The organism is Sulfitobacter delicatus (assembly GCF_900102535.1).
GTDB lineage: Bacteria > Pseudomonadota > Alphaproteobacteria > Rhodobacterales > Rhodobacteraceae > Sulfitobacter > Sulfitobacter delicatus.
The window spans coordinates 1-57,671 of sequence record NZ_FNBP01000007.1; the positions used below are offsets into that span (position 1 = coordinate 1).

Below are 57,671 nucleotides of genomic sequence, written 5' to 3' on the forward strand. Positions count from 1 at the left end.
TAGCGCACATTGCGAAACGCACTCCCCATCATAAGATGGGTTCGTTCTCGCAGCCCGGATCACACCCTACAACGTGACCCCGGGCCAACGCTTACATCCAAGCACGGATGGAGGTGCAGGAGGCTCCATGACAAGATGCCTCTTCAATCTGGCGTCTGGCACCTACGAAGTCCTTTATGTGATGGCACTTTCGCGTCCCGGCCGGCTTGTGCCAGACCCACAATACGTTCCCAGCGGTATCAACCTCGGCGATAAATTGCGGTTTAGAGTTCATCGGAAAGCTCTCCTGCTGTCGTCAAAGGTTAATAATAGCATGGTTTGCTGCCATCACGATGTGAAACCTCCCGACGCGTGCCGTGGGTTCGGTGCAAAATGCCAAAGCGGAGATGTGCTATGACTTTCAGGCTTCCCGCACGCTGCCCTTCCTGTGCTGCAAGGGTCCCGCGCGCCGCCGCCGGACGCTGTCCAAGTTGTCACTACCAATTCACTCGAGCAGTTTGGCAGCGGTCGACGAAATGCCGCCGTTGCGATACGCCGATTTCTGTTCGAGACGGCGCTAAGCTGTGCCGTCTGCCGTAGCCGGGCTTCCTCGAGCTTCGTGGCGTAGCTGATTTCTCTAATACTACGATCAGAAAGGAGACGGTTGCAGCTTTCGAACTTTTTCCCACTGTTCTATTCTGGGCTCATGGTTGACCTATGTGGGCTCGGTGAAGGTTGTAAACACTGCTACCAGTTCAACGACGACGCAGGTCTATTCCTTCTCATTTTAGGGAAGAGAGCCCTTTTTGCGACAACCCTGCATTCCTGCGAAGCTACGACCGGATAGCGGCCCTTGAATGGCTAATGGCAAGGGGCAGGGTGTCCGCTTCGTGGTCATCTGATCAATAAAATGCTGCACGATGTGCGAGTGGCCGCTCTGACGGGCTGCGTTGCAGCATGAGGTTAGCGTTTGAATGGCAGGTCAGGGCCGGGAGCGACGGCTGCGGTGGCCCGCCATGTGTTCGGCTCGCTGCGCGGCCGTAGGTCAGCTGCGACCCCTACTAAACCATTCGACATGGCGCAGCGAAGGTCAGGGTCCATTGTAGCTGACGTGCAAAAATAAGAAATCTGCACGGGGCGTATGTCGAGGTGTGGACGAAGCAATAGGTTCGCACAACGCAGACTGAAGTTGTACGAATTTTCATCGCACTATATATGGACTTCTCTACTTTTAATGGCTCAATATAAGGTATTGGCACTATGGCTGGGCGAAAAAAGGATGGCGACAAGATCGCCAACATTCCAAGCACTGCAAATCTCGCCGCCATGCTACCCATTGTGGATAGCATGGCGGCTGCGCCTGGCTTCATGAAATTGCTCGGCATGTCCCCTGACGCAATTAGCGAACTTAAGCAATGCGCACAGAAACTGAAGGATCAAGCCAGCATTCTAACCCTACCGGATGAGTTCAATGCTCAGTTCGCTAACCAAGGCTGGATCGCGACCGGGGCAATGTCGGCAGACGTGATGCGAAACGCACTCGCACATTCACGAGACGGCAACGGAGAAGCAGCCGAAGCCGAAATCCTATCGTGGTTCACCGAGGACAACATTCGGCTCTTTGCGATCACGCGCGGCAAGCGGTTCAACAAGGCGCAAGAGCGCTATCACCAGATGGTCGAGGCGCTGGCCCTCTACAAAGAGGAGCGGTACATCTCAGCGGTGCCGCTGATCCTGATCGTCTGCGACGGGCTGGCGTCCGACGTTCTCGGCACGAGCCCGTTCGAGAAGGATGCCGATCTGTCGTGCTTCGATTCCATCACCGGACATCCGACATCGCTTCCGACGCTGATCAAGCTTGTGACCAAGGGGGTGCGCAAGTCGTCTGACGATGCGCTCTCGCTGCCCATGCGGCATGGAATTCTGCACGGCAGATCGGTCAACTACGCCTCGAAAGCGGTCTGCTGCAAAGCTTGGCTGATGCTCATCGCCTTGGTCGATTGGGCTTGCGACAAAGCCGATGAAGAGGCGCGGCGCGACCGTCACGCGACGGAACAGAGCGAAACACTGCTGGGCTCACTCTCGCAGCTCCGCAAGACGCAGGAGGATAGGCGGAAGCTCGATGCGTGGGTGCCTGTCGTTTTGGAGGCTCCGTTCAATCAGCCATTGGAGCCAGGATCACCAGGCGAAGCGTTCCACAGGTTCTTTTCGGGCTGGAAAGCCAAGAACTACGGCATGATGGCCGCGCACGCGGTCAACCTGACGGGAAAGTCACCAGGCGCGATGGCGGGGGAACTACGCCGGGATTGCGAGTTCATCGAGCTTCTGGAATTTGATTTGGTCAAAATCGTTCAAGCTAACCAAGTATGTGCTGACGTGACTCTGGACGTGCGCGGCAAGACCCTCAACGGGCCGGTCGAAGGCCGGATCGATGCAATGGCCGTCTGCTATCTGCCGAACGGCGACCCGGCTATGCCGACCGATGACGGCGGCACTTGGTGCGTCCAACAGAACTGCATCTATAAGGTCATGCACCTTGATAAACCGCCAGAGGAATAGACGCATTGATTTGCACACGACCCATGCACGCTATAAGTTCTTGTAACCATAGGCGTCGACTGGTCGTGCAAAAATCACAATTTCTGAACATACAAACGAGAGCAATCATTCGGCGATTGGCAGCAAAGTCCTGCACAACAGCCATCCGAGCGATGTAAATGCTGTGCGTCGCGCGAACGTCCGGTTCGGTGAAACCACGCTGCAGCTATCCACCGACTGACGGACGGCAATTTTGAGCCGAAAGACGCATCTTCGCGATCTTGCGATTTGGAAAAGCACACTGAAGCCCAAGAGGCTTTACGCCACCGTTCGATGCTAAATCGACCTCTTCTCATTCGTTACTCATTGAAGGGAAGTGCTTTGCGATTAAATCTTCTGAAAAGCCAGAAATAAGTACCTGGTTAGATTCAAGCAGCAATGCATCATGCATGGCTTTCCCTTGATAGAATTTTGCCGTTTTTGGGTCCCGCTGTGCACAGAGAGATAGAGCCATCTCGACACCATCACGCCCCATTCTGCCGAGCTCCGTGTGGACGAGTGAGCGCGCAATGTGCGGTCCACATTTAATATGGCGCTGCCAATAGTTTGCGACACATTTCCTTGAAATATGTCTGCCATTGGAGTGAGCAAACAATGGGAGCTTGTTTTGCAACGCCTCGTTCCGCTTCATACTAAGGAAACGTTCGTCGCACCCACGCAGCAGAAGGGCATCAAGAAAGGGGGATACAAAGTCACAGATCTCGCCGTGAAACTCCACTCCACATTTTCGGGTACAAAGATCAAGGCGATATCGTACGCCCGTGTGTGTCAACTGCTCCCCCCATAGCATGTTGGTGTCCGCGACACGAAGGGGCACCAGAGTAAAAAGTGCCAAGGCAGTTGCAGCGTTGAGCTTCGCCATGCGCAATTCGAGAGATCGTTGTGTGCGGGAAGTCGCGAGCAAGTCGGTTGCCCGCCCCAGTATTTTGCTCGCCGACCCGATTTTATCCAACTTTTCGAATTTCTTAGGAATGTCCTTCTTTCTCTTCCAGTGGAAGTCCCGTGCAATTTCCGAGAGGTCGTTCAAAACAGCTTCGGACACCGGAATAACCTTCGCAAATCGGTGCAAAGCAGAAACGTTAATCTCTATGGTTGAATTTGTTGCTTTCCGACTTTGCAGTTCCGCTACAAGAGCAAGCGTTGTGCATCTGTCGATATCGAAAGGCAAATCCAACTTGTCACAACAATAACAGAGTGTCCGCAATGCCGTTTCAACGGTTGGCAGAAATCCAGAAGAAATCGGAATGCCTTCAGTATTTCCGTTCTCAATAAGGTCGAGAATGTTTTTCCAGTTGTCTGGAAGGGCCGCCCTGCTGACCGCAAGTTCATGTGGCCAGGAAGTCCGATACTTAGACCCAGTTCCTTGCCTTCGAGCTCGTAGCGATGAAATAGCTAAATTGAGCTCTTCCTCGATTGACGGCACCTTGGGGATATCGAGCTTATTAAACGCGGTCTGTAGAGCGATAAGGGCGGATTCAGAGGCCCACTTGGCCGCAAAGGACATGTAGTCCTGTGACGTCGGTGACCGGATCTCTTTGTCACTCAGAAAGTGTAACCAGTCATCCAGTCGTTTGACTTCGTGGATATGAAGTCGATCTATATTGCTTTGTGGCAAAAACGGGTGCCACCATTCTGCTTGCAATATCTCACTACGCATCTTCTTGCCATCGACCCGTCGACGATTGTCGGTCACAGCCGCAGCAAGTTCGACTTCAAAGTGTCGGTGATCCGGCAGCACTCGGAGCATTGATTCTTGCAGATATGAGAGCACCCCACGGGTACCAACAGCTTTGGCAAAATCCAGTAGAACAAAGCGATCAATTGCATGAATATCATGCTGTTCCAGCCAGCGCTGAAACCGTCGTATACGCAGGCTGTGCTTGCTTCGTTGACCTCCTTCAACCTGTAGTGAGAGAATTTCGGCGGAACAGGTTGGCTCATGCGACACGTGGAAGCTCCTTTGACAGTTCTTGCTGGCCGGCAAGCACCAATTTGTCGTGGTCGATCCAGGCGTAAGCTGTGCGGCATACCGCTTCTGAGTCTCCAAGCCGAGCGGATACAAGAGACCAGTTGCCTGGGTTTTGTGCCACGAGAATAGAAGCTTGGCCGTGGCGGAACATGTGAGGGTTCATCCCAGGGAAGCCGCAATTAGCGGCGCAGTCGGACCACCATGATTTGAACGTTGCATACGATAGAGGCTTCGTTGCCTCTGTGACTGCAGGAAAGAAGTGGTCGTTGTCCTTGTGATTGCGAAAAAGGGGGCGAATTTTGGTCTCAAACCAACGCATCGTCTCAAGCCCGCGGAATGGGCTCGCCGCCTGAATAGCTGCGTGAATGCCCTTACGATTCTTCACGAACGCACCAGGAATGCTCATTCTCCCGTTGTCCGACTTTCCAGTGCCCAGAAACAACCAAGGGGACTTGCCGCGGTATGTCAGAGCCAGAATATTGGATACCCTTGCCGGGACAGCATCGGTTTCCAGAGCTGCGAAAGCCGCGCATGTGCCATAGCGACGCGCCTTCTGGAGATGATGTTCGGTTTCCCGGCCTGTCGCTTTTTGTGCGGCTCGAAGGTGGAAGTTTGCCTTTTCCCTGAATTGGATGTGAAGCGACAGAAACCGCAACCTGGCATTCATGTCTCTTACGACGCTTTCACAGAAGGACCGAACGTGTGGCACCATCTCGCCTTTGCACCGAGCTCCAGCTTTGAGCCAAGTGTCCGTATCGAGGATGCTTTTGACGGTTGAAGCATCCTCGCCATTGCGCTCCAGGAACGGAACAAGGTTTTCGATGTAACCTCGGGCAGTGCGAGGTGTGATAGCGCCGTCTTCACGACCTCTGTCGAGATCTCGAAGCTTTCGAACGACTGATACCAAGACATTTCTGTCAAAGACGGCTGCAATTGTGTCAAGCTCAGGGAGTGAAACTGCCCCCGCCAATTCAGCGGTTGTAAGGACCTTCTTTACCGCACTCATAAAGGGTTGAGTGGAAATCCCATTCGTGTATCGATTGTCAGTAATTGACCAGCGACCGCGTGATGCCAACTCGACCCAAGTATTTAGTTCATGCAGCAGGCGTTCAGGTATTTCGACAGCGTTAGCGCGCGCTGGCTTCTCAAAGCAGATGGGCTGAACAGGTAGAAGCCCCTGCACGCGCGGATCCTTGCTGCTCCGAACTTTGTCGAGGAGCTCGAATGCTTTTGCCACAGACTCCTTTGCCCCTGCGGTGGGAGCGGAATTGTAAAGATGAAGCGCGAGCTCCGGGTCAATCTCGCTGGTTTCCAAATTCTGCTTTCTGGCAGTATCTGCGCAACTTTGAACGCTTATGAGCTGCTTCTGATTGGATATTAGCGTAGGCTTTAAGCCTGAGGTGTAAATTTCTTCGAGCGCGTGCTGCAACGAAGACCAGCTATCCTGTCGAGACCTGCGCGCCCGATGTTCGGCGATCAGGCCAGTCGCGCCGTTGATGGCTGCAGAAACGTTTCTTTTCCAGCGCTTGGCAGCGGAGAACGTTTTACCCCAAGAGCTCTCGTAATTCCTGTTCGGGAACTCCCTGTGGAAATACATAGAGCAGGCTGGGATCCGGTCCGCACTGCCATTGAGGAGCCGTACTAACTTCTTCACTGCCTGGGTGTAGGTGCGACGGACTGACCGGGCGAGGTCACAGCTATCGCTGTCGAGCCAGTTCAGCACATCCTGCAAGGTTTCTGCTTTGGGCACCGCCTTTGCCGCATCGCTTTGGGGGATGAATTCGAAAGGATTATATGTCATAGGTGTCATGTCCTCTTTTGGCCCTTCATCGTTCAGATTGGCCGTTCTTCGTTGGGACGAAGCGGAAATTGACACACACTGCTCAATAGAAGTCGCAACATTATTGCCGAGTGGTTGTCATGTTTTCCGTTGTTCGTCGGGGGTGTCATTTAACCGTTCTCGGTGGCCGCAGATCGTGCTTCGGCGAACGGATTGTAGGTATTGGACGGAGGTTCTTGAGTGAGGTTGGCCAAGGGTTTTAGTGTGCGTCGCGCTGCCGTCGAAGCGACCGGATAGTGTGGGACTGGCAAACCCGCCTGCCAAGCGCGCAGCTGGGCTGTTCGCCAGAGCATCGGTTTTTTCCGGAGCGGGATCGGGTCTGGAAAACTCGGATCAGGCTTTGAAACGCCACGCCGCCGTCCAGATCGTACAGACTCACCGAGTGCTTCAGCCACATCGACTGCGGTACAATGCGGAAGCTTTAATTCTTCCCACCTGTTGCGTCGCGGCGGAGCCAAGCCCTCAGTTGCCCAGACAGAATACCAAGGGAATTTGCCTTTGACTCGCCGTAGGCCGAGTGCCCGTGCAAGGTCAAGAGCGGCCCTGACAGATGGCATTCTCCAATATTCAGCCAGCTCTTTTGTGCTTATCGAACCTGGATCGTCGTTGGCGCTTTTCATGACCAAACCTCCTTACAAAAAGGAGATCGGTTCGAGTGAGTGATGACGGAAACGCTTTTTGATCCTTGGCCCTCGCGCTTGGTGATCGGCAACTCCAAACTGTCTTGACGCAGTTCAGGGCGCTTTCGCTGTAAGGGAAATTGACCAAATGTTTCCCAAACCCAGTGCCATTCGGTGCCAATGAGTGCCATTTTAAGGGCATTTTGGCCCAGCTAAGAAAATTTCAAAACTGGAGGTTTTCGCCTTGTAACCCATATGTTTCCTTGGCTATACGCGTCAGTGGAGACGTGGCCGAGTGGTCGAAGGCGCTCCCCTGCTAAGGGAGTAGGCCCGGAAGGGTCTCGAGGGTTCGAATCCCTTCGTCTCCGCCATTAACATATTTTTCCCTTTCTCTTTAGTGAGTTGCGTGGGATGCTGGCGAACCTTCGGGATTGGTTCGTCAAGCGTTGTTCATCGGCTGATCTATTGTAGCCGTGTGAGTGCGTTGGTGGCCAGAGCTGGGCGACTTACGTCCTGAGTGTAGCGCATCACTTCTGCAAGGGTATGATGACCCGTGACGGCCATAATCTCATGAGGACTCGCACCTGCTTCTGCCAGGCGCCTTGCAATTGCCCTGCGCAGGCCATGCGAAGTGCAATTCGGTAGCTTGGCTTCGTCGCACCACTCACGCATCAGGTTGCCCAAGCCATTCGGCGAGCGACTTTTTCCTGCTTTGGTCTCCAGGAACGTGAAAGCTGCTGGAGACCGTGTATCGATGACTGCGCGAAGCTCAGGGTGTATGGGTATGTCGATCAAAACTCCTCCGCTGTCTTCTGTTTTCTGCCGCCGGTAGCGCAGCCGATCCCCGTGAACATTGCCCCGTCCCAGTTTTACGGCGTCTGAACGAGCGGCCCCAGTATACAGCATGAGGGTCATTGCCGAGTGAGCGAGCGTCCCCGGACGGTGAACTGCATAGTATTTTTCGATCTCTTCCTCGGTCCAGGTATGAAAGCCCTTCGAGCGCACTTTCAGCGGCTTAACGAAGGCGACGGGGTTATCATTCCGCCACTCGAGATCGACGGCGAGATCGAGAATCGCACGTAGGCGGTCGCGGAGATTGTTTGCTGCGGAAGGCGTGTCGCTTTTTGCCGCGAGGATCGCTTTGATGTGTCGACGCTCGAGATTCACTGCGCTCTTGGTCCCATGCTCTTCCCGGAACCGCTCGAGAATGCCACGGTAAGTCTTTTTTGTGCTCTCTTTCAGCTCAAGAAACTCTGCTGAGCTGTAGTAGCGGGCAATCAGGTCTGAGATTGATTTCGGAATGGTTTTTCCGACCCCTGCGCCCGTGGCAGATCGAATTCCAGCAACCGCGTCTTCATAGCGACGAACAAACTCTGGGGAGCCATAATCAGACCCAAGTTCGGCAGAAAAACCCTTGCGGCGGAAACGCCAACGCCGTTTGCCGTGACGATCGTAGTAGGCCGACGCCCCCGGAAATTCCTTGCGCACGCGCCGGCTCATGCGACACCAACGGCGCTGATAGCTAAGGGAGAAAAAAACACCGCCTGCCAGCAGATCGCACGTAGGCGAGCGTCAAATAGGTTCGTCTGACTCGAAATTCCTTTAAGGTTACAGAGCAGGTGTGCGTAGTGGGTTCGCCAACTTAAAGTGTTGATAATACTTCGGGGCGACAGTCCCTTCGTCTCCGCCATTACCCCCCCCCCTGAAATCGTCTTGCGCCTCGACGTTCTGTTCAGAGCGAACTGGCGCACGCGTGCATGCGTTCCCGCTCCAATAGCCCCACAACTGTCCCCCTAACTCCGAAGCCCGTTCCGTCTGGCGACCGCAGCATGCATGGAAAGTTAACTCCGGGCCTGCATGTTTTAGCCTCCTTCGTGCCTTATTTACGGCCTTTTTCTTTGGCAGCGTTTTGAGGATCCGGGGGGACCAAATCCTAGACAGCTTCCCTGCCTTCGCAGGCGCGCTGTCCTTTGAAAGGGAGGTGTCCGGTGGTTGCACATATTAGAGATTGGTCGCGCATCCTGCATAACTGCATCTTCTCTGATGCGGATCAGTCGCTCTGTGCGAGAGCATGGCAATATCGTTCCGAACATCGCCTTTGGGCAGTTTGGGTCATCGTGTTTACGCCAGCGCATTGTGAGCGGAGCTTTCGCCATCACCGTACGATGTTGCGCGTGGAGCAGCGCAAAGAGCGTCGGCGTTCTAGATAGTATTATCCTCTAATTTATTCGGCATCTGGTAGTTCGCAACAGTCCACCTAAGACGGGCTCTTACAACATTAGCGCGCAAAATGCGCCCATGCCGTTGCATACCGTTCGTTTCGCGGTCAGTTTGCGCGCAAAGCGTTTGGCCTACGCGGAACCCAAGCAGCAAGCCGACGCGAAGCATCTTTATAAAGGACAGCTATGCTCCGTCACGATCCGATTTACTCGTCTCACCGTTCCCCTGTTGTTGCCGACAATGTCGTAGCGACGTCACAGCCTTTGGCCACGCAGGCAGGTTTGGCCATCATGCAGCAGGGGGGGAACGCAGTAGACGCGGCAATCGCGACCGCTGCCACCCTCACAGTCGTAGAGCCGACAGGCAACGGGCTCGGGTCGGACGCTTTCTGTATCCTCTGGGACGGGGAGAAGTTGCACGGGTTGAATTCCTCGGGCCGGGCCCCTGCGGCGTGGTCGCCTGAGCGTTTCCCAGATGGCATGGTGGAACATGGTTGGGACAGCGTCACCGTGCCGGGCGCGGTCAGCGCTTGGGTGGAACTGTCCGAGAAATTTGGCAAGCTTGATCTGGCCACGGTGCTGGCCCCGGCAATTGGCTACGCTGAAAACGGTTTTCTAGTGTCGCCCACCATTGCCACACTTTGGGCCCGTGGGGCCGAAGTGCTGGGCAAACAGCCGGGCTTTGCCGAAACCTTCCTTCCGGACGGCCGCGCACCGCAGGCGGGCGAGCGTTTCCGCAATCCCGGGGCCGCGCGCACGCTGCGGCTGATTGCCGAAACCAAGGGCCGCGCTTTTTACGAAGGCGAGATCGCTGAAGAGATCGTTGCCCATGCCAAAGCCAACGGCGGCGCTATGACGCTTGAAGATCTGGCCGGCCATGCCCCCGAATGGTGCGGCACGATCAGCCAGTCTTTCGACGATGTGGAGCTGCATGAAATCCCGCCAAACGGGCAGGGGATCGCCGCGCTTATGGCGCTCGGCATCTTGGAGCACAGCGACATCCGCGACCACGGCCCTGATGACCTCATGTCGGTGCACCTGCAGATTGAGGCTTGCAAACTCGCCTACCGCGATCTGCACGCCTACGTCGGCGACCGCCCGGCTATGACCGAGGTCGATGAGACCGCGCTGCTCGATCCAGCCTATCTCAAATCCCGCGCGGCTCTGATTGCTGCGGAAAAGGCCCAGGATTTCGGTGCCGGTGCGCCAAAACAGGGCGGCACGGTTCTGATGAGCACCGCGGACGCTTCGGGCATGATGGTCAGCTTCATCCAGTCGAACTACGCGGGCTTCGGTTCGGGTGTCGTCGTGCCGGGCACCGGAGTGTCAATGCAGAACCGTGGCTTTGGCTTCACCACCGAGCCGGGACATCAGAATATTGTCGCAGGGGGAAAGCGGCCCTTCCACACGATCATCCCCGGTTTCGCAGTGAAGAACGGCGCGCCACTGATGGCCTACGGCATGATGGGCGGACCGATTCAGGCGCAGGGACATATGCAACTGCTGCTGCGCACCCAGCTTTGGGGGCAGGACGTGCAGGTCGCCGCCGACGCACCGCGCTGGCGCATCCTGTCGGGACTGGAGGTCGCATGCGAGCCGACGATGGCGCCTGAACTTCTTCAGGGCTTGCGCGATCTGGGGCATCAAGTGCAGGTTGAATCCCCGGACAACGCCTTTGGCTTTGGCGGCGCGCAACTCGTCCAGCGGCTGCCCGAAGGCGGTTATTCCGCCGGGTCCGATCCACGCAAAGACGGGCAGGCGGCAGGCTTCTAAAGCGGGCGCTTAGCGACTGACACGCGGTGCGGCTCAATGGGGCCGCGCCAAGCGTTACTTGGGGGTGAAATGGACTACGAGCGCTATGCGATCTACTTCACCCCGTCCGGCGCCTTCGGCCAAGCCGGGGCGTCTTGGCTTGGCTGGGACATTGCCCAAGGGCGACAGGTGACACCCCCGCATATCGACGATTTCCCCCTCGCTGACTTCACCGAGACACCGCGAAAATACGGGTTCCATGCCACCATCAAACCGCCGTTTGCTTTGGCCTCCGGGCGCAATCCGCAAGAGTTGCAGGCCGCCTTCGAAGCCATGTGCAAAGAGCTTGAGCCGATTGCGCTTGCCGGGCTCAACTTTACCTGGATGGGAGGCTTTCTCGCTTTGACCGCAGAGGGCGACACGGAGCTGCTCAACGCCTGCGCTGCCCATGTCGTCAGGACCCTCGATCCGTTCAGGGCGCCGCTTTCCCCCTCAGATCTCGCCCGCCGTCAACGGCCAAATCTGACCGATGCGCAGCAACGTAATTTGCGGGACTGGGGCTACCCGCATGTCATGGCCAGCTACCGCTTTCACATGACACTCACAGGCCGCGTCCCCCGCCGCCAACGCGATGCAGTCGGGGCCGTGGCTTTGGATCATCTAGGTCCCCATATCCCCCGCCCGTTCTTGGTGGGCGACCTATCTTTGGTAGGGCAGGGCGCAGATGGCATGTTCCACCAAATCCAGCGTATGCGACTTCTCGGATAGGACAGCCGATTCAATATTTCCCGCGAACTCATGCGCGCGATTGAAAAAATTTGCAGTTCATCTCCAAAAGCCCTTGCGCTACCCGGACCGCCCAAGTTAAAGAGCCGCTGTCCGGTAGCGATGCTGCTGGACGGACATAGGCATTCCGGCGTAGCTCAGCGGTAGAGCAGTTGACTGTTAATCAATTGGTCGTAGGTTCGATCCCTACCGCCGGAGCCAACCTTCCTCAAAGTGGTTGGGATTAAACGAAAAAGCGCTCCCTCGGGAGCGCTTTTCGCGTTTCGGACACAGGTTCTGACACACCGCCTTACACACTCCGGACACAGCGGAGTCACAAGGAGTCACACCTGGTGTCACAAGCCCGTTCCAAACACGCGCGCATTCCTCATCTCGAACTTCGGCCTCAGGGCTATGTCTGGAGGCGACGAATCCCCCGCTCGATCCTGCGCCTGACACCGGTCATGGCGAGGCCCGAGCCGATCGATTTCGTTCCAGATCGAGTCAAACCGACCCGAGTCGACTGCGTTTTGCGAAGTCCCAGTGCCTGTTGTGAGGGAGTTCAGGATTTGCAAGAGGAAAATATGGGGAGTCAAACCGTCGTTTCGCAAATGCACATATGTCTCGCGCTCAAATCTGATGCTTTTGCTGTTGCTGCTGAACTTGCTCGCAGGCTCAGCGCTCTCAGTGATCAAATTTTCCTCTACGCGGCGACAACCATGAGCCTTTCATCTCAAGAAACCACAGCCTTGCTGACTGCATTCGCTCGCTTCGAAATTGAAGCGGATGACCGCGAGCGTGCCTTGGCGGATCCGAGATCGCCCAAGGTCGCTCAGGCTGCCCTCGAACGAGAGGGCGCCCGCCAAGCGGTCCTGCGCAAAGCATTCTTCGAGAATGACTATGACGTCGTGCGGGAGCCGTTGCGAGAGGCCGCAAAGCACCTCGGGATCGAGCTTCCGGATTGGGCAAGCGAGCAGGCGCGCCTGCTGGCTTACGAAGCCACACGCGTGATGCTCGATGCCAGCCATGAGAAGGTCCGGCGGGACCGGGGCGAGTTCCCGGGCCCAAGCCCGTATTTTTCCAGTGTGATCGCTGAACAATCAGACCCGGGCGCCATCGCCCGCAACCCGGCGCCGGCAATCCTCGACGCTACAATTGATAAGGAAGAAGCGATGAAACTGTTCCCTCATTCCCGGCATGCCTCACCCGAGGCTGAACAAGAAAATTCGGGCCCCGATCAAACGCCGATTGCGAAACCGGCTGTCAGGGTTCTCCTCAAAAAGCGGGGGGTCCTTCAAAGCTGCCCACCTGAGATTCTCGCAAGTTTGGAGAGTGGCGAACCGATCAGGTTCGACATGGCGGCCAACCTCTATCTCCATCTGAAGGAAGCAGGTTTCGCTGACGAGTGGCACAAGTATCAGCGTCCCGATGCGGCCGTGGGGAGAAGGTGGTCCAAGTCGTCGGGCGCCGGGCGTCGCGCGCTGCATCGCCGAAGGTCTGGTCAGCGGCCAGCGAATGGCGATTGACGCCAGCCTGATCGAAGCCGATGCGAACAAGCAGAACTCCACACCGAAGGAAGACTGGGACGCAACGCACATTGATTCGGCTGATGCGCCCCGCGCCGTGCGCGAGTATCTCGACACGCTGGATAAGGCTGCATTTGGCGCGGCCAGCGAGGTGCAGCCCAAGTTCACCTCGCATTCTGATCCCGCCAGCCAATGGACGGCGGCGCGTAAGGGTCCGGCATTCTTCAGCTATTCCGATAACTACCTGATAGACACGGATCACGGTGTCATATTGGACGTTGAAGGCACCCGTTCGATCCGACAAGCCGAGGTTGGATCGACCCAGACCATGCTTACACGGGTGAAAGCCAAGTTCGGCCTGGTCCCCGACTGGATGATCGCCGACACAGCCTATGGTTCAGGCCCCATGCTCGGCTGGCTCGTGGAACGCAAGATCGATCCCTACATCCCTGTGATCGACAAGGCCGGACGCCCCGATGGGACCTGGACACGCACAGATTTTGACTGGGATGCGCTGAACGACCAATACATCTGCCCCGAGGGCCACGCGCTCAAACAGTTCCGCCGGAATTACTCTGATCCAAGCCGGGGGCCGACGGGCAAGGGCACCGCGCGCTATCGCGCCTTGAAAGAAGTCTGCCAGGTCTGCCCGTCCAAGCAAAAATGCTGCCCCAACGCTGAGGCGCGCAAGATCACCCGCGAGGAGCAAGAAGACGCGCGTCAGGTTGCCAGAGATTTGGCCAATACTGAAGAATATCAGATTGCGATGAAGCTCAGAAAAAAGGTCGAAATGCTCTTTGCCCACCTCAAACGCATTCTCGGGCTGGGACGACTGCGATTACGCGGCCCATGCGGTGCAAATGACGAATTCCTCCTCGCCGCAACCGCCCAAAACCTCCGCAAACTGGCTAAGATTTTTCCTGCACCGCAGCAAACGCGCAAAGCCTGATAGGAAAGACGCTCGCGCGATCTTCAAGGCGCAGCTTTTTGCGCAAGCAACACGCTGTTTTTCCACATGGTGTAATCTGAATCCGGCACTGCAAATCAGCTGGTAGACTGTACCGGCAACCAATTGGAGGAGCAGATAGATGGAATATTTTGCTGGTTTGGATGTCTCGATGGAAGAGACGCATATTTGTGTGCTGGATCGTGATGGCACCTTAATCCGAGAAGGTAAGGCGCGTTCCTCGCCAGATGCGATTAGTGATTTTCTCGCGGCCGGTCCAACTTGTGCAGGCGTTGTGTTTGAGACCGGCAGGATGGCACCGATGCTATACCATGGACTTACTGAACGCGGCATTCCAGTCCAGTGCATTGAAAGCAGGCAAGCCTATCAGGCCCTCAAATCACTGGCCGGTCACAAGTCAGATCGCAATGACGCGCGCGGCCTGGCCCATCTGGCGCGGACCGGGTTCTACAAACCTACCCATGTCAAATCGCTGTCTGCTCATGCGATACGGTCACTGATCGCAGCACGCAAGAAACTGGTCGGGCAACGCGTGACGATCGACAATCAGATCCGTGGGCTGGTGGTCGTATTTGGTGTACGGTTGCCACGGGCACTGTCGCCTGCGTTCAAAGATGCCGCTCTGAAAGTGAGTACTGGGGTTCCAGGTCTTCATGCTGCATTGAACGGATTGTTTGCGGCGCGTGAAGCAATATTGGCGGCAGTTGCTGCAATTGATGCCGATGTTAAAAAGATGGCCCGTAAATCCAAAACCTGCTCACGTCTTATGACCGTCCCAGGTGTCGGGCCGATCACGGCGCTGGCTTTTGCGGCCGCAGTAGATGATCCGTCGAGGTTCCGACGATCGCGCGATGTCGGGCCGTACCTTGGGCTTGTCCCAAGGCGGCATCAGTCCGGAGAAGTAGACTATGTCGGCAGCATCTCGAAACGCGGTGATACCAGAGTCCGAACGCTCCTGTACGAGGCGGCCAATGTCATGCTGACGAGGTATGCTGGCCCGCTTAAATTGAAGGAATGGGCGCTTGCGATTGGTGCGCGCTCAACCATGAGGAAGGCGCGTGTGGCGCTGGCCAGACGACTCGCTATCGTCCTGCACGCGATGATGCGCGACCAAACCGAATTCCAGTTCGCATAAGGATTACCAGAGAGATAATCACGAGGATTCCAATATCAAAGTTCCCATCTGGGACGATGCCCGAGGGAGGGCGTGAGACACGGCGTCGATTCTGTAGCAACAACCAAGACCAACGGTATGATTGCGGTTTCCACCTTGCCGACCCACACCCAGCCAACCCCATTATGAACCCAAGAGTTCGAAGAGAACAAAGGCAACCTCTGACATCACAATGTGATATTAGGAAACCCGCATTGACGGATTAGAGAACAGAATCGGCGGGGAGCGGACCTTCGCTGCGCGGGGCGAAGATGTCCGCTTATCGACACATCCGGAGCTTGGCCCGACACTCTATCGCTGAACAAAGCAGATGGATGGAACCCTAATTATAAATGCGCGTTGTTATGTCGGTGACCGACAGGACGGCAAAGCCCGACCGTATCCAGGCGCCAAGACCGAACAGCAGAATTAACCGCGCAAGGAGACCGACCATGCCGACAACCGTTGGAACCGAGGACAACGCCACCGACCTCGTCAGGAACTTGCTCATTCTGGAGCACGACGCCATCGCGGCCTATGACACGACCATCGAGCGCCTCGACAGCGCGGAATATCGCCAGCAGATCGAGAGCTTCCGCCGGGACCATGAAGCCCATGTCCAGGAACTTGGCCGAATTGCTGACAGCCTGGGTGTCGAGAAGCCCATGGAGGGAGACATGAAGCAGTGGCTAACAACCGGAAAGGTAGCGCTGGCGGATATCGCCGGGGACGATGCGATCCTCAAGGCAATGAAGTCAAACGAGGACGACACCGTCGCCGCCTACCAGCAAGCCCTCGACAACGCCGTGGCCGATGCCGAGCTGCGCCCCGTGATCGAACAGGGTCTGGCCGACGAACGACGTCACCGTTCCTGGATGGAAACCGCAGGCGGCTAAAGCGCCTGCATGGCGCAGAGGCGCAACCTCTGCGCCCCCTCTCCCGTATGTCGGTGAAGACCACGAGGCCGGAGGGGGTTATAGCGACAGCCACCGGCTCGGGGAACGGTGAAATAATTTGCAGCAGCTATTTGTCGATGGCGGTATCTACGCTAACGGTAGTGATGCTAAGCCTCACCTCGAGGCTCTTGCAAAAGCTACAGTTGTCCCGGCCTTTACTGACGTTCAGGTTTGGGATCGCCGCGGCCCGCTTAGCGTTGGCTCGCTTCGGCTCGAAGGATAGAGGCACCGCATGCGCTCCGAAAAGAGGCCGCGCGATTGACTTTGGCAATTTCGGTTATGGGTGTGGCACTGCTTGTCCCCATTAGAGATTTCTTAGAATTGCGACGGCTACTGTTTCTCCTGCTCGGTCTGGGGGTGTGCTGACGTGGGCGGTCTCTATTGGCTTTCGACCAAGAGGGGTCGATAACAAGAATCTCAGCGAACTATGACCTTAATTGGACCCGAATATTAAGTTAGGCACCTTGTGCAGAGCCGATTGCACTTGGGTGTAGCCAGCTTCGCCCGAAAAGTAAAAGTAGACAGATAAGGTGGTCGCCATGCAGGTGATCATGAGTAAATAAACCAGCTTCATCCAGCGGCCATAAATTTCAGGTAAACATACGCACTAACCTGAGGTAGAAATATTATAATAACAACTCGTATACGGTAGAGTTCCTACAGTGGGACATGTGCGCGGCAATTTTGCGCTTTGGTTTGCGTGCAGATCACATATTATGGTTCTCGCTTGACTTGGAAATAACAGACCGCATGCCACCCGGAACCGAAACCCCGACCGCGCAACCGCTTCCAACTGAAGCATCGCGAGCCATGAATGTGTCCTCGGGCAAACCTGCCAGCGCAAAGCTACTTGTTTTCTATGTAGTCTACGTTGCTTCAATGGCATTTGGCCGGTGGGTGCTGGCCATACCGGATATTCCGATTGTCGTATGGCCGCCCAACGGGGTCCTCTTAGCGATACTTTTGACCCAGCCGAAACAAATTTGGCCATGGTGGGTTGGGTTTGCTGCCTTGGGTGAACTGACCGGAAACGCAATCTGGTTTCACAATCCGGTAGGCTGGGCGCTCGCGTATATAGCGGCGAACGCGATGGCCGTAGTCCTTGCCGCCTCACTCTTGCGAACGAACAGTCGCATAAGCTTCCGCTTCGATCGGCTGTCTCACGTCTTGAAATTTCTCGTTATCTGCGTGCTGCTCGCGCCAGGAGTTAGCGCCACTTTGGGAAGCGCAATTGATGCCTTCGTCGGGAAGAACCCATTTACAACAACTTGGCCGCTTTGGTGGTTGGGTGACGCGACCGGGATTCTGATCGCCACCCCGTTGGTTGTCTCATTCATGAACGCATGGAATGAAAAGGCTTGGCCTCAACCCATGAAATTCATTGAGGCCGCTGCCATCGCAGTCGTTCTCTCACTACTGAGCGCCTGGGTTCTGTCGAGGGGCGCCACCTATGCTTTCATCCTCCCGATGCCAATAATCTGGGCGGCGCTCCGCTTTGAGTTCCGCGGAGCCAGCTTTGCTGTGCTCGTGTTGACCATCGCCATCGCGGTCCACGCGCAGAATTTTGAGCATTTGCCTCTTTCGATCGCCGATTTAGTTGCCCTTCAGAGCAAACTGAAAGCGCTAATCCTTGTCGCGGCCACCATCGGCCTGATTGTCGCAGGGGTTGCTCGTCAGCAGAAACAGGCGCTCGAAGATCTGGCGTTGGCTAATGATCGCCTCGAAGAACGCGTCGCCGAACGCACCCACGCAATCGAAGCGGCCGAGCGGAGGTTCAAGGCTACGTTCGAGAACGCTGGTGTCGGCATGAGTATCGTTGGCCCAGATGGGAAACTGTTGCGAGTGAATGATAGCCTCGCACGTATGCTTGGTCGCGATGTAAAGGAGATGGAAGGGCATGGGATTGAGGAGTTCACCCATCCAGATGATCGGGCCTTGATCGAAGTAGCATGGGCCAAGCTGACGGCCGATGGCATGGATGAATACGAGCAAGAAAAGCGCTACTTGGATAAGGCGGAGAAGGCGGTCTGGGGGCATACGACGGTCAGCTGTGTCCGCCACGAGGACGGCACCATCGCCTACCTGATCAAAGTGATCCAAGACATCACCGAACGAAAACGTTCAGAGGCGCTGCGACAGCTGCTGATGCGTGAGGTCAACCACCGAAGCAAGAACCTTCTTGCCTTGGTCCAAGTGATTGCCCGTCAGACGGCGAAACATTCCTCGGACAATTTCCTCGACAAGCTTAACGAGCGTCTGCAGGCGCTCGCGGCAAACCAAGATATTCTGGTTCACAACGAATGGACGCGCGTGGCTCTTTCTGACCTTGTGGCAGGGCAACTGACGCATTTTGAAGCCGTTGCCGATCGGGTCCATCTGTCAGGGCCGCCCATTCTGCTGCCCCCTGCCGCGGCGCAAGCCCTCGGAATGGCCGTGCATGAATTGGCAACCAATGCGGGGAAATACGGCAGTCTCAGCAATGAGGATGGTCAAGTTGACATCTCTTGGGCAGTTGAAAATGAGAGTTTCCATATAATCTGGCGCGAATGTGGTGGGCCGCCCGTGGCCCCGCCTGAACGAAAGGGGTTCGGCACCACGGTTCTTCAGAAGATGGCTGCCTCGACTATGTCGGGAGAGGTCAGCTTAGACTATTCGCCGAAGGGGTTCGTTTGGGAACTGTCATGTCCGATGACTTCTTTGCAAGAAAGCAATAGCGATGACCGACGTGGTGCCACCGGGTAAAGTAGGATGGGGTAGACGAAGATGATCGTCGCGCGGACGCTCATCTGCCACCAGGCGATATGCGGCGTGTCCTGCCCGATCAGGTAGTGGAATGACCCCATGGCCGAGGTTCCCTTTTCGCGCAGGTCGACAGCCCCTTCAGACCTTCGCCGTGCTCCAGTTGAAACACCCGGCAGGAACGCCGGTTCCGCCCACCAGAAGGGCACCTCGCTGGTAGAGCTTCCAGCGCTGCAATGCAGGCATGTCCACCACGACCACGCCCATGTCGGGGGTGGACCAGACCATGCGCGCCTGGACCGCACTCAGCGCCTCTCCCACCTGGCTTGGCGTTGCGCCCTTACGGAACACCACGGTGGTAAAAGGGTTGTCAGCGGGCGGTAGCAGTGCCCAGCCACCACTACCGGCGCTCAGGAGCGTCAGCCCTACCAGCGTAGCCGTCGTGCGCCGCAGCGCCGAGCCACTGCCGCCGTCACGGTTCAAGAGATACCATCCCACCAAGGCCGGAAGCAGGCCGAAGACAAGAAACCAGCCGATGTCCCACAAAAGGGGGGCTTCGCTGTCGATCTTAATCCGGTGGATACCGAGTAGCCAGTGCGAGAGCACACCGTCGAGCATGTGCCAGATGCCGAACCCCGCCGTTATTGCGCCAAGCAGTGGCCGCCCGGCGATATCCTCTTGACGCCGTCTGGCTCGCCACAGACCCCAGAGGCCCACCATGGTAAGGACATACATGAAAAGGTGGAAATAGCCGTCCCAGAGCACTTGCGTGCGCAGGTCGGTCACGGCAGGGATCAAGCTTAGCAGGTGGTGCCATTGCAAGATCTGGTGCAGGAGAATGCCATCGAAGAAGCCGCCGAGCGCGACCCCCAGAAGCAAGGCGTATTTTAGCCACGGCGCTTTACACATGTGTTGAGTTCCTCCGCAGGAAAACTCTCAAGCCCTTTCCGGGGTTCCCAGCCTACCGGCATCTGCTCGACGAAATGCTGCAAGATGAACGAGTGGCCGGTCTGGTGAAGCTGCGCCGCAGCGCTCGGCCACGAAGCGAACGGCAGGTCAGGACCGGTGGCTAAGAAAAATCTTGGCCGAGCTGCAAACTCGCACTCGATCCTCATCCTACCTAATCGCCCGCTGCGCGGTAGGAATTGGGATATCCGGCGAATACCAAAGGCCCGATCTCTCCGCCCCGTATGAAAACACTTTTGCTACCCTGCCTGCCGAGCCCTGTATTACCATGCTGCAAGGAACGTCTTGCATGGCAATTAGTTGACTTGCTGTTGGTCCTGAGCGGAGCAGGTCGTGAGGAACGTCATTGAGGCAAACAGTTGTAGCTCGCAGCCACGGACAGGTGCTTTGAATGGCGCCGCGATCAGAGCCAGCTTGCTCTATTCAAGGGTTGTAGCGATACTTGTGGTATGCAGCCTGTTGATAGCCTGCGACGACATACGTTTCCCCCGCGATCCAGAAAAAACCTTAGAGACCGTTCTTGCCGACAGGGAAATGACCGTAGCATTCGCGGACAATCCACCATGGGTAACCTTTCACGGTGAAGGGCCGCCGCAAGGCATAGAGGTTGATCTGGTGCGCGCATTCGCTGACGAACTGGAAGTCGCGATCGATTGGAAGCGTCTCGGCGCATTCTCGGCGCTTGAGGGGCTGGAGCGTGGCAACATCGACCTCGCCATCGGCGGCTTCGACCGCAAGGACGTGACCCCGGTTGCGGGCGCGGCACCAAGCTTCGTTTATTTCGAGGAATTTTTCGATGTTGGCGCTCGGCCAGCAACTGCTGGCTCGGATGATCTGGAGGGCCGGAAGGTCTATGTGCCGCAGGACCTACCCCTGACGAAGATTGTCGAAAATAGGGGCGGAATTCCGGTTGAAGCGTGGTCCGATGCCGTTGACTACGCCGCAGGCCCACGCTGGCTTCTCGAAACAAAAGGCCTTCTTCCAACGAATATTGAGCTGCATCGGGCAGAACATGTGATGGCCGTGCGACAGGGGGAAAGCGCTTGGCTTATGCGCCTTGAGCGGTTCCTCCGGCGCGAAACAGAAGATATCGGAGCAAGACTGCGCGAGATCGTGCGATGAGCCGGTCGATCCGCACTATGCCCGAAGAGCAGAAGAAGGCGCTGCGACGCGCACGCTGGCTGGAAGGTATTTGGATTGTAGTCTTAGCGACTATCGTGACCGCGATTTACTTCGCGGTGGGCAGCAGTCAAGCAATGAAGACTGCATGGATCGAAGACTTACTCAGCTTTGTCCCACCTATCGCGTTTTTGGTCGGCTCCTGGATTGAGGGGTGGAAGCCGAACCGGCGTTTCCCTCTTGGATACATCCGCGTTACATCAATTGCCTATTTGATCAGTGCAGTAGCTCTTGGAGGCGTCGGGATTTTTCTCATAGTCGACTCGTCTATTGCTTTGATTAAGCAAGAGCACCCGACGATCGGCAGTGTCGAACTCTTCGGGGCAACCATTTGGTTTGGTTGGGTGATGATCGGTGCGCTGGCCTATAGCGTCGTGATGCCGGTCATTTTCGGGCACATGAAGATAAAGCCGGCCCAAATGTTGCATGACAAGACGCTCTACGCAGATGCCATGATGAATAAGGCTGACTGGATGACGGGCCTTGCTGGCATTGTGGGCATCCTTGGGATCGGCATGGGCTGGTGGTGGGCCGATGCGGTCGCGGCCATCGTGATCGCGCTCGATGTGCTTCACGATGGTTTCAAGCACACAGGGGCTGCGATCCGTGACCTCAGCGACGAGATGCCGCGAACGATTGACGACAAGGAGTTTGATCCTTTGATTGGCAAGGTTCAGAAGACCTTTGAGGCGCTCCCATGGGTGAGCGAAAGTCGGCTTCGTTTGCGGGAGGAGGGGCGCTTTTTAACTGGCACAATCTATGTTGTTGCTCACGAGAACTGTCTTTCTGCTGAAATGATAGATTCCGCCGAGGCTAAACTTCTGAATCTACATTGGCGCTTGCACGACATATCCATCATGCCGCGCGCGAAGATAGAGCAAAGGCTTACTGTCGATGGCGAGGATGATGGTTCGCTGCCACTTCGGTCTGGCGCTGTGCGTTATGCGGTGCGCTGAATGCCATAGTTACCCTTGCGCCAGCCTCGTCCTAAGTTGCGCCCGGCACGGATGTCGCCGAAGGGCCGCGAGCGCTCATTGCCGCCTGTAGACTGGACGGCAGTTTCTTCGGCAAAGCAGACCTCGTCAAAATGCTGCGCGCCTGTCCGAAGGTCCGCTCCAAGCTAACTGCTTTCCAGTATCGAGCACGTGCATGAACGGCAGCAAAGGGCCGGGAGCGCCTGGCTCCACCCCGAGAAGAGGGTGAGAGTCGCCGTTTACCACCCGACATTTTGTCGCGCGATGGTCGATCAAAAGTTTGCGGGCTGCAGGACATTGATTGAGATTTCCGTCGAGCCTGCCTACGTCAGTAGAACAAAGAGCGCATGTAAGCTCATATAGATCACGATAAGCGATCCGATGGTGTAGAAGGTCGCTCGCACTTCATGAGATTGCCGCGTTGCATAAGCGACGAAATGGGCTGCTCGGGCGACGACAAACCCATACATCAGCAGCTGTGTGATTAAGAGCGACGGATCAGCAAGCACAAACAGCAGCCCTGCGATCCAGAATGCAGGGATGTTTTCGAGGTCATTACGGTGCATGCGCCGGGAGCGATCCACATAGTCATTGAGCTCCAGTTGAGACGGGTCCGGGTTTTTGTTGATGAGGCCAACTTGAAGGTCTTCCGGACTGGCGAGGCCAGAATTGCTCTTGAGCATTCGGTAAACGGTCATCCATCCTTGCCCCATGACCTTGAGTGCCATCAGCGAGGCGGCAATAGCATATGTTGCAAACACCGGATTCTCAAAACCGACAAATTCCATCTCATCCCCCATTCGGCTTCAAGGCTGCCGATCACATAGCGATTTACTTACCATTGGTAAGTTTGTAGTCTGACGTCGGACGAAGGTCAACTTTTTTGGGAGTTTTTGATGAAGACCGATAAGAAAATCCTCCAGGCCGCGCAGGAGCTTTTGGCAACAGGCGGGTTTGGAGCGGTCTCTTTTGACACGATCGCACGCTCGCTGGGGGTCAGTAAGCAAGCGGTGTTGTATTGGTATCCCTCGAAGCAAGATCTGCTTGCTGCAATGCTTGTCTCTTGGTTGGCCGCGGAGGCGGATGTCGCCATGGCCGCTATTGGGGACACAAGCACGCCGAGTGCTGCAATTTCTGCTTTCGTGAAGGCCTTGGCAGCCTTTCACCTGAGCGATCTTGATCGCTTTAGAATGATGTATCTGGCCCCTCAGACATTGAAAGCAGAGATGCAGACCCCCTTAGAGGGAGAGGTCCTCGATCGGATCCATACAACCACGGACCGGATGTATGGGTCCTTGGCCAATTGCCTTGAGCTCGACCCCTTGCAGGCCCGTCAGCATGCCACATCCATTCACTCTGCCGTTTTGGGACTAATTTTAATGTTCGGGCTCGCGGATAGCATAAAAGATCCGCTGAAGCATTCTGAAGAAGCTTTGATTGCGGCGCTGGTAACGAGGCTTACAGCCTCAGTTTAGAAAGGGGGCGCTATGACACGTGACGACATTACAATCACGCGTGCTGCCACCGGTGAGGACCTAAATGCCGTCCGAGCACTCATGGGAGAATATCTTGAATGGCATCATGCGCGCTACGCTCAGTTCCAAGAGTTAATCGAGAAGTATTTCGATCATGCAGGCTTCTGGGAGGAAGTGGAAAACTTGCCGGGAGATTACGCGCCCCCACAGGGGCGGTTGTTGATCGCCCACCGGGGCGCCGACCCCTTGGGCTGCGTTGCCTTGCGAGACCTTGGGGATGGGATCGCAGAAATGCGGCGGATGTTCGTCACGCAGCGCGCTCAAGGGGCAGGGGTCGGAACGCTCTTGGCGCGCCGCGTGATGATGGAGGCAAAAGAGTTAGGCTACCAAACAATGCGTCTCGACACCGGCTGGCAGCAAAGAGAAGCGGTGCAGATGTATGAGCGATTGGGGTTTCGGCATATTCAGCCCTACTACAAAGCCCCAGTTGCATTGCAAGATAGCCTCGTCTTCATGGAAACCAGCTTACACGGCTGAACACGCCAAGCTTTGCACGCTGAAGCGACATCTCACCATATTTTTTAGAATGTCGCTCCTTCCTCTCAGGCACTGCCGACTGCCCCTTTAGCGCAGATTGCGCTTCTTTTTGAGCTCTTCTGATCTCTCATGGAGGCAGCTTATAACTCTTTTTCTTGACCGAACAACGACGCCTCTATAGCTTACTTACCACTGGTAGGTAGGTTTGTTCCTGATGCTCAAATCGCGCGGTCTAACCCGGTGGAGCGCGAAGGTTCGCAGAAACGATCTGCGGGGCCGGCAAACGCAGCAAGAGGTTTAGGCTTACCTCATGCCATTTGATCTGCCTCAATTTGGGAAAGAATTAGAAAGAGGATAGAAATATGAAACTGGCTACAAAATTTTTCTTGGCAGCAACCGTCTTTGCGCTCTGCGGGATGGTCTGGGGAATAGTAATGTCCGCAAGCCACGATTATCTACTCGCCCCCGCGCACGGCCATTTGAACCTTTTAGGCTTCGTAGCCATGGGCATTTGGGGAGCATACTATGCGCTCACGCCAACCGCAGCTGCGTCCAACTTAGGCAGGTCGCACTTTGCACTGTCTGTCTTGTCGGTGGTTGTGGTGGTCCCAGGCATTGTTCAGGTGCTTCTCGGTCAAGGCGAACTGCTTGCTCAGATCGGCTCCATAGCGCTCGTGGCCAACATGCTTCTATTTGGTGTTATCGTTCTGCGCTTTGGCGCTGGCGCACAGGCGCCGAATGACCTCCTCACTGCTCAGCCTGCGGAATAACACAAGCATAAGCTTTGTCGCGGCGCGCTCAGCCAGCGAAAGAGAGTTCCGAACGGCGCGGTTGTTATGAACGCAAGACAGAACAAAGCTCAGACCGCGCAACCGTTGTGAGTTTTACCCGAACCGGACTTTGGCTTTGTAAGGGTTCAACGTCCGGTTTGGGCCGGTTTCGCGGGTCAGCATGGTTGGTCCCGGCGCAACCGTGACAAGACTGAGGTGACTGTAACCGTTCAGGTGCGCGGCGAATACGACGAATTCAAAGACGCGAGCTAAACACTCGGGCTGCAGGTCCTTTCAGAAGGGTCAGCAGCCTATCCGGCGCGGGGCGCGAGAATAATCACCGCTGCGCCAAGAATGCAGAGGCCGCCCCGGCAGCATCCCAAAGATCAGGCCGCTGCCCTTCTACAGCCCACATCCACACCAGCGAAGCCGCAATACGCCCTCCGGCTGCTGTTTTTTCGGCCAACCACTGCCGAGCGGTTGGCCGAGCCGATGCCCTACAACCCATGCAACCACGAAACGACAGTCTGAACCTTTGGAAGGATTTCACATGACCCTCACACGACGCAGCCTGCTGGCCTGTTCCGCAAGCTTTGCCGCGGCCGCACCATTTGCCGCCTGGGCCGAAGAAAAACCTGCCATCCACGTGATGAAAGACCCCAACTGCGGCTGCTGTTTGGCGTGGATCGAGATTCTTGAGAGCGAGGGGTTCGCCGTGACGACCAGACGCAGCATCGGAACGCTCTTGATCAAATACAAGCAAGACAACGGCATCCCGGAGAAAATGGCCTCTTGTCACACCGGAAAGATCGAGGGCTATATGATCGAAGGCCACGTCCCGCCCGCCGACATCCGCAAACTGCTGGCCGAGCGCCCGGATGCCATCGGCCTTGCCGTGCCGGGGATGCCCTATGGTTCGCCGGGAATGGGGCCGGAGAGTGAGCGCGACGCCTATGACGTCTATCTGATTGCCCGTGATGGCAGCAGCGAGGTGTTCTCAAGCTATGACGCTGCATAGGGCTATGCGCTGAGAGTTGCTTGGCGTCGTGCCCTCTGGAACTTGCATGTCGGCCTTTGGGTTTTGATCCTGTTACCCAATCAAGGAGTAAGATCATGCAAGTTCAAGAAATCATGACGAGCAACCCCACCTGCTGCGGCCCCGACGCCTCGGTTCAGGAGGCAGCGAAGCTGATGGATGACAAGTCGGTCGGTTCTATTCCGGTGGTGAATGACGCCGGTGAGCCGGTTGGCATCGTGACGGACCGAGACATCTGCTGCGGCGCGGTCGCGCAGGGAAAAGGCGCCGATACGCGGGTGTCTGACGTTATGTCGAAAGACGTGCTGACCGCGTCTCCCGACGAAGATATTGAGAGTTGCTGCAACAAGATGGAAGAGAAGCAGGTGCGGCGTGCGGTGGTGACCGACGGCACTGGGAAATGCTGCGGGATCGTCGCTCAGGCCGATGTAGCGCTGGAAGCCGACGGCAAAGAAACAGCAGAACTGGTGCAGAAGGTTTCACGCGCCGAAAAACGCTCGGGCTGCTGCTGATACTGCTTGAAACGAAGCTGGCTGGGCCTGTAGGCGAAGTGTCTTTTGAAGACGCTGATACGACATCAAAACGCGGTGCGCGCCGCGTTTTGATCCTCAAGGACTATAGGGCACCCCAATGGCACATGATCACGGCCCTGTTGCTGCTGTGAATCTGTTAGCCTCGAGGGCCGATCTGTCTGGCTCTGGATATTGGTTAGCGGAACGCTTTCTGCCAAGCTGAATAGATGAAAGTAGCGCTCCAAGTAATGATCATGAAGCCCAAGAGTGCCTCCATCATACTGACAAGTCTCAGATCGCCTGAGCTGTCTATTTGGGTGTAACCCAGCGTGATATAGTTGATGCCAGAGTAATAAACGTAGTCCTGCCAGCTCCCATCGAAATTGCCGCTGAGATCTCCCAGGCCTCCGTGGCTGTGTATAGCGCTGTAAGCGTAAGCCCAGCCGAGAATTTCAGAGGTATGGAGAACCAGAAGACCGAAGAAAATGCCCATGAGGGTGACATTTGGCTGCCTTTTATCTTTTCCAGTCAACCGGTCGAGTAGCCGCAGACCCACATGGTGATAAACCCCGGTCAATGCCGCCAAAAAGAGACCAATCAAAAGCCCCATGAATGCATCACTCCTTCACGATGTCGAATGGAAAGATGGAGGATTTGTTGGTTTGGCCAAGTGAGTTGGCCCTGCTTGCTACCAATAGATTTAGCGATGCGCATTTTCACAGATCCTTATCGTCGTCTTTCGGGCCTTATTTTCAACAGCACAAAAGGCCAGTTTTCCGTCCAAATGGCTTGCAGCTAAAGGCTCTCGACCGCTTTCTGGGAGCGCTGGTCAACGGGAGTTGCGATTGCGGTTGTTCGATCGTCACCCGACGGTAAACTGTCCCATCATGCCTGAATCCTCATGCTCCAGAATATGGCAGTGATACATAAACGGCGCATCCGCGATCGCCGGCTTGTCAAACCTGACGAGGATTTCAGCGCTGTTCTCCACCCAGACCACATCTTTCATCCCGATCTCGCCGAACTCGACGGGCCTCCCATTCTGGCTCAGCACTTGGAACGAAGTGCCGTGGACGTGGAACGGATGAGACATCATGTCGGCGGTGATCTGCCATACTTCGGTTTCGCCCAGACGCACCTGTTGGTCGATGCGATCCATGTCATAGGTTTTTCCATTGATTCCGAGCTTAGGACGACCGCCGAATATTCCCCGCATCATCCCCATGCCCATCATCATGTTAAGCTGGAAGCGTCGCCGCCGGACCGGTTCGTCGAATGTCGGAAGGTGCGCGCCAAGTAGCTCCTGCGGAAGTGCCGTGATCGCGCCCGTTCGGCTGCGGTCAACTTCGATATCGAGAACGCGAAAGACGCCTTCTCGGGTTGCGGGGCCAGAGCTACCTCCCATCATACCGCTCATCATGCCTCCTCCCATCATACCGCCCATCATTTCGAGGGGGACGTCCTCAGAGACCAGCCGCGCGGCAGCTCCCTCCGAGAAGTCGACGACGATCTCCGCCCGCTCGGCTGGTGCGAGCTGAAGTTTTCTGCGTTCCACGGGGGCTGGCAGGAGACCGGCATCGCTGCCGATCTGATGGAAGCTGCGGTTGTCATTGAAACGCAGAGCGTAAACTCTTGAGTTAGAGGCGTTCAGCAGCCGGAACCGCACAAGCCCCTGCGGGACCCGGGCCTTGGGCGCTAATGCGCCGTTCACGGCGATCCTGTCGCCCCTGAAGCCCTGCATCGCGGCCATGCCGTCATCGTCGTATTCCAGCGTCCCCCTGCTACTGAAAGACTTGTCCTGAATGATGAGGGGGATGTCATCGACGCCATAGTTTAACGGAAGGTTATTCGAAGCCTTATCGTCATCCTCGATCAGAAGCATGCCAGCGAGACCGCGATAAACTTGATAGCCGGTGCGGCCATGCGGGTGTGAGTGATACCAGAAAGTGCCTGCGGGCTGATCGATGTCCAGCCTCTGCTCAAGCTCTTGGCCCGGAGCAATCAAAGACTGTGGACCGCCATCTTGCCAGCCGGGAACGTGCAAACCATGCCAATGCGCGGTTATCGGGCTGTCGAGGCGGTTTCGGGCTGTCAGGCGCGCTGTTCGGCCGCGCCGCATGCGCAGGGTCGGCCCCAAATGATCCCGTGACCATCCCAGTGTCTCGGCCTCGAAGTTCTCTGCAAAACGGTGCCTCCCCGTGACGGCTTCCAACAGGTTGCCGGCATCCTCACCGACATCCATCAGCGGCGGGATTGGCAGCGTCGCACTGGCCCCTGTTTGTGCCAAGGCGCGTCCCACCAGCGCGGGCGCGGCGATAGCTACAGTGGAATATTGGAGGAACCTGCGTCTGTGCATTGCGATTACCATTCTGTTTTCTCGAAGCGCTGCGGTTCTCTAAAGATAGCTTCTCTTATGAGAAGTCTAACATCTCTACTCGACATCAGTCGGAGTTTTCCCACGGGTTAACCCGCGAAGGTGCTCAGCAAAGGCGTATTGATCGCCCTTGTGGCTCCTTGTCTTGCTCGTGAAATGGAGACGTTTCGAACTATGTTAATAACGTCGAGGTGAAATGATGGACGTAGTCATTATTGGTGCAGGCCTGTCCGGACTAACGGCTGCCGCAGTTCTGCGCGCAGCAGGCGCCAGTGTGCGGATACTCGAGGCAGATGCCCAGATTGGTGGCCGTATTCGCCCGCTTCGAGATCCGGCCAGCAATCTTGCAATTGCCGATCTTGGCCCGACCTGGGTTTGGCCGAGGCACCAGCCTGTGGTCACGCGCTGGCTCGAAGATCTTGGTGCGGCAACCTTTGAGCAATTTAACGAGGGTAACGCTGTCATCGTCGGATACGGGCCTGCGCCGCTGCGCCAACCTTTGCCCGGGCAAAATGGTATGGTTCGCATTGCAGGCGGACTAACAACATTGGTCGGCACCCTTGCCAATCGCGTCGGCCACGACAATATCCGAAGGTCAGCTCAGGTAACCGAGGTGTCTGAACATGGGCCAGATCACATCGCCGTCCATCTTAGTTCAAGCGAGATCATCACCGCGCAAAAGGTGATTATCTCGGTTCCACTTCGTATCACGGCCACAACAATACGTCTTCCATGGGCGTCATCTGCCTTGATTGATGACATGCGGAGGATGCCAACGTGGATGAGCACTCACGCCAAAGCAGTCGCTATTTATGAGAAACCCTTTTGGCGAGACGACGGGCTCTCCGGCAGGGTCGTCAGTCGTATCGGACCGCTTGCCGAAGTCCATGACCACACGGGCGTAGACCACACTCCTGCCGCGCTGTTCGGCTTCGTCAACTGGCCTCCGGAACAACGAAGAGCAAATCCAGAGCGGCTCAGGCGGGCAATCTTGGACCAGCTTTCGGATTGCTTCGGAGATGCTGCGGCGCATCCTCTTGAACTGGCGATCCAAGACTGGGCAATGAACCATTGGATCGTGTCTGCGCTGGATACCTCGCAACAAGCAACTCATCCTGACATCGGTCCTGCCTCTCTGAGGCAACCGCATCTTGAGGGTCGCGTTCGCTTTGCCGTGTCCGAGGCCTCGAAGCTCAGCCCCGGTCTAATCGAAGGCGCCCTTGCTATTGGGGAGAGGGCCGCCTTGGAGTTGCTTGAGGCAAATCTATAAGTTCAAGCGCGTGTAGCAAGAGTCCCGAGGCGCGATATCCGTTGCTGGCTACCGCCTATATGAAACCATACTGCAAGCGGTAGTCTTCGCGCGAACCGGACTTTCGCCGCAAACCACATGAATGTCGGCTTCGGGCCGTTCGCGTAGGTCGCCTCAAAGCGACGGAAGTCGACATTCGCTCAGCTTGCATTATCCTTCGCCCAGTGGATAGCATCCTCTAAACGATCATCACCCCAGAACAACTCTTGCCCTACCGCAAAAGTAGGTGACCCGAAGACACCGAGGGTCATTGCCTCATCAGTGGCCGTTTGCAGATCATCTGCGGCTTGCTGCGTTTGGGCGGCGGCCAAGACCTCGCGTGGATCGCATCCGATTTCCGTCAGGCTTGACGATATGTTTGGTTCCTCGCCGGGCGCCTCACCGCTTTCGAACCAGCGACGATAAGTCGCGCGAACGTAATCTTCCATCCAGCCGTTCTCGAGACCGACGATGGCTATCTGGTTGGCCAGAGCAAGACCCGGCAGCGGGTAGGGAGCCGGAAGCTGCGGTGTGAGGCTATATCGCTTTGCACGGCGCTCTATGTCGCGCCACATATAGGCTGACTTAACGGGTTTGTCCTTAAAAGGTATGTTGTTCTGTTCGATCATCACGTAACGCACATTAAACGGACGCCATCTAAATTCGACCCCTGACGTTTCTGCAACCTCGGCAAGTCGCATGACGGTGAGATAGCTGTAAGTGCTTCCAATTGAGAACCAGAAGTCGATCTTCATAATCTCACACCTCTGCCGAAATAGCTGCGACAAGAGTAGGCGAGATAGGCAAGCTGCGCAAATTTTACCCGGACGCTCGGGTTCGATTTGGTCATCTATCGTCCGTTCTGATTACGTATCCGCCATTCACTTAATGGGGGCTGAAAGCCGAAAGTTTGTTACCGGCGTTTGCCAGGAGTTCTCGTGGTTTTGTTACCGCGGGCCCCGGACTGGATGGGGGTATTGCTGAGGTTTTCCTCCGTCAGCTTGCGCCATCGGTCAAGGCGTGCCGGATCGAGTGTCCCATCCGCGGCCGCACCCTGAACCGCGCAGCCGGGTTCATGGACATGTGTGCAATCCCGGAAGCGACAGTGGGACGCAAGCACAACAATCTCCGCAAACAGAGTATTTAGCCCGGCTGAGACCTCGCTGACATGTAGCGTTCGCATCCCGGGCGTGTCGATCACCCAGCCGCCGCCGGCAATTGCATGGAGCGAACGCGACGTGGTTGTGTGACGCCCCTTCGCGTCGGCCGCGCGAATGGGCCCTGTTGGCTGTGCATTCTCGGATGACTTCTCCGACAGCGTATTCAGCAAGGTCGATTTTCCGACGCCGGACGATCCCACAAGGGCGACGGTCTGCCCCGGACCGCACCAACGCGCCAATGTCAGTGCTGCGTTCGGTGCTTTCGCATTTAGCATTACGACATCCAACCCAAGTTGAAGGGCTTGTGCCTGCTTAAAGTAGGGTGCGGGATCAGGTGTCTGGTCTATCTTTGTTAGGACAATCACCGGAACCGCCCCAGCCTCGTTTGCGAGGGCCAGATACCGCTCCAGTCGTGCCGGATTGAAGTCTTCATTACAGGATGTGACGATAAAGAGCGTGTCAATGTTCGCTGCAATAAGCTGTGCTTGCCGCCGGCCTTCGGCTTTGCGCTGTAACTGCATCCGTCTATTGAGCCGCCGGACCAGCAAGCGGTCCTCGCGGGCCACCAGAACCCAGTCCCCAACGGCGAAGTCCGTCGTATTTGTCTGAGCCGAAAGTTTCAGCCCCACCGGGCCAAGTTCGGACATCGCAGTGACCCGGTCCCGATGGACGGTTGCGATCCGCATCGGAACAAGCTCAGCGTCGCCGGGCTCCAACTGCTCATCGAAAAACGCGGACCAGCCGAGAGTGGTCAGTGAGACTGCAGACTGATCTGATGAATTGGTCATTCCCGACTGAATGGCGTTGGAAACGCTTTGTTGCAAGCTTTCCTTCAGACAAGCGCACAGGTTGCGACGCCTCAGAACTGGTCGCGCGCGCCAGTTAAGCCGCGCCCATCACCGCTTGAATGGTTGTATTAGACGCATCAATGCACGAGGTTACGGGATCGACGCCAGAGGGGAATACGACATGGTGATCTACGGTTTGCAGACTTGCGCAATGTGCCAGAAGGCCCGCAAAGCATTAGAAGCGAGAGGCGTTGATGTTTCTTTGCGCGATGTTCGGGCGGAGCCGTTGAGCGAAGCAGAATTGTCGAATCTGATCGATGAATTCGGGGATCGGCTCGTGGACCGCAAGTCGAATGACTACCGCGCGCTCAATGACTGGTTAAAGAATTCGGAAGCCGAGGCGCAGATCGCCGCCCAACCCAAGGTAATGGCTCGCCCGGTAATCCGTGATGGCGACAAGTTCTTTCTGGGTTGGGATGAGAGGGTTCAGGCAGCTTTGCATGCGGACTGATGCCCTTGGGTGAAATGTAAGCTTAGTGGAAAATACGAATGTATTTTCGTATCTACTTTATCGTTGGCCCCGGCTTCTGGCGATCGGCTAAACTTCGCAGAGTAAGCCAAAGGCGACATCGAAGGCAGGAAACGACCTTTGCGAAATTCACGTTCGGAGCGATGATCACGGCAGGGCCGGCGTGGTGCCGCGTCCCGCAAATGTGAGTAACGTAAATGCCGACTCAGAAACCTCAGCCTAAAAAGAGCCAATCGGATCAGCCAGGTTCGAAAAGCCCGTCAAATTCCGGCAACAAGTCACCGCAGAAATAAACTCCGTTTTCCAAGCTGCGTCTGCCGTCCCTTTTCAGGGGCGGCAATTTCGATTCAACCCTACCAACACTACCCTTTTTAGACGAAGTTCTGTCCAGCATAAACTTTGTCTGGAAGTGCATTCTCTCCATAGACGAGGTTTCCATTCTCATCGAGACCCACGCCAAGACCAAGGCGCCTGCGTCGTTCCCAGAACGCTTCTTCCTCAGGGCTGGCTTGACCCATTTTCTCAGCAAACCAATCAATCCACTTTGGGTCCGCTTCATCAGGTTGAGTCGTCATAATGCTCTCCACTTCGCGAGGCGGCCACGGTCCGCGCCATATGTGCTATATTGCCAAACATAGCATGATCGGCCCGTCGGAGGAGGATTTTATGGCGCGACTGATTACTAAAGCCCAGCACGATGCACTGTGCCTGCGCGACGCTGGCCACGAACCTCATGGAGCAGCGCGGATCACCGGCACAACAATGTCCGATATGCGGGCCCTTTGGTTACGCGATGATGAAGATGAAGACTCCGAGCTGAATGCGATTTGCGATGAGCGTCAGCATGAGGTTGGCGTCGAAGTCGATATCAAGTTAAGCTGAATCGAACCATCAGCACGGACTTTAGAGCAGGGGCTCAGCCACTAATCTTGGGATAGCAGATCTTCGATGGTAAAGGCCATTTTCGCGTGTCGCGCATCAAGTGAGCAATTCTCGATCTTCAATGTGCCTCCGAAAGGTTTCGCGAGTTTCTTCAGACTTTTAATTCGGCTGGATATCAGTTTGTTTCTTTTGAGGTATCCAGAGACTGCTTCTACAGTTGCAAATATAGTCGGCGCCCCCGCAGCAATGCTCTTATAATCGAAGGCGACCTCTCCTTGCTCTACTAAAGACATACTGATTGCGGCTTCGACACGACAACCAACCAAGGCCTCCCAAGAAACCAATTCATTTATGGGTAAGCCTGGGATGGGGATGTTGCAGGTCAGAATGACACGTTTGCGGTAAGGGGCATGCGCCAACCTAAGCCGCTCTACCAACTGCCGGGTGGCGAGCTCGCGGGACTGGAACTGCAGCCTGCGGATCCGGGGGTCCGGATGGCAAGGGACTTCGACTGCCATTCTGGACCCGTCGGCCATTTCGTATTGCGCTTCGACATAGGGCAACCATTGCGCACCTTTCACGTCCGGTGTCACGAAATTCAGTGGCTCACCTTCAGTATCACCCCAAAGCGCGCGACCTTGGTCCTCAAGGGCCGACACCGGTAGCTCTTGTCGTCCAAGAACGATAACTGACGCGCAGTCTTTATAGAGATTAGAACCCAATGATCTACTGCCAAACCAGAGCCATCGGGCACCATGCAGCTTTGTCGTCAGCATTGTCTCAGTGACCTCGTCCTTGTTCATCGATCCAAAGTCATAACCTGCATCCTCGAACATCGCCCGAACGACTGACTTCGGCGCTCCAACAAGCACCCCGGCGTTTCTATCGAGCCTGTCGCGAAGCACCTCCTTCGCTATCAACATCCTGCATCCGTCGCGATTACTCTTGCTATTAAGCAGCGAGTTCATCGACATTTGATGATCGTGGACCTGCACCACGTGGGCATTGGGCCGAAGTGTTAGCTGATGTTCGTTTCGGATATCGCAACCAAGCGCCTTCAGAATCTCGGTGTCTGCGTCGGAATCGAGGATCAACATCGGCTCTTGGTGGCGGAGTGGGCGTTTGAGCAGGACTCGGATCACTTCTGACTTGTTCGTTGACAAGAGGCGGAGCCGTTCACACCCAGGGAGACCAGCTCGCCGAGCCTCCCGTAGAACGTTCCACACCGCAGCAAAGCGGGAGGCAGATCGATACTGTTGGGTCGCTACTGCCAGCTTGCTCTTCTGGGTGAAAATATCTTGGTCGGGCAAGATGCCTTTTGCAGTAAGCTGACCTTTCCATTCGACTTGGGCGAAGGCCGCGTAGTCCTTCTCCGTATACGGCAAGTCTGACAATGGCCCTCCGTCCTCCAGACAACGAACAACGTGTTTCGCGGCGGCTCTAAGTTTCATGTGCATTTCGCCATCGAAGATAGTTAAGAACGCACGTGCTTCCTTGAAGGCGACCACATCAATATCACTTATCATCAGTGACTCTCGCCAGAAGGTCTCGTCTACGACACGCAGGTCTGGGACTACATTGCCGGGGTTAGGTAGCCCCAGATAAGCAGTCGCAAGGAAGTGGCAGGTTGCCTCAGATTTGAACTGTTCAAGAAAGGCACACCTGTCGAAGTGCGGGCACCGTCGGACGGATCCGCTATCGTCTTTGGTCTCGCAGAAGTGTTCCCTTACGGACAAACCAATCCGGCTTGCCTGTTCGACCAGATCGGCTTTTGCGCACATGAGACCATTCCCATTAGGAAGTGGCGCGGATCTGCCCCTGATTGCTTGGGCGAGAAGGCCTTGTTCTGACGCCTCGATGGCTGCTTCCGCAGCCAGATCCCGTGTTGGGACATGAAATGCAAAGGCTTCAAGTTGCCCAGCAGCTGCACGCTCGGCCATAAGCTGTCTTTGAAGTGTGCTTTTCCCGGCTCCGGGGCTGGCTCGGATGACAGCGCACGCCACACCTTCGCCTTCGGATGTTTCTCGCAAGGTTCTGTTCGCCTGTTCCAAGGCCGACCTCAGCACTCGGCGCGTCTCTGATGCAGGTGTGAAGGCGGTTAGGCGGCATGCGTGATCCACGCGATAGGCGCCGGAACTGCAGAACCGACCTGAGTTATCACGGGCTGGCAGTTTTCGATTTGTCAAAGTCATCACGATCTTCCTGTTTTGTTCAGGAGGGAAGTGAGTCCGGTTCGGAATTTTTGGAAGAAATCGGTTGGTTTTGGAAAAAAAGATGTCATCCCGGTAGTAGATACCTTTCACCGGTTTGACACTTTTTCATTGCAAGGGTCTACGAAGGGCCCCGATCTGCGATCCATTTTGTGCGATCGTAGGCCCAATTTAATTGTTCCGGAAATTTCCGAGAAAGCCGTCCGGAACCTAATTCCTCCGTAACCCAAAGGAGGAATATCGATGAGAAAACCTGTTTATTACACCGCCAACGAAGTCGCCAAAATCTTCAATCGGGACCCGCATACGATCCGGGACTGGATCAACCACGGCTGCCCGACACCCGAAGGTCTTGTCAGACTTCAAGCTGCCAAGCTCGGGAAATCTTGGACAATCAAGGACGAGTGGCTCGCGATCTTCGAGCTTCGGGTCCGGCCTACCCCTGTGAGGCCGGACCTCGAACTCGAAATCCCCCGCCATTCTGAAAAGGAATCTCCATGACACTTGACCAAACCCTACGCGACTACTTGGAAACCAGTGGCGAAAGCATGCGCGCGTTGTCTCTCCGTGCCGGGCTGAACCCGAAAGCCGTCAGCGACATCCTGAACATTCCTGGTCTTCGACCGCGCCACTCGACACTTTCGGCGCTGTCTACAGCAACCGGCTCGGACCTGTTTGGAGCGCAATCGATTGCCCGTGTTACCTATGCAGACCTTATCGAAAAGGCCCGCCGCCAGGGAAAAAGCGGTCTCGTTTCAAAACTCCGTTGGTTGTGCCGAAATGCTGGGTGGGCCCCCGAACTGAAACAAGTCTGCAAGCAGGATGTGATCGACTTTTTCGAGAGCAACGAGCCTGCACGGTTCAACCTGAGCGCGGGAAGCTATGCAACCTACCGCTCGGCGCTCGTGAACGTCGTTGGGCTCAACCGGCCGCGGGAGCGCAAACGCTCAATCACTGATATAGCCGGGCACTATCAGGAAGCTTACAAAGCCATCCAGAATAGTGACCTCCCACGCTCGGCAAAATACACCTCCGGCCCGTTTTTCGTCTTTCTGCACGACGAGGGAATCGATCCGGAGGAGATCACCACTGCGACCCTCGCGGCTTTTTACAACTACCGCGTCGAGACATCATCAAAGAGCGCTGCACGTTGCGAGAAACAGGTTCGCGAGATCTCAACTTTGTTGTGCCATCTCGCGTCTGAAACAAAGTTAGCGCACCTTGGTTTCGTGACCGCTTGCCATCCCTTTGACGACGCACGGGACAAATTCGGTGTAGATGACAAGATACTTACGCCGCTGATGGAAGAATTCGACACCAGGGTGGCGCTATGGGCGCAGGGACATGCATCTCGGGACGGTCTGACCCGGTCCGAGTTCATTACGCGAATGGATCAGGAAGAGGCCATCGGCACAGTCTGCATGAAGAAGGCCAAGCTGCGGGTTATGCGGCAGGAGAAAGCTGGACGACCAGGCCATGCGAGCAGGCAGGACGCACCAAGCCGGTCGGAGTTGCTGCGCCAAGCGGGTTTTCTGGTCGGCAAGCATACTTGGAAAGATGAAACCCTAAAAACTCGCCGCGGATACATTAAGTCGCTGGCGAAAGCTGTTGCTTCGTCGGCTGACATTGTGCCCGAGACAATAGACGAACTTACTGATCCCGAATTCTTGGACGTGGCCGCCGAAACTCTCAAGGAGGCCAACCAAGGCGATTACCCCAGTGGCTACATCACAAGTGTGCTCAAGACGGCGCGCAAGATTGCCCGGGACTATCTTTGCCGCCCGCCGGAGGACCTCCGCGAAATCGATGATACGATCGCGCTGCATAAGGTGAACTACCAAGGCATCGCACCGCGGAACATGTCCAAGCTCAGGCAGTTTAATGACATCCGCATTCAGCAGACCATCGACCTGAGTGCGATGCTGCTTGCGGACATAGATGCATCGATCAAGGCGAAACGTAAATCCTGGCAGAAAAAGAACGGAGTGCTTCCAACGCCTGCCGAGGTGCTCGACCCTGACCTCGGACGAGATGTCATGGCCACCTTGGCCCACGATATCTTGCTGGCAAGAGCCCCTCGCAGTGCAAATGTCCTACGTGCCCGCCTCGACTGGATAGCATGGGCTGATGGCCGCGCTCGTATCGTGGTCCCTTCTTCGGAAGTAAAGATGCGAAGTGCAGGTGATGCTGATCTGACAGTTCAGCTTGGCAAGACCGCGAGCAAGCTCATGAAAACGTATCTTGAGGCCGTGCGCCCGGCGATGCTGCTCCCAAACCAAAAAGCAAACCCGTATCTCTTTCCGGGACAGGGAAAGACCAACGTCAATGGTTACTACGCAGGTCTCCTCCATCGGGTGACAAAGCGTTTGCACCAAAAAGTTGGCGTTCGCATCAATCCGCACCTCTATCGCCACCTGATTGGTTGGATCTGGCTGAAAGACAGCCTCGACAACCTGCCAAAAGTGCAACGGCTCCTTGGGCACAAGAAATTGCAGACGACCATCGATCACTATGCCGAGCTCGACGAGAGCCTCGTTTTTGACGAATGGCTCGCGCGACTGGACAGACACCCCGCCGCCTGAGGGCGCGAGGCAATCAAAGGAAAGCTTTAGGACATGAATGAACATCTCGCTCTATTGGCCCGCATTCGCAGCGCCGGCCCAGGTTCCTCCCCTCCGGGGCAGGATGACCTCAAGCGCCATCTCAGCGGCAGGCTGCAACAGATAGGTGCGCCTGCTTTGATGGAGTTCGCCCACGTCCAGAAGGTGGCCGCTGAGGTGTGGGGCGCTGAACGCTGCGCCCATTTTGCCAACGTTCTGCGCGAGGCGCGGGTGGCCCCAAAGTCGCCACGTCGGACATCATGGCAAATGGCAAAAATGCGCCTTTCCGACCTCCCCGATCAATGGCAGGCAAATTTCGCTGAACGGATCGAGGCTTCCGAAGCCGGCGTCCGCAAAAAAGGACAAGTTCTCTGGAGTGCCGCGCATACACAGAACGTCATCCGAGCGCTGCGCGGGTGGGTTGCGTATTGCAGAGCGCGGGACCTTCCGATGTCGCCAACCGGTGAAACTCTCGATGGCTACGCAAGGGAAGTGGCTAAAAAGGCTTCGGTGAGAACGGCATCCGATTACATCAACCGCATACTTACAGGGATCAAGCTCGTCATGCCTGGGTTCTCCTCGCAAGCCTGCGAGTTTGTGGCCTGCGACTGGCGTGAACGCGCGGCAAAAGCTGGCTCCACGACGAAAACAGGCGCCCAACTCGTTGGCGCTTCTCGGGTCTATAATCTTGGCTTTGACCTTATGCAGCAAGCCCGGTCCCGTCGTCTTCGCGGCCTGCACGCCGCGAAGGATTTTCGGAACGGCATCCTTCTAAGTGTCGCGGTAGCATTGCCACAACGCGCACGAGCATTGTCAGCGCTTGAATTCGGTCGGACGCTGAGGATCCCAGGGGAGGGAATGGTGCACATTCACCTTCCGGCCCGCATGCTGAAGTTGCCGGAGGATCAGAAGGCGGGTGCCCCGTTCGACCGGACCCTGTCCAGTCAAAAACTCGCTTCAGCACTGGAGGAATACAGGTATTACTATCGTCCAATGTTTGACGATGGAGCCTCTCTATTTCCGTCCATGCACGCCCGTGGAGCAGCTATAAGCGAGGCTCAGATCGGCCGACTTACGGGCGATTTGACAGAGCGCGCTTTAGGTGTCCGCATCTCCGTCCACCGGTTGCGCGACAATGTCGCCACTGAGGCGAGCGAGCATCTTGCATCCGGCGCGCGGGCCGCCACGGCCTTGCTCGGACAGCGCGACGAGCAGACAGCACAGCGGCACTACGATCACTCCACGGGCCTGGCGTCTGCGCAGGAATTCGTTGACATGATCGAGCGGCAACGTAGCTTTGAAGTCGAGTTCGATCTGTGACGAACAGGTGACGGAGATGGCGCAAACCGCTGTCGATCGCCGCAAATTCCCTTAATTCCGAAGCGTGTTGAAAACGCATAACCACCATCCGCACGGGGTGTAGGTCGGACGTCCTCAACAAGATCCGCATACCGCCGCAATTTCCGCTTCTATCCGAACATTATAGCGGACCGCTCCAACATCACGTTCACAAATAGGTTTGAGCGAGACTTACTCAGCTTTCGACAAGCGCTCAGCAGTCGGGGTCCGATGAAGGCAACGGTAAGCATCCTTCAGCCAACACTATTTGTCATGTGATCTTTGCGGTAACGACTTCAAGGCTGAGGGCAGAGTAAGCCTTGGAACGCCGCCCTCTGAAGTTTGATCGGTTTCTCCAGAGTGAACGACGAGTTTCTTCGTCGCTCCGATGACGGCACATCCAAGACCAAAACCTTTTTTGGCTTTGGTTTGTTCGTTCAACTTTACCTCGATGGCATAAACTTCACCATCGTGAGAATTGAGAACAAGATCGATCTCATTTCGATCCCTATCTCGATAGTATGCTGAGATCACGGAAGGAGGTATGGAATTGATAATAGCCTCTATCGAAAAACCTTCCCAGCTATGGCCGATTGAACCACTTTCGCGAAGTTTTGCGAGTGTGTCTATGCCAAGCATTGCATGCAGCAACCCACTGTCCCTGATGTAGAATACCGGGAGTTTGCTCATGCTTTGGTTGCTTCGGGCAGGCCAATTTTCTAAGCGCCTCAACAACCCAATTCGTTCGAGGAGGTCCAGTGATCTCCTCACGCTCTCTTTTTTCACTGAAAGACTGGTCGCGCACTTGGCATCATCGAACTGCTCACCATTGTTGTTAGCAATCCATTGCAAGACATCGGGAAGTCGGTCACTCGCATCGATTCCCCAACCACTGAAATCTTGTTTAACCAAGCTTTCGATATATTCCTTTCTCCATGCGTAGCTTTGACCGTCGCTATCTGCATTGAGACTTTCAGGTAGGCCGCCGCGCAGCCATATAGTTTCCTTCTTCCATGGCGGCGAGTTAATTGACGTGGGACGCGGCGTAGTATGCTGGACTGTGCTCGATGCGGTCTGTAGCGGCTTGCTGTGTTTAAGGTGTTCAGCAACTTGGATCGGAGGCAGCTCAATTTGTGAGATAACCCCCAGCAATCCGCTAATTAGATGCTGTTCTGCTTTCAGATCTCGCGGGACGAGAACAAATTTCGGGGATGATCCTTCGCACGCCAAGCATGAGCGGATGAAGGTAACGAGTTCGTCGACTTGGCCTTCATGGACACCATCAACGAACACCGCTCTTTCGACCAGATCGGACGCCACTTCAGGCTTCGAATACAGAAGTTCTGAACAATTCATGATCCTGTCTAAGCCACCCATGGTCGCGGCCAAAGCGCGTAGAAGCTCTGTCCGACCGGCTCTGGGAAGGGCTTTTAGGAGAATAACTCTGGTGCTGGGCAGTTTGCGCGAAACTGCGTATTGTGCTTGCCGGAACATCACTTCGATCAGGGCCGAACTAAGTCTACGACGATTACTTCAATGTTACCTTGTTTGGCACATTCGCTATTTTGGATGAGCGCGTCTTGTAATTCACTCGCACTTGACGGGGTGTCGAGGCCTCTTTTGGGACCTTTTAGTTTCTTGTTCTTCGGGACCCTCGCGCCAAACCACAACACAAGGTAGATACCTCTCCGTTCTGCTCGCCAGTCGGCGCTGTAGAGCCTATCCAATTGAGTGTCGGCAGCGCCCCAAAGATCTTTATGCCATTGCCCCTTGATCTCGATTGGCAGCATCAAATTGCCTATCGTGCATTTAATATCTGCGCGTTTGTCATCAGCCAGGTGGCCCTCCGGTTCGCACAAGATTCCACTTGGGTAATCGCCTAACATCTTCAGTATTGTGTCTCGACAAGCCTCTTCGTCTTTGGGATTTGCGTTTTCATAAAAGTCCTTATGCCAATCGACCGGATGTGAGCGGATTTTCTTTTGAATGACCGCTAATTCTTCACACATGACTGCCTGAAGTTGAGCCATAGAACGTGGGGGGCCATCCACCAAAATAGCTTTCAGCTCCGTGATCGATGGAGGAGTGAAGCTTTCTTCTACTACCTTCTGAGCCTGTTCGGCTCGGGTTCGTTTTATATGAGCGGTGTAACCATCCTTTGCTTCATCGTGTAGCGAAGAAAGCTCCCTGACAGCATCAGATGTAGTTTGGCCGCCGAGGCGGTTGATGAGCGAAGTTAAATATTCAGTTGCATCCCACGCATTGGTGTTTCCCATGGTCGAACCCACAGGATGTGAAACGTATTTCCACGTTCTCCGGAAATTTCTGATTATCCACGACAACTGGACGGGCGACAGGGGCGCTGGCGCTCTTTCGTCATGCCGACGTCCAAAACGCGACCGCAACCGCCATAGGAAATTTGGATCGTCGGCGCGGGAGCTTTGTAACTGGCCATGCACATTTTGAAAATCTACGAGGAAAGCAACAGCATCCCACTCAGCGCGGCGCTCATCGACCATGCCTTCAGCTTTTCGGCGCGTTCTTGCAAAGTGTTTAAGCTCCTGAAACTTGCCGTAGGTGATCAAACAGTCGATTAGTTCGACTTCTGCTTGGTGAGACATCTGCGGGAAGCGGTCGAGCCAGTCGATGGCGAGGTCTACCGCCAAACTCGATCTCTCGGTATCACCGGCTAACTGATGCAATCCGTCAGGATGTTCTTTCTGGCTTGCCAGTTGAGGTTCGATCCGCAGCCGCCAGAATTTCTCCCAGAGTCCTGGACGATTGCAAATTTCTGCCTCGATGATTTCAGCTACATCGTCGATGCCGCTGAGGTCCGAGATATGGGTAAAGCGAATTTCAAGCAGAATGGCGAGCAGTCGGTCGTCAGAAAGGTTATCGAGGGGGATCTCTTTGCGAACTCGCTCAGCGGCCGCTGCCACGAATATATATGCTGCCGGCCAGTGTTTGTTCTGCGCGTAACTATCGGCGATCTCAACCGCAGTCGGCTTTGATCCGCTCTCTGATAGGTAGGCCTCGAAACCTTGGAATGCTGCGTTTTGTATTTCGGGGCCCAGCCACTCCTCAATACGCTTATGCGCCGGGACGTCATCCCCCATATCCGAGTAAAGATTTAAGTAGGCTTGTGCAGGATTTATTATTGCAGCGTATTCCCCTTCCCGAAGATCATCAATCTTCTTCATGAAACTGGCTCTATGTTCGGCCCATTGCTCTTCTTTTTCCTCCTTCTCTTTTCTCTGGCGCTTAGCCTGTTCGACTTCCCACTTAGGAATATCAGGATCTGTCAATTTTCTAAGAAATTCGCGACCCTCGTCCTCAGTAGCAAAAGGAATGGCCGCCTCGCGAACTTTCAAGCCTCGCTCTTGATCATGCGAACATAGGCGAACTAAGTCCTGCCAACGGTCACCGGAGGCTTCTGTCCGCGGATTGAGAGTGCTCAAAAGGTAGACGATATCGTCTTCGTCGGGGTAGAGGCCGTCCAAAAGGTCTCTAAGGCGCCACCCCCTCATCCAAACGGTCTCTGGTTCGTCTTGCTCGATTAACACGGACCGTAAAATTGTGCGCCGTGCCTTATCGTTTTCGCGTATCCATTCCGAAATAACTTTTTGAGATTTGTCTCGAAAGCCGCGGCGTCCTTGAAGACATGAGAGCCACCGCCATAGCGTTAACGATTCCACATTTCCAAGAGCCAAGCGTCTCTCAGTCAAGGTGTAGATTACGTTGAAAACATCAGAATCTCCATACCGATCGTAGTCATCTCTAAGCAAGGCCTGAAGATAATCTGCGAGGATGTTTAGGATTGGTTCAATTCGTTCTTCCGGGAGTCTTTTTTCTAAACCCCACAGGACGCCGCCAATGCGTCCCTGCTCGTTTCGAGGATACTCGCATATGCTGAGGCCACAGAAAGCAACGATCAGTTCTACAATCTGGCGATCTGAAGGCCCAGAAAATCCTATTCCCGGCAGAAGTTCGAGCGCAAGCCGAAGCGAACTCTGATCAGCTTGGTCATGGAGTGTCGCAAGTATCTTAGCCCACTCAACTTCGACTGGCTGAAGGTGAACCAGAGCGTTTCCGGCTATGCGTCGCTCATAGAACGTAACGTCTGGATTGATGAGCAATTTTTCGAGTGTGGCGGCAAGCTCATCCGCCACAGGTGATCCAGAGATAGAGTGGAGGAGCATCGCCTTGAGAGGGAGCGGAGTCGATTGATCTATTATCAACTCTTTAATTTCTCGGGATAAAGTCGGTTTCGCGATGCCACGCAGCGAATGTGTCTCTTGGAAATCATAATATCGCGGATCTCGTTCACTCAACTCATACAGTGCATTGATCAGAGCCCGAGCTTGCTCGACAGAAATATCATTCGTGTCGCCATACTCGATTACACCCATTGGATCGGCAGTAATGACTTGCGTTGCAAGACGGGGGTCCAGAGCAAGCCATGCGTGCACGCCGCGAAGGTTCGCAGGAACAAGTCCATGCCCATGAAATAGCTTTAGGAGGCGTCGTCGTTTCCTGTCGGTGTCGGCTGAGAGTGCCAGCCAGCGAGCGGCAAGAAATTCGCCCACACTTCTGTGCGTGTAGCTAAACCGATCGGGGTTGCCCTCAATGCTACTCGAAAGCAGTCGGCTCTGAAGAACCGCGTTTACATCGGTCCCGGTCAGTAAGTCATCAATCTCTGCGATAGGAAGATCGTCTTCATCAACTTCTAATACGGGCATTCGTGACACCGCTCGTTTGCCCGTCAAAATTAGTGCGGCAAACGCGGCCCCTGCGGCATTTAATGCCTGCTCCTCAGTCAGTCGGGAGAGGTGATTGCCTGCTTTTTTCTTGCTGTGCTCGGCCCAAAGTTTCTTAGCCGAGAGTTCAAATAGGTCTGCCCTGGAAGTGGGCAGTTCTCTCTCATTTGAGACTGCCCTAATCAGCTTTAGTGTTTGTGGGTTTCCAAAAAGTCCGTCGAGTCCATGATCCTCAAAGTGGCTTATAATCGTCTCGGCTTTTTCCTTGCCTACGTCGTGCACGAGTAAATTGTTAGCTTCGTCGCGCCCGATCGGCTGTAAGAATAGCTCTAAGGGACTTTCTGCATAGCATTCAGCTATCGCTTCAGTGCTCGTCGCGCTTCTCCAGTCTGCAACTCTGCACGACAGGATGAAGTTGGGCCATCCAGATTTTTCGAGCGCTTCAAGAACTTTGTCTACCGCTTCCCCTTCATCCTGAGCTGATAGCTCATCAAGCGCATCGATGACGAAGGTTGTGGCGCCACCGAGTAGGCACAAAGGGTCGCGTGCTCGGACAAGACGTCTGGCATGTATGAACCTATAGTCGCTTCGCTCGCCGATCTCTTCCAGCAGTGTAGTCTTGCCCATCCCTGCTTCGCCGAGCACAATGATCGGCTCCGTCCTCCCAAAGAGGTCAGTTTGCTTTAAACTGATTAGTTTTCCGTCAGCACAGACACCATTTAGGCGTCGCGCGATAATAATTTCTGTCATTGCCACCTTACGAGTGTCGCGAAGTAGACGCTTTTTTGTCGCTGAGTTAGTTCAGTCCTTATAGGTGGGCCTGCGGATAGCTACAACTGCGGGGCGCGGCATTATCGATTCCCGAAACGGAGGCTAATTGAAAACGAGTTGAACTTATGTAAGATTAGCGGATCCGGTCAGTAATTCTGTCTGGCGCATCAGAAGTTTACTTCAAGGCGAGTGCCGCTATGGCGTAATGACTGGAAGAGCAAAAAGGCAGGGTCACGGAACACTGAAGGAAAGAACTTGCCGCAAGACAGATTGGGGAGGAGTGCGGTGAGCCGAGGCATGGAGATTGCCAGCAGACCTGTGAACAAAGCTCCTATCTCAATACACTTCTGCGTTGTCAGATCGTAGCACAGAGCATTGATGCTTATGGGCAATTTTGGCTGCCATTGTCTGTTTAAATGGCGGGCCGAACCACGCTCGCTGGTAACACAAAGTGTGCGGGATGTTGAACGTTTTCAAATCTATCTCGGGACCAATAGTTCGGCCGCTTATAGCGTTCATCCTAAAGTATCATATTGATCGGCTCGTCCAATGATCTGATGGCGTCATCCACAAATATACTCAGAAATTAGCTGCCTCCACGGGGAGGCGATAGTGATCCTGATGCTGGCAATGATGTGTCGCTAATATGGACCAGTGGCTAAGTTTCGCCGCCTGCGTTCTCGGTCAAGAACCTCTCCGTCAGCCGTGTCCAGAATGCAGCACCCGTGGTCAGGCTCTTATCACCGAAATCATAGGCCGGATTATGCAAAGGCGCTGACCTTTCTCCGTTGCCCAGACGAACAAAGCATCCCGGCCTATGTTGCAGAAAATGTGAAAAATCTTCGCTTCCAAGTATCAGTGGGCATTCGTTTTCCCGATCAGACTATTCATATCCGGTCATTCTCGAAGTCCTATGGTCCAGACCTACGGATGGCAGTCCTGTCAGCATCAGAAGATTTGGTTGAACAGGTGCAGTCGTATCGCCCTTTCAGCGCAGGATGGACAAGCCGAATACTACAAGCCGCCGTAGCTTGGTTGCATTGTGATGCTGAGACGCAAGCACTTGTCGCAAAAGCTGGCGAAATATACCAGACCCGGCGCAATGGGCCTGCGGCAGAACTCCGAGGTCGAGGCATAGAAGTTGTCGATGGCGGAGGACTTTGCCTGTTCATGCCCGTCCAATCCGAGACATTCGCGCTGATCACTCTCGCGGCGCATGGTATTTCAGCGGTTCCCGTGAGAGCTTTTCCCCTGCGGCTTCGGGCCATATCCGCTTCGGAACGGGGCGCCTGAAAGCTGACGAGGCCAAAATGTTGGCTGATATTGCATGCCTTGCGGCAGCCGAACCGTTCAACGTCAGTGCAGAGCCATGATCGAGGTGAGAGGTGCTGCGCGCTCATGTGTTGGTGATATAATATAAATATATCATTACCTTACGATTTTTTCGCTTCAATGCTTCGGGTTCTGGGTTTTTAGCCAATATAAGTTCTGCCGACAAAAAACCTGCAAGTGTTCGACCGAACGCTTTGTATCTCGCGCCACTCAGTCGGCGGCCACCTCGCTCTCGATAGCGCCAGAAAGGTCGGCATGCTTGTCACCCAAGGCATCCTGCTGCGGGCACCAAACGGGAGAACTATATGTTCGAGATCCCCAGCGCACCTACGCGCGTCCACTACTTTATCGAGGAACACTCAGCCGCGCTGCAACATGCCGCACTTATGATTGGAGGCCGGCCTTGGCTGCGACGCGCGCAACGGTTGTTTGAGACTCTTCAAACGCAGAGCTCTCTCCACGGCCAAGTGAACAAGGAGATTGTTGCTTTCCATCATCTGCTTACTGCAACGAACGGCCGTCCCCATCGTGGGTCAGAAGTCGTCTATGCCAGTCCCTTTGAACCTACGTCCTCGCACTTCGAAGATATCAAGCTGCTGGCAGATGATCTCTGGCACGTTTTTCAAAAAGAGTGTGCGAACCAGTCTGGCCAGATCAAGCGAGAGGAGGGCAATGCATATGCTTAAAGGTCGTGTTGAAAGAGACCAACTCACCGTCCACGTCGAAGAAGCACTTGATGCGGCCGTCGCGACGCTCGAGGCTATCAGTGAAGCCAAGGGGACCAAGGCCCTCGAAGGTGCGACGTTGCAAGACGTGTTGAATGTAGAATCCCGGATCGCGGACTCGACGATCTTCGCTCCAGGCGAGCATCGTTTGCTCAAAGAACTGGCAAAGCGTTTCGATCAGATCATTGAGAATGCGACGACCTACTATGAGGTCCATGATGATCTCTGTGACACCATGCCACCGCAGGTAGCATGGTTCGTGAACGTCGACGGCTTGGCAGCGCGGGAGCTGCGCGATTGCCTTCGCGAATTGTCGGCCCGTTTGGCAACTGTCGAGAACTTTACCACTGCGGAACAAATCGCAGAACAAATCCGTATCGACCTGACTTGATACACTGTGGCCGCGGCGTCTGCTTCGGGCGGCGCGGTCCTACACTTTGGCCGCAGAAGGAAGCGCATCTGCACGCTCGCTGCGAACTTTCACAAAACACTTGCTGAAGCTGCCACAAGCGTGGCACATTTACTGTCACACGCGGAGTCATACTGCGGTCTTAGGCGTTTTTTCGTTATTATTCTGAAGGTTGAGGCCTGTTTCTTAGGACCCTACCGCCGGAGCCAATTCCCCTTCAAAGCACTGAATTGGCAAGCCTTTCCGACTTAACCTCGGTCCGTTCAAGTCAATATTCTCCAGGATTGGTCCAAAGACCGCATAAAGCGCGTCAAAGTTCTGCTGCCTTAGCTAAACGGCAGCTAAAATCTGCGTGGGCCACTCACTCTGTTAAGCCGAGATACCGAAACTGTTTTGCCGACTCATGAAGTTGAAGTCGAACTCATCTCGCTACCTGATGTGTAGGAAATGCATCTACTGACGAGGCCGGTCGTCCACACACGACCGGCCGTTAAATTTGATGTATCAACCGCGCTTAAGGCAAAAACCTCGGTTCGACCGTCGTGGTTCAAACCGGCGCTTGCAAGATCAGCCCTGCATATCCCACAGTGTCGAACACACAGGGAGAATTTCCTTCTCTATCGCTTCCATTGCGTCCACGATTAGATCCTCGCGCCACCTGCGCCCGGCGATTTGCACTCCGATAGGCTGCGGACCGCTCGGCAATTCGGCGATATGCGTCGGGATATTGCCCGCGGGAAGGCCAGTAAAGTTCATTACGAACGACCAATGCGCTCTTCCCAATACCTCGCGTACGCCTTCTGGTCCCTCCGTATCGCGGCCCGCGGTGAAGAACGGGGCCAGCAGGAATGGGGTTAACACCAAGGGGTAGTCTTCGAGAAACAGTGACCACTCGCGCGCGTAATGGGTGCGCTTGGCGATCATTTCGAGTTGCTCTGTGCCTTCGAACGGTGGGAATTCAGCGTAATAGGCATCGAAGATTTTGTTCACTTCGTCCGACCCATGGGTCCGGATATCTGCCCCCATGAGGGCCTGAACTTCGCCCAGCAACGCGCGGTAACCGACTTCGCCTGTTTCGCGGGCAAGCGGGGGGTCTACCTCTTCGACAGCATAGCCTGCGTTTGACAGGGCGGAGGCTGCCTTGTCGAGGGCGGTGGCAACGTCGCTGTGCAGGCCAAATCCGAAATCTTCGCGGGTCACTGCAACGCGGATGGGGCCTTCGATCGGCGCGCCGCGCCAAGGAAGCGGCACATGGAATGGGTCGCGCGCGTCTGCAGCGATCAGGGCGGGCATCGACAGGTGCAAATCAGCGGCATTCCTTGTGATGAGCCCTTGCACCGACATGGACTGCGCCAAAAAGCCACGTTCGGCTTTCTGACTTGGGTTCCAAGCCGGCACTCGGCCCAGTCCGGGTTTTACCGTGACGGCGCCATTGGCAGACGCCGGGAAACGCAGCGAGCCGCCGATGTCATTGCCATGGGCAAGTGCCCCGATCCCCGACATGACAGCCGATCCGGCCCCGCCGGAAGAACCGCCCGCCGAAAGATGGCGGCCCCATGGATTATAGGTGCGACCGTAGAGCGGGTTGTCCGTATCTGCACGAAAGGAGAATTCGGGCGTGTTGGTGCGCCCGATCACAATCGCACCCGCATCTTTTAGATTGCGCACCAAGGGCGCATCCTCGGGAGCGATGAGGTCTTTGAAGGCTGGAACACCGTTGCTGGTCGGGTGGCCCTTTTGATCGACATTGATTTTGATCGTGACTGGAACACCGTGTAGGGCGCCTTTAGGCGCGCTGCTTGCATCCAGAGCAGCGGCCTCAGCCCGTGCTTCATCAGCGAGGTTTTCGACCACCGCATTCAGCGCCGGGTTGACCTCGTCCATGCGCGCAATCGCCGCCTCGGTGGCATCGGTTGCCGAGATCGTGCCTGCCCGGGTTGCCGCTGAGATTTCGCTGGCAGTCCATTGCCAGAGCGGTTTGCTGTCGGTCATTCCGGTTCCTTCCGTTCTATTTTACCCCCGTCAAAGGCAGGGCCTTAAGTCCTAATGTCGCGAGCTTCACAGGAAAAAACATAGCAAGGCAAGTAGTTTTGACCTGCCACGGCTTGCCGCTCTCAGTCATTTGATTAACCCGCCATGATCGCGCTGGCGGCTTCGATTGCGAGGGGGGCGACCTTGGCAACAAAGGCGTCCGGGGTCCATTCTGACAATGATCCGCCGACGTGGATTGCGCTGAGCGGGGCGCCGCTGCGGTCCGTGATAGCCACGCCGATCGCCACTTCGCCTTGGATGAATTCATCGCAGACCATCGCAAAACCGTCCTCTCGCGCCTTGCCGATGGCTTGCATCACTGCGCCGGGGTCAGTTTCCGTCTTTGTGGTGAAGGCGTGCAGGGGCGCGCGTTCGAGGATTTCGCGCGCGGCACTGTCCGGCAGTTTGGCCAGCACGGCGCGGCCACCGGCGGTGCAATAGGTTGGCACGCTATGTCCCACGAGGCTCGCGTAAAACGTCTCGCGTTTGCTTTGCATCCGCAGGGCGTAGATTAGTCGGGTTTCGTCATAAAGGCTCAGGTCCACCCGTTCGCGCAGAGATTTGCGCAGTTCGAGCAAAACCGGGGTGGCCTTTTGCACCACGGGATCAAGCCGCAACAGATCAAGCGTGTGGTCAAGCAATCGGATACCGGGAAGATAGCCGCGGTCATCGGCGCTGCGCCGGATATGCCCCATTTGCATGAGGGTATGCACCAGCCGTTGCGCGGCGGAGCGGTCAATTTGCGCGGCGGACGCGATGCTCGACAGGCTGAGCGGCCCGGTCGCTTTGTGAAACGCCCCCAGCACCTGCATCGCACGACCTGCCGCACGGACGAACAGGCGGTCATCTTCTGCCTGTGAATTCAGCGTCTGCGGCGGCTCTGCGCGGAAAATATTGCTCACGATGATCTCCGGCTTGACGAATCTTTAACATGTTGCCTAGGCTTGCTGTGCAATATGCCCATATCGCTCTGCGATACGCAAGATGCGCTGGCCGGTAATGCCCCTTGGTTAACACGGCAGCCGGAAACGTCAGCGACGCGCTGGCAAGGTGAAGGAGCCTAGAGTGCAAAATTCCCCGCGGTTGAGAGTGGCGATGGCCGGTTTCTTACACGAAACCAATACCTTCGCGCCGCATCCGGCTGATATGGAGGCGTTTTGTTTGGGCGGCGGATATGTTCCAATGGTGCGCGGTACGGCGATGCCCGACGCCTTTACGCAGGTGAACCTCGGCATGGCTGGCGCTTTGCGCGTCGCGCGGGATTCTGCGTGGGAGGTTGTGCCGATCCTCTGGGCTGGCGCGATCCCTTCGGCTCACGTGACGCGCGACGCCTATGAGCAGATCGCGCAAGAAATCGTTGCGGGTATTGCCGAGGCAGGACCGCTGGATGGTGTCTTCATCGATTTGCATGGCGCTATGGTGGCCGAGCATGTCGATGACGGAGAAGGCGAATTGCTGCGCCGCCTGCGCGCGGAGGTCGGGCCGGAGGTGCCGATCACGACAGCGCTGGACTTGCACGGCAATATTTCCGAGGACTTCGTTGCGCAGGTCGATGCGTTGGTAGGTTTTAGGACCTATCCCCATGTGGATATGGCCGATACCGGCGCTGCCGCCGCGCAGTTGCTTGATCAGATCATGCGCAGCGGAACCCGGCCTGCCAAGGCATTCCGCCAGATGTCCTATCTCGTGCCGATCCCCTTTCAATCGACAGATATGGCGCCGGGGAAGGGGCTTTATGAAACGGTCGCCTCCTGTGAAACAGAGGGCGCGCTTTCCGCAAGCCTGTTCACGGGCTTTCCGGCCGCAGATATTCCAGACTGTGGCCCAGTCGCAGTTGCCTACGCCACATCGCAGGTTGCCGCAGATGCTGCCGCCGACAAGATCGCCGCTGCCTATGAAGCAGCAGCGCCAAAGTTCCTGAAGCATCAGACCTACGCGCCCGACGCGGCAGTTGCCGAGGCAATGGCCCGCGCGGCGGGGCCGGGCAGCGGGCCGGTTGTCATCGCTGACACCCAAGACAACCCCGGTGCGGGCGGCGTGTCGGCCACGACTGGAATGCTGCGCGCTTTGGTCGGGATAGGGGTGACGAACGCGGCGATCGGCTTAATCGTTGACCCCGTCGCCGCACAGGCGGCCCACTCGGCGGGGGCAGGCGCTGAGATCACGGTCGCACTTGGCGGCCATGCCAGTGTGCCGGGGGATTTGCCCTTTGAGACCACTGCCACAGTGGCGCATGTGTCAGATGGGAAGCTTCACGCAACCGGCCCGTACTACGGTGGCACGGAACTGGACCTCGGCCCTTCGGCTTGTCTGCGCATTGGCGGTGTAAGCGTCGTTGTCACCAGCCGCATCGCCCAGATGGCCGACCGAGAGATGTTCCGTTTCGCAGGCGTCACGCCCGAAGACATGGATGTGCTTGTCGTAAAAAGCTCCACCCATTTCCGGGCCGACTTTGCCCCCATCGCGCGGGATATCCTCGTGGCCTGCGCGCCGGGGCCGATGCCTCTTGATCCAGCCGATCTGCCCTTCACGCGTCTGCGTGCAGGGCTTCGGCTGTCTCCTGATGGTCCCCGCTTCGGGACTGACCGTGCCGCATCGGCACGTCCTGACCGCGGCGGCGCGTCTGCCGCGGCCCAATAACAAAACCAAGACATGAACCAACAAGGGAAATTCACATGCTACCTTTACGATCTGCACTGAAACACAGCCGCGGCCTCGCCGCTGCTTTTGCCGCGACGACGGCATTGCTGGCGCCCGGCAGCCTCGCGGCGCAGGACGGTGAAACCACCATCACCGCAGTTATGCACTCGGGCCTGCGGGTGCTCGACCCGGTCATCACCACGGCCCATATCACCCGAAACCACGGCTATATGATCTATGACGTCCTGACCGCTGTGGATGAAAACTTCGAGCCGCAGCCGCAGATGGCGAGCTGGGAAGTTTCCGAAGACGGGCTGACCTATACCTTCACCCTGCGTGATGGTCTGGTGTTCCACGATGGCGCACCGGTCACTGGCGAAGATGTCGTGGCCTCCCTCAAACGCTGGGGCAAGCGCGACGGCGGCGGGCAGCTGATTTTTGATGTAACCGAGAGCCTCGAAGCCAGCGACGAAAAGACCGTTGTTTGGACCCTGACTGAACCCTTCGGGCCGCTGCTCTCGGTGATTTCCAAACAATCCGCTGTGCCGCCCTTCATCATGCCCAAGCGCGTGGCCGAAACCTCGGCGGATGAGACGATCACCGAATATATCGGCTCCGGCCCCTTCGTCTTTAATCAGGACGAATACGAGCCCGGCGTGAACGTCACTTATGAAAAATTCGACGACTACGTTCCACGCGACGAAGAAGCTTCTTGGATGGCGGGCGGCAAGGTCGTCAACGTCGACCGTGTGGTCTGGACCACGATGCCCGACGCGCTGACCGCGATTAACGCTTTGTCGGCGGGCGAGATCGACTACCTTGAGCAGGTGCAGATTGACCTGCTGCCGATCCTCGACGCCAGCCCTGAAGTAACGGTCGAGACCCGCGATGATCTTGGCTATGTCACCATTGGTCGGCCCAACCACCTGCACCCGCCCTTTGACAACAAGCTGGTCCGCCAGGCGGCCATGGCGGCATTGGATCAAGAATCCATGCTGCAAACGATGCAGGGCGATCCGGCCTACTATAACGTCTGCGGCGCGATCTTTGGCTGTTCGACGCCTTTGGGTGACGAAGCGGATGCAGAGATCGTGACCGGCGGCGCGGACCCGGAAAAGGCAAAGGCACTGCTAGAAGAGGCGGGCTATGACGGCACGCCGATCGTGTTGATGGCGCCGACGGATGTGATCAGCCTGATCAACCAGCCGGTTGTCGCAGCCCAAGCTCTGCGCGAAGCGGGTTTCGAGGTCGATATGCAGTCGATGGACTGGCAGTCGGTCGTGCAGCGCCGCGCCCAGCAAAGCCCGGTTTCTGAGGGCGGCTGGAACATGTTCTTCACCAACTGGATGGTGCCCGAAATTTCGGACCCGCTCACCAATGTGATGGTCAGTGGACGTGGTGACGAGGCATGGTTCGGCTGGCCGGACGATCCTGAGGTCGAAGAACTGCGGGCGAAGTTCATGAAGGCAGAAGGGCCGGAGGCCCAAAAGGAAGTTGCCGTCGAGATCCAGAAACACGTCATGGACAACGTCAACTACATCATGATGGGCGAATATCTGATCCCGCAGGCGCGCCGCAACACGATCCAGAACATGCTCCCGTCGCCGGTGCCGGTCTTCTGGAACATGACCAAAGAGGCGGAGTAATCCGACCCTTGGAGAGCGCGCCTGTCGCGCTCTCCACCTTCCATAAATTCCGCGCGCAGTTCGACCTGCGCGGCCTGCCTTCATTCCGCCGAAAGGGACTTTCCGGAACATGCTCGTCTATATCCTGAAGCGCGTGCTGGCCACGATCCCGGTGATGCTGATCGTCGCCATCTTCGTGTTCTTGCTGCTGCGTCTAACCCCCGGCGACCCCGCCGCGATCCTCGCTGGCGACGCCGCCACCCCCGCCCAGTTGGAGCGTATCCGCGACCGTCTGGGCCTGAACGATCCGCTGCTGACGCAATTCTTTACGTGGATCGGCCAATTGGTGCGTGGCGACTTGGGCGTGTCACTGCTGTCCAACACCTCCGTCGCGGGCATGCTGGGTGACCGGCTCGGGCCAACCATCAACATTGCGCTGATGACCATCACGATCTCGGTCCTGCTGGCCGTGCCGATGGGCGTGATTGCCGCGTGGCGGCACCGCACTTGGGTCGACTTTCTGGTGATGTCCTTTTCGGTGCTGGGCTTTTCTGTCCCGGTCTTTGTGATCGGTTATATTCTGATCCAGATCTTCGCGATTGAGCTGCGGTGGGTGCCCGTACAGGGCTACAAAGCGCCGTCTGAAGGCATCGGCCCGTTCTTCTCACGCGCCATTCTGCCGTCGCTCACGCTGGCCACGATCTATGTCGCGCTCATTGCCCGGATGACCCGCGCTTCGATGCTCGAAGTCTTGGGCGAAGACTACATCCGCACCGCCCGCGCCAAGGGCGTGCGTGAGAATGTCGTGCTGTTCCGCCATGCGCTGCGCAATGCGGCCGTGCCGATCCTGACGATCATCGGCACCGGGTTTGCGCTGCTGATCTCGGGCGTGGTGGTAACCGAAAGCGTGTTCAACATCCCCGGCATCGGGCGGCTAACGGTCGATGCGATCCTCGCCCGCGACTATCCGGTCATCCAAGCGATGATCCTGCTGACAGCGGGCATCTATGTCTTCGTGAACCTGCTGGTTGACGTCTCTTATTCATTCTTCGACCCAAGGATCCGGTACTGACATGATCGAGCAACCCCAATCCCGCCACAGCGCTTTTCAGGTGTTGACCGGTCTGCTGTCGCTGCCCGCAGGCGCAAGGGTCGGCATCGGCCCGATGCTCGCGGCGCTGACCCTTGTGACCATCGTGTTGGCCTCCATTCTGGCTCCACTTTACGTGCCCTATGATCCGCTGGCGATGAACTCAGCGGCGCGGCTCAAGCCCCCGTCTGATGAGTTTCTCCTCGGGACCGACCCTTACGGGCGTGACACATTTTCCCGCGTGATGGTGGGCGGGCGCGTGTCGCTGCTCATTGGCGTCGGGGCGGCGCTCGTCAGCGTCGCCGTCGGGCTGGCCATCGGCCTTGTTGCGGGGTTCTTCCGCATGGCCGACAGCATCATCATGCGGATCATGGACAGCCTCATGGCGATCCCCGCGATCCTGCTGGCGATTGCCTTGGTGGCGCTGAACGGGCCCTCGCTCGGCTCGGTCATCATCGCCATCACGGTGCCCGAGGTGCCGCGCGTGGTCAGGCTGGTGCGTTCGGTCGTGCTCTCGGCGCGTGAAGAGCCCTATGTCGAGGCGGCGATTGCGCTCGGCTCCTCCATGCCCAAGATCCTGATCCAGCACCTGATGCCCAACACCATGGCCCCGCTGATCGTGCAGGGCACCTATATCTGCGCCTCTGCCATCCTGATCGAAGCGATCCTGAGCTTTCTGGGCGCGGGTGTGAGCACCGAGATCCCTACATGGGGCAACATCATGGCCGAAGGGCGGACCTATTTTCAGATCAAACCGGGGCTGATCTTCTGGCCGGGGCTGCTCCTGTCGCTCTGCATCCTGTCGATCAACCTACTGGGTGACACCGCACGCGATCTGCTTGATCCGCGCATGAAGAAACGGGAGGGCTGAGAGATGCAGTTCAAGAACAAGGACTTCTCAGACGCCCGTGAGGTGCTGAACGTCAGAAACCTGCGCATTGGCCTCACCGGGCGACCGAATGCCAAACCGGTGATCGACGGGATCGACCTGACCATCCGAGCGGGAGAGACGCATTGCTTGGTGGGTGAATCCGGCTCAGGCAAGTCCGTGACCTCGCTGGCGGCCATGGGACTGCTGCCGAAATCCGCGCTGGAGGTGCAGGGCGGCAGCATCACGCTGGACGATTTCGAGATCACCAGCGCCAGCCATTCCCAGATGCGCCAGCTGCGCGCCCGGCGGATCGCGATGATCTTCCAAGAGCCGATGACTGCGCTCAACCCCGTGCTGCGGGTGGGTGAGCAGATCATGGAAGTGCTCAACATGCACAGTGATCTCAGCCCGTCCGAGGCCAAAAAGCGCACGCTCGACATGATGGATCAGGTGCATCTGCCGGATGTGAACCGCATCTTCTCGGCCTTTCCACACCAGCTTTCGGGCGGGCAGCGCCAGCGGATCATGATTGCCATGGCGCTGATCCTCGATCCCGATCTGCTGATCGCGGATGAGCCGACAACGGCGCTCGATGTGACGACGCAATTGCAAATCCTCAAGCTGATCGCCGAGATGCAGGAGCGGCATGGCACCGCGGTGCTCTTCATCACCCATGACATGGGCGTGGTGGCCGAGATTGCGGATACCGTCACGGTGATGCAGCAGGGGCAGATCGTCGAACGCGCCCCCATTGCCGAACTGCTCACCAACCCGCAAAAAGAATACACCCGCACCCTGCTGACCGCGGTGCCAAACCTCACCCCGCGTCCGGCGCGGGCGGCGGCATCGCAAAGCGAAGTGGTGCGCGTCGCAGGGCTGGACATGACCTATGGCGGCGGCGGGTTTTTCCGGCGCAGCGAAGGGGTCAGGGCCGCGCAGGATGTGAGCTTTACCATTCAGCCGGGGCGGACGCTGGGCATCGTGGGCGAATCCGGTTCGGGCAAATCCACCGTGGCGCGGGCCATCATGCGGTTGATCGACCCGACAGCGGGCAGCGTGAATGTCGCGGGGACCGAGATTGCGCAGCTGTCGCGCCGCCAATTGCGTGACCATCGCAAACATCTGCAAATCGTGTTCCAAGACCCTTACCGTTCGCTCAACCCGCGCTGGACCGTGGCGCGCAGCCTCTGCGAAGGGCCGATCAACTTTGGCGTGCCCCGTGCCGAGGCGATGCGCCATGCCGCCGAGTTAATGGAACTGGTGGACCTGCCGCGTGACGCGCTCGACCGCTATCCGCACCAGTTCTCGGGCGGGCAACGCCAGCGCATTGCGATTGCGCGGGCGGTGGCGATGAAGCCCGATCTGCTGGTCGCGGATGAGGCCGTCTCGGCGCTTGATGTGAGCGTTCAGGCGCAGGTGCTTGATCTGCTGGATGACATTCAAGAGCGCTTTGGGGTGGCCATGCTCTTTATCACCCATGACCTGCGCGTCGCGGCGCAAATCTGCGACGAGGTGCTGGTGATGCAACGCGGCGAGGTCGTCGAATACGGCCCCGCCGGAGAGGTGCTGGCCAACCCGCGCCACGACTATACCCGCAATCTGATCGAGGCGGCACCGGGCCGCCACTGGGATTTTGCCAATTACCGCGTGCTTGACAGCGCCACCATGACGACAGGAGCCACCGCATGACCGTCCTTCCTAAAATCGAAGCCTTTGCCG

The 57,671-nt window shown here is 56.4% G+C and carries 45 protein-coding genes, 2 tRNA genes and 2 pseudogenes (1 of these 49 running past the window's edge); 32 read left to right on the plus strand and 17 right to left on the minus strand.

All coding sequences use genetic code 11. From position 1 onward, the window contains the following. Positions 1–1,239: 1,239 nt before the first annotated feature. Positions 1,240–2,538, plus strand: a complete 1,299-nt coding sequence (locus tag BLS57_RS12420; protein ID WP_093742791.1) for a hypothetical protein — start codon at positions 1,240–1,242, stop codon at positions 2,536–2,538. 331 nt (positions 2,539–2,869) lie between these two features. Here BLS57_RS12420 and BLS57_RS12425 read toward each other — a convergent pair whose 3' ends face one another. Together BLS57_RS12425 and BLS57_RS12435 are read right to left on the minus strand one after the other, a co-directional pair. Then, positions 2,870–4,525: a hypothetical protein gene (locus tag BLS57_RS12425; protein ID WP_139186634.1), complete on the minus strand. Its 1,656-nt coding sequence runs from the start codon at positions 4,523–4,525 to the stop codon at positions 2,870–2,872. Beyond that, complete coding sequence (locus BLS57_RS12435) at positions 4,515–6,356, minus strand: site-specific integrase (RefSeq protein ID WP_139186635.1); 1,842 nt, start codon at positions 6,354–6,356, stop codon at positions 4,515–4,517. Before BLS57_RS12435 ends, BLS57_RS12425 begins: the two co-directional genes overlap by 11 nt. 931 nt (positions 6,357–7,287) lie before the next feature. Here BLS57_RS12435 and BLS57_RS12440 point away from each other — a divergent pair. After that, a tRNA-Ser gene (locus BLS57_RS12440) sits at positions 7,288–7,377 on the plus strand. 91 nt (positions 7,378–7,468) lie between these two features. On the opposite strand, the gene BLS57_RS12445 is transcribed toward BLS57_RS12440, so the two are convergent. Beyond that, positions 7,469–8,494 (minus strand): tyrosine-type recombinase/integrase, encoded by a 1,026-nt coding sequence (locus BLS57_RS12445; RefSeq protein ID WP_167356427.1) that lies wholly within the window; start codon positions 8,492–8,494, stop codon positions 7,469–7,471. Between the two features lie 917 nt (positions 8,495–9,411). On the opposite strand from BLS57_RS12445, the gene BLS57_RS12450 reads away from it, so the two are divergent. From BLS57_RS12450 to BLS57_RS12485, 8 genes and pseudogenes are all read left to right on the plus strand, one after another. Next, complete coding sequence (locus BLS57_RS12450; protein WP_093742806.1) at positions 9,412–10,998, plus strand: gamma-glutamyltransferase family protein; 1,587 nt, start codon at positions 9,412–9,414, stop codon at positions 10,996–10,998. 69 nt (positions 10,999–11,067) lie between these two features. Beyond that, complete coding sequence (locus BLS57_RS12455) at positions 11,068–11,745, plus strand: DUF1045 domain-containing protein (protein WP_093742809.1); 678 nt, start codon at positions 11,068–11,070, stop codon at positions 11,743–11,745. A gap of 144 nt (positions 11,746–11,889) precedes the next feature. Continuing rightward, positions 11,890–11,964 (plus strand) — tRNA-Asn (locus tag BLS57_RS12460). 347 nt (positions 11,965–12,311) lie between these two features. Next, positions 12,312–13,268 carry a hypothetical protein gene (locus BLS57_RS12465; protein WP_139186636.1) on the plus strand — a complete coding sequence of 319 codons (957 nt, stop codon included), beginning with the start codon at positions 12,312–12,314 and terminating at the stop codon, positions 13,266–13,268. Further along, positions 13,216–14,217: pseudogene (locus BLS57_RS12470) on the plus strand (transposase); the annotation flags it as partial. The gene BLS57_RS12465 and the pseudogene BLS57_RS12470, both read left to right, overlap by 53 nt. Before the next feature lie 139 nt (positions 14,218–14,356). Further along, complete coding sequence (locus BLS57_RS12475; protein ID WP_093742813.1) at positions 14,357–15,370, plus strand: IS110 family RNA-guided transposase; 1,014 nt, start codon at positions 14,357–14,359, stop codon at positions 15,368–15,370. A gap of 470 nt (positions 15,371–15,840) precedes the next feature. Then, positions 15,841–16,284, plus strand: coding sequence for a DUF892 family protein (locus BLS57_RS12480; RefSeq protein ID WP_093742815.1), 444 nt, complete (start codon positions 15,841–15,843; stop codon positions 16,282–16,284). Between the two features lie 870 nt (positions 16,285–17,154). Next, positions 17,155–19,086: an MASE1 domain-containing protein gene (locus BLS57_RS12485; RefSeq protein WP_167356428.1), complete on the plus strand. Its 1,932-nt coding sequence runs from the start codon at positions 17,155–17,157 to the stop codon at positions 19,084–19,086. A gap of 138 nt (positions 19,087–19,224) precedes the next feature. Here the strand turns inward: BLS57_RS12485 and BLS57_RS12490 are convergent, their stop codons facing one another. Next, positions 19,225–19,992 (minus strand): DUF2243 domain-containing protein, encoded by a 768-nt coding sequence (locus BLS57_RS12490; RefSeq protein WP_093742819.1) that lies wholly within the window; start codon positions 19,990–19,992, stop codon positions 19,225–19,227. A 444-nt stretch (positions 19,993–20,436) separates the two neighbouring features. Between BLS57_RS12490 and BLS57_RS12495 the strand changes: the two genes are divergently transcribed. Beyond that, the gene (locus BLS57_RS12495; protein ID WP_139186637.1) at positions 20,437–21,171 is read left to right on the plus strand and encodes a transporter substrate-binding domain-containing protein; all 735 of its coding nucleotides are present in this window, start codon (positions 20,437–20,439) and stop codon (positions 21,169–21,171) included. Further along, entirely contained in the window at positions 21,168–22,184 is a 1,017-nt protein-coding gene (locus BLS57_RS12500; protein ID WP_093742823.1) for a cation efflux transmembrane domain-containing protein, read from the plus strand. Before BLS57_RS12495 ends, BLS57_RS12500 begins: the two co-directional genes overlap by 4 nt. A gap of 341 nt (positions 22,185–22,525) precedes the next feature. On the opposite strand, the gene BLS57_RS12505 is transcribed toward BLS57_RS12500, so the two are convergent. Next, a complete protein-coding gene (locus BLS57_RS12505) occupies positions 22,526–22,990 on the minus strand; it encodes an MAPEG family protein (RefSeq protein ID WP_093742825.1) in 465 nt (154 codons plus the stop codon). Positions 22,991–23,098: 108 nt separating this feature from the next. Here BLS57_RS12505 and BLS57_RS12510 point away from each other — a divergent pair, with 108 nt between their 5' ends. From BLS57_RS12510 to BLS57_RS12520, 3 genes are all read left to right on the plus strand, one after another. After that, the gene (locus BLS57_RS12510; protein ID WP_093742827.1) at positions 23,099–23,677 is read left to right on the plus strand and encodes a TetR/AcrR family transcriptional regulator; all 579 of its coding nucleotides are present in this window, start codon (positions 23,099–23,101) and stop codon (positions 23,675–23,677) included. Between the two features lie 12 nt (positions 23,678–23,689). Then, positions 23,690–24,214: a GNAT family N-acetyltransferase gene (locus tag BLS57_RS12515; protein WP_093742829.1), complete on the plus strand. Its 525-nt coding sequence runs from the start codon at positions 23,690–23,692 to the stop codon at positions 24,212–24,214. 362 nt (positions 24,215–24,576) lie between these two features. After that, positions 24,577–24,984, plus strand: a complete 408-nt coding sequence (locus BLS57_RS12520) for a hypothetical protein (RefSeq protein WP_093742831.1) — start codon at positions 24,577–24,579, stop codon at positions 24,982–24,984. A gap of 311 nt (positions 24,985–25,295) precedes the next feature. Here the strand turns inward: BLS57_RS12520 and BLS57_RS20145 are convergent. Next, positions 25,296–25,420, minus strand: a pseudogene (locus tag BLS57_RS20145) (YnfA family protein); the annotation flags it as partial. A gap of 114 nt (positions 25,421–25,534) precedes the next feature. Here BLS57_RS20145 and BLS57_RS12535 point away from each other — a divergent pair. Further along, positions 25,535–26,002 carry a DUF411 domain-containing protein gene (locus BLS57_RS12535; protein ID WP_093742833.1) on the plus strand — a complete coding sequence of 156 codons (468 nt, stop codon included), beginning with the start codon at positions 25,535–25,537 and terminating at the stop codon, positions 26,000–26,002. Between the two features lie 95 nt (positions 26,003–26,097). After that, on the plus strand, positions 26,098–26,532 hold the full coding sequence (locus tag BLS57_RS12540) for a CBS domain-containing protein (RefSeq protein WP_093742835.1): 435 nt from the start codon (positions 26,098–26,100) through the stop codon (positions 26,530–26,532). A 196-nt stretch (positions 26,533–26,728) separates the two neighbouring features. On the opposite strand, the gene BLS57_RS12545 is transcribed toward BLS57_RS12540, so the two are convergent. Further along, entirely contained in the window at positions 26,729–27,142 is a 414-nt protein-coding gene (locus BLS57_RS12545) for an ion channel (RefSeq protein WP_093742837.1), read from the minus strand. Between the two features lie 252 nt (positions 27,143–27,394). Further along, positions 27,395–28,900: a multicopper oxidase family protein gene (locus tag BLS57_RS12550; RefSeq protein ID WP_244153682.1), complete on the minus strand. Its 1,506-nt coding sequence runs from the start codon at positions 28,898–28,900 to the stop codon at positions 27,395–27,397. A 202-nt stretch (positions 28,901–29,102) separates the two neighbouring features. On the opposite strand from BLS57_RS12550, the gene BLS57_RS12555 reads away from it, so the two are divergent. After that, positions 29,103–30,176: a flavin monoamine oxidase family protein gene (locus tag BLS57_RS12555; protein ID WP_244153683.1), complete on the plus strand. Its 1,074-nt coding sequence runs from the start codon at positions 29,103–29,105 to the stop codon at positions 30,174–30,176. 179 nt (positions 30,177–30,355) lie between these two features. On the opposite strand, the gene BLS57_RS12560 is transcribed toward BLS57_RS12555, so the two are convergent. Next, positions 30,356–30,949: a 2-hydroxychromene-2-carboxylate isomerase gene (locus BLS57_RS12560; RefSeq protein WP_093742839.1), complete on the minus strand. Its 594-nt coding sequence runs from the start codon at positions 30,947–30,949 to the stop codon at positions 30,356–30,358. Positions 30,950–31,107: 158 nt separating this feature from the next. Next, complete coding sequence (gene rsgA, locus BLS57_RS12565) at positions 31,108–32,142, minus strand: ribosome small subunit-dependent GTPase A (protein WP_093743121.1); 1,035 nt, start codon at positions 32,140–32,142, stop codon at positions 31,108–31,110. A 181-nt stretch (positions 32,143–32,323) separates the two neighbouring features. Here rsgA and BLS57_RS12570 point away from each other — a divergent pair, with 181 nt between their 5' ends. Then, complete coding sequence (locus tag BLS57_RS12570; protein WP_093742841.1) at positions 32,324–32,653, plus strand: arsenate reductase family protein; 330 nt, start codon at positions 32,324–32,326, stop codon at positions 32,651–32,653. A gap of 389 nt (positions 32,654–33,042) precedes the next feature. On the opposite strand, the gene BLS57_RS12575 is transcribed toward BLS57_RS12570, so the two are convergent. After that, a complete protein-coding gene (locus BLS57_RS12575; protein WP_093742843.1) occupies positions 33,043–33,246 on the minus strand; it encodes a hypothetical protein in 204 nt (67 codons plus the stop codon). 91 nt (positions 33,247–33,337) lie between these two features. Between BLS57_RS12575 and BLS57_RS12580 the strand changes: the two genes are divergently transcribed. After that, positions 33,338–33,553, plus strand: a complete 216-nt coding sequence (locus tag BLS57_RS12580; RefSeq protein ID WP_139186638.1) for a hypothetical protein — start codon at positions 33,338–33,340, stop codon at positions 33,551–33,553. Between the two features lie 41 nt (positions 33,554–33,594). Here BLS57_RS12580 and BLS57_RS12585 read toward each other — a convergent pair whose 3' ends face one another. Continuing rightward, the gene (locus BLS57_RS12585; RefSeq protein ID WP_139186639.1) at positions 33,595–35,856 is read right to left on the minus strand and encodes a hypothetical protein; all 2,262 of its coding nucleotides are present in this window, start codon (positions 35,854–35,856) and stop codon (positions 33,595–33,597) included. A gap of 150 nt (positions 35,857–36,006) precedes the next feature. Between BLS57_RS12585 and BLS57_RS12590 the strand changes: the two genes are divergently transcribed. From BLS57_RS12590 to BLS57_RS12600, 3 genes are read left to right on the plus strand one after another with little or no spacing between them, the layout of a single operon-like run. After that, positions 36,007–36,264 (plus strand): helix-turn-helix domain-containing protein, encoded by a 258-nt coding sequence (locus tag BLS57_RS12590; protein WP_093742849.1) that lies wholly within the window; start codon positions 36,007–36,009, stop codon positions 36,262–36,264. Then, entirely contained in the window at positions 36,261–38,345 is a 2,085-nt protein-coding gene (locus BLS57_RS12595) for a site-specific integrase (RefSeq protein ID WP_093742851.1), read from the plus strand. The genes BLS57_RS12590 and BLS57_RS12595 overlap by 4 nt, the downstream gene beginning before the upstream one ends. 33 nt (positions 38,346–38,378) lie before the next feature. Next, positions 38,379–39,683 (plus strand): hypothetical protein, encoded by a 1,305-nt coding sequence (locus BLS57_RS12600; protein WP_093742853.1) that lies wholly within the window; start codon positions 38,379–38,381, stop codon positions 39,681–39,683. 282 nt (positions 39,684–39,965) lie between these two features. On the opposite strand, the gene BLS57_RS12605 is transcribed toward BLS57_RS12600, so the two are convergent. The 3 genes from BLS57_RS12605 to BLS57_RS20085 all read right to left on the minus strand — a co-directional run bounded on the left by BLS57_RS12605 (position 39,966) and on the right by BLS57_RS20085 (position 46,088). Beyond that, on the minus strand, positions 39,966–41,090 hold the full coding sequence (locus BLS57_RS12605; RefSeq protein ID WP_167356429.1) for an ATP-binding protein: 1,125 nt from the start codon (positions 41,088–41,090) through the stop codon (positions 39,966–39,968). A gap of 113 nt (positions 41,091–41,203) precedes the next feature. Next, complete coding sequence (locus BLS57_RS12610) at positions 41,204–45,208, minus strand: NACHT domain-containing protein (RefSeq protein WP_093742857.1); 4,005 nt, start codon at positions 45,206–45,208, stop codon at positions 41,204–41,206. A gap of 679 nt (positions 45,209–45,887) precedes the next feature. Further along, the gene (locus BLS57_RS20085; RefSeq protein ID WP_341868838.1) at positions 45,888–46,088 is read right to left on the minus strand and encodes a M20/M25/M40 family metallo-hydrolase; all 201 of its coding nucleotides are present in this window, start codon (positions 46,086–46,088) and stop codon (positions 45,888–45,890) included. On the opposite strand from BLS57_RS20085, the gene BLS57_RS20150 reads away from it, so the two are divergent. The 3 genes from BLS57_RS20150 to BLS57_RS12630 all read left to right on the plus strand — a co-directional run bounded on the left by BLS57_RS20150 (position 46,088) and on the right by BLS57_RS12630 (position 47,677). Further along, a complete protein-coding gene (locus BLS57_RS20150; protein ID WP_425274350.1) occupies positions 46,088–46,522 on the plus strand; it encodes an aminotransferase class I/II-fold pyridoxal phosphate-dependent enzyme in 435 nt (144 codons plus the stop codon). The two genes, BLS57_RS20085 and BLS57_RS20150, sit on opposite strands and share 1 nt — an antisense overlap. A 344-nt stretch (positions 46,523–46,866) precedes the next feature. Further along, positions 46,867–47,247 (plus strand): hypothetical protein, encoded by a 381-nt coding sequence (locus tag BLS57_RS12625; protein WP_093742861.1) that lies wholly within the window; start codon positions 46,867–46,869, stop codon positions 47,245–47,247. Continuing rightward, positions 47,234–47,677, plus strand: coding sequence for a hypothetical protein (locus tag BLS57_RS12630; protein WP_139186641.1), 444 nt, complete (start codon positions 47,234–47,236; stop codon positions 47,675–47,677). Before BLS57_RS12625 ends, BLS57_RS12630 begins: the two co-directional genes overlap by 14 nt. Before the next feature lie 585 nt (positions 47,678–48,262). Here the strand turns inward: BLS57_RS12630 and BLS57_RS12635 are convergent. Together BLS57_RS12635 and BLS57_RS12640 are read right to left on the minus strand one after the other, a co-directional pair. Continuing rightward, the gene (locus tag BLS57_RS12635) at positions 48,263–49,687 is read right to left on the minus strand and encodes an amidase family protein (protein WP_093742865.1); all 1,425 of its coding nucleotides are present in this window, start codon (positions 49,685–49,687) and stop codon (positions 48,263–48,265) included. A gap of 134 nt (positions 49,688–49,821) precedes the next feature. Beyond that, on the minus strand, positions 49,822–50,628 hold the full coding sequence (locus BLS57_RS12640; protein WP_244153684.1) for an IclR family transcriptional regulator: 807 nt from the start codon (positions 50,626–50,628) through the stop codon (positions 49,822–49,824). Positions 50,629–50,821: 193 nt separating this feature from the next. Here BLS57_RS12640 and BLS57_RS12645 point away from each other — a divergent pair, with 193 nt between their 5' ends. The 6 genes from BLS57_RS12645 to BLS57_RS12670 all read left to right on the plus strand — a co-directional run. Further along, positions 50,822–52,366 (plus strand): M81 family metallopeptidase, encoded by a 1,545-nt coding sequence (locus BLS57_RS12645; RefSeq protein ID WP_093743126.1) that lies wholly within the window; start codon positions 50,822–50,824, stop codon positions 52,364–52,366. A gap of 35 nt (positions 52,367–52,401) precedes the next feature. Then, a complete protein-coding gene (locus BLS57_RS12650; protein ID WP_093742867.1) occupies positions 52,402–54,012 on the plus strand; it encodes an ABC transporter substrate-binding protein in 1,611 nt (536 codons plus the stop codon). Between the two features lie 109 nt (positions 54,013–54,121). Then, entirely contained in the window at positions 54,122–55,063 is a 942-nt protein-coding gene (locus BLS57_RS12655; protein ID WP_093742869.1) for an ABC transporter permease, read from the plus strand. Between the two features lies 1 nt (position 55,064). Beyond that, positions 55,065–55,952: an ABC transporter permease gene (locus BLS57_RS12660; protein ID WP_093742871.1), complete on the plus strand. Its 888-nt coding sequence runs from the start codon at positions 55,065–55,067 to the stop codon at positions 55,950–55,952. A gap of 3 nt (positions 55,953–55,955) precedes the next feature. After that, entirely contained in the window at positions 55,956–57,641 is a 1,686-nt protein-coding gene (locus tag BLS57_RS12665; protein ID WP_093742873.1) for an ABC transporter ATP-binding protein, read from the plus strand. Continuing rightward, positions 57,638–57,671, plus strand: partial view of a M20 aminoacylase family protein gene (locus BLS57_RS12670; RefSeq protein WP_093742875.1) — the beginning only. The gene runs 1,139 nt beyond the window's last position; only the first 34 of its 1,173 coding nucleotides appear in the window; its start codon is at positions 57,638–57,640; the stop codon falls past the right edge of the window. Before BLS57_RS12665 ends, BLS57_RS12670 begins: the two co-directional genes overlap by 4 nt.

Excerpts from the sequence above, each read along its gene's own strand:
- BLS57_RS12420 (WP_093742791.1), top strand. The coding sequence starts at position 1,240 with ATGGCTGGGCGAAAAAAGGATGGCGACAAGATCGCCAACATTCCAAGC.
- BLS57_RS12435 (WP_139186635.1), bottom strand. The coding sequence starts at position 6,356 with ATGACACCTATGACATATAATCCTTTCGAATTCATCCCCCAAAGCGAT.
- BLS57_RS12450 (WP_093742806.1), top strand. The coding sequence starts at position 9,412 with ATGCTCCGTCACGATCCGATTTACTCGTCTCACCGTTCCCCTGTTGTT.
- BLS57_RS12455 (WP_093742809.1), top strand. The coding sequence starts at position 11,068 with ATGGACTACGAGCGCTATGCGATCTACTTCACCCCGTCCGGCGCCTTC.
- BLS57_RS12475 (WP_093742813.1), top strand. The coding sequence starts at position 14,357 with ATGGAATATTTTGCTGGTTTGGATGTCTCGATGGAAGAGACGCATATT.
- BLS57_RS12480 (WP_093742815.1), top strand. The coding sequence starts at position 15,841 with ATGCCGACAACCGTTGGAACCGAGGACAACGCCACCGACCTCGTCAGG.
- BLS57_RS12485 (WP_167356428.1), top strand. The coding sequence starts at position 17,155 with ATGAATGTGTCCTCGGGCAAACCTGCCAGCGCAAAGCTACTTGTTTTC.
- BLS57_RS12490 (WP_093742819.1), bottom strand. The coding sequence starts at position 19,992 with ATGTGTAAAGCGCCGTGGCTAAAATACGCCTTGCTTCTGGGGGTCGCG.
- BLS57_RS12500 (WP_093742823.1), top strand. The coding sequence starts at position 21,168 with ATGAGCCGGTCGATCCGCACTATGCCCGAAGAGCAGAAGAAGGCGCTG.
- BLS57_RS12505 (WP_093742825.1), bottom strand. The coding sequence starts at position 22,990 with ATGGAATTTGTCGGTTTTGAGAATCCGGTGTTTGCAACATATGCTATT.
- BLS57_RS12510 (WP_093742827.1), top strand. The coding sequence starts at position 23,099 with ATGAAGACCGATAAGAAAATCCTCCAGGCCGCGCAGGAGCTTTTGGCA.
- BLS57_RS12515 (WP_093742829.1), top strand. The coding sequence starts at position 23,690 with ATGACACGTGACGACATTACAATCACGCGTGCTGCCACCGGTGAGGAC.
- BLS57_RS12520 (WP_093742831.1), top strand. The coding sequence starts at position 24,577 with ATGAAACTGGCTACAAAATTTTTCTTGGCAGCAACCGTCTTTGCGCTC.
- BLS57_RS12535 (WP_093742833.1), top strand. The coding sequence starts at position 25,535 with ATGACCCTCACACGACGCAGCCTGCTGGCCTGTTCCGCAAGCTTTGCC.
- BLS57_RS12540 (WP_093742835.1), top strand. The coding sequence starts at position 26,098 with ATGCAAGTTCAAGAAATCATGACGAGCAACCCCACCTGCTGCGGCCCC.
- BLS57_RS12545 (WP_093742837.1), bottom strand. The coding sequence starts at position 27,142 with ATGGGGCTTTTGATTGGTCTCTTTTTGGCGGCATTGACCGGGGTTTAT.
- BLS57_RS12550 (WP_244153682.1), bottom strand. The coding sequence starts at position 28,900 with ATGGTAATCGCAATGCACAGACGCAGGTTCCTCCAATATTCCACTGTA.
- BLS57_RS12555 (WP_244153683.1), top strand. The coding sequence starts at position 29,103 with ATGATGGACGTAGTCATTATTGGTGCAGGCCTGTCCGGACTAACGGCT.
- BLS57_RS12560 (WP_093742839.1), bottom strand. The coding sequence starts at position 30,949 with ATGAAGATCGACTTCTGGTTCTCAATTGGAAGCACTTACAGCTATCTC.
- rsgA (WP_093743121.1), bottom strand. The coding sequence starts at position 32,142 with ATGACCAATTCATCAGATCAGTCTGCAGTCTCACTGACCACTCTCGGC.
- BLS57_RS12570 (WP_093742841.1), top strand. The coding sequence starts at position 32,324 with ATGGTGATCTACGGTTTGCAGACTTGCGCAATGTGCCAGAAGGCCCGC.
- BLS57_RS12575 (WP_093742843.1), bottom strand. The coding sequence starts at position 33,246 with ATGACGACTCAACCTGATGAAGCGGACCCAAAGTGGATTGATTGGTTT.
- BLS57_RS12580 (WP_139186638.1), top strand. The coding sequence starts at position 33,338 with ATGGCGCGACTGATTACTAAAGCCCAGCACGATGCACTGTGCCTGCGC.
- BLS57_RS12590 (WP_093742849.1), top strand. The coding sequence starts at position 36,007 with ATGAGAAAACCTGTTTATTACACCGCCAACGAAGTCGCCAAAATCTTC.
- BLS57_RS12595 (WP_093742851.1), top strand. The coding sequence starts at position 36,261 with ATGACACTTGACCAAACCCTACGCGACTACTTGGAAACCAGTGGCGAA.
- BLS57_RS12600 (WP_093742853.1), top strand. The coding sequence starts at position 38,379 with ATGAATGAACATCTCGCTCTATTGGCCCGCATTCGCAGCGCCGGCCCA.
- BLS57_RS12610 (WP_093742857.1), bottom strand. The coding sequence starts at position 45,208 with ATGACAGAAATTATTATCGCGCGACGCCTAAATGGTGTCTGTGCTGAC.
- BLS57_RS12625 (WP_093742861.1), top strand. The coding sequence starts at position 46,867 with ATGTTCGAGATCCCCAGCGCACCTACGCGCGTCCACTACTTTATCGAG.
- BLS57_RS12630 (WP_139186641.1), top strand. The coding sequence starts at position 47,234 with ATGCATATGCTTAAAGGTCGTGTTGAAAGAGACCAACTCACCGTCCAC.
- BLS57_RS12635 (WP_093742865.1), bottom strand. The coding sequence starts at position 49,687 with ATGACCGACAGCAAACCGCTCTGGCAATGGACTGCCAGCGAAATCTCA.
- BLS57_RS12645 (WP_093743126.1), top strand. The coding sequence starts at position 50,822 with ATGGCCGGTTTCTTACACGAAACCAATACCTTCGCGCCGCATCCGGCT.
- BLS57_RS12650 (WP_093742867.1), top strand. The coding sequence starts at position 52,402 with ATGCTACCTTTACGATCTGCACTGAAACACAGCCGCGGCCTCGCCGCT.
- BLS57_RS12655 (WP_093742869.1), top strand. The coding sequence starts at position 54,122 with ATGCTCGTCTATATCCTGAAGCGCGTGCTGGCCACGATCCCGGTGATG.
- BLS57_RS12660 (WP_093742871.1), top strand. The coding sequence starts at position 55,065 with ATGATCGAGCAACCCCAATCCCGCCACAGCGCTTTTCAGGTGTTGACC.
- BLS57_RS12665 (WP_093742873.1), top strand. The coding sequence starts at position 55,956 with ATGCAGTTCAAGAACAAGGACTTCTCAGACGCCCGTGAGGTGCTGAAC.